The organism is Pseudomonas sp. ICMP 8385 (assembly GCF_002699915.1).
GTDB classification, from domain to species: domain Bacteria; phylum Pseudomonadota; class Gammaproteobacteria; order Pseudomonadales; family Pseudomonadaceae; genus Aquipseudomonas; species Aquipseudomonas gessardii.
On sequence record NZ_LKBY01000108.1, the window covers coordinates 1 to 54847 of the forward strand.

Genomic DNA, 54847 nt, shown 5'->3' on the forward strand with positions numbered 1-54847 from the left:
CTCGGCGTCGGCGAAGGTCATCTGCTTCATCGGGAAACTCGGTGGGTGGGGTCGCGGTATTTTGCCAAATCAGAAAGTCTTTTTCAGAGTTTCCCTAGAACGACCAAGGCATAGCCTGCGAGGTGAGGGCGCTGGGCCGTTTTTATGTTGAGCTTTTGAGAGGGTGTTTCTACAAAATAGAGTGATGCGTAACCCAAAAGGATGGAGGCCGCGATGCCTGCTGCTATTGCTGCTGCGCTGTCAGAGACTCCGTAGTAGCCGAGCAACACGACCAGCGGCCAGTGCCAGAGGTAGATTGAGTAAGAGGCTTTGCCGATGGAGGCAGACAGTTTGTTGTTAGTCACTACCGAGGTTTGATCGGCGGCGAGAATCAGCAATGCGGTACCCGCTATAGGAATCAGTGCCAGCCATCCCGGCCACACGTCACTGGCATCAAGCATGAGGATACTGAGCGCAATCAAGACCAGTCCGAAGGTGCTTGCGACCTTCTTATTGGTATCTTTCAGCTGCATTGGAAACAGAAACACAATGCCGCCTGCAAGCATTTCCCAGGCTCTGGTAGGCAGCAGATAAAATGCGGCACTGGGTGATCTGTTGCTCATATACATGCAAAGTGCAAACGATACTAAGGCACCGATTACCAATAGCATCTTGGTCATGCTCGCCCCGAACAGCTTGCGGGTTGCAAGGATGATCAGCGGATAGACGATATAAAACTGCCACTCAACGGACAGCGACCAAGTGTGCAGAAGCCATTTCCCGTGTGAAGCTGTGTCGAAGTATCCAGCCTCTCGCCAATACGCGAAATTTGAAAGAAAGCCGATACTGGTGGCTGCGTGCTTGCCAAGTTCTTTGTATTCACTAGGGATAAGTACAAACCACCCCGCGACCAGAAGTGACAGGCAAAGAAACGCAAGGGCGGGGATAATCCGTTTTGCTCGTGCCAGGTAGAAACCAGTGAGGCTAAATTTTCCGCTGTCTGTCTGACGGAAAATAATGCCCGTCATCAAAAAGCCGGAGATCACGAAAAAAATATCGACCCCGGCAAATCCACCAGAAAAACCCTTCACACCAAAGTGATAGAGGACTACAGCGATTACCGCAATGGCGCGCAGGCCGTTTATGTCAGACCTGAAGCCTGTATTTTTGGTTTGCATGACGTCCCTTTCTCCGGCACAACCGGGGGCAAATTGATATCGGGCCGGATTCTACAAGCGAACGCTCGTCTGTGTCAGGGTTGATACTGTTCAGATTAGGTGTTTGTCTTGTAAAGACCAAGACTTGGCTCGCGTCCACCACCACTGATGAATGATTGCGGCTTGTCTGTGGTGGTCCACTCTTCATGGGCGGAGGGCGTCGAACACCATGCCTGGCACCGTCCAGAGTTCTTGGTCGGCGGCAGGCGGCACCTGCGGATAGTGACCTGAGCAGAAAGATCCAGTGCTGATGTCACCCACTCAAGTAAGACTTTCTAAGAAGCTCGCAGAGCGCTTCTTGGACTAGTCAGTTCGTTTGTTTACGAGTTTTCGGCCCCGCCCTACACGCAGCAGTTTGGATACCATATTGCGTAGCCGATTATCGAAGAATCCAATTAGTCGGCGACCTTTCTCTTCGGGGCGACCACTGAAGGAAGTGACATGGAAGTAGTCGGTTTCATCTGGGGACTGCGCAGAAAAGTAGTAGTTTGATACGCAACACCTTACGGAGTCTGCCACTACGCTGCTGACCGAATGCCAAGAGTCTTTATTGGTTTCCATTACAACAAAGCGATTGAATTTAGAAACGATGGTTTTTTGTTTTTTGACTTCGTGATCCCAAAGCTCAAAATTTCCGCCGTTCTCGAGTTTCCAGTCGGGCGCTACGTAATAGAGTAGGTTAAGGCGACGATAAAGGTCGCGGCTCGCGCCGTGGCTGTTATCAATGTGAGGGTTCAAAAAGTCCCCTTGGAACATCATTGATAGACCACCTGCATAGAGGCTAGGGTCGGGAACGATCTGCTGAAAACCTACCAATTCAGCAACCTTTGCTACTACAGTAGGATCTTGCATTGCGTAGGTAACGGCAGTCAGGATAGATGGATGTTGCGACAAGTCAGTCAGTGTTTTCTTCTGCTCTCGGAAGGACGCGCGGTCAAAAAAACCTTCTGCATTGCGTGGAAAGGCATCGTAGATGGCTTGTGCCGTTTCCGTAGGCAGAAGCTCGTCGATTACAAAATACCGAGTATGGGTATCGACAGGATTTGCCCATTCCTCTTTGATTTTTGGTGCTAGTTCGTCGAGGCGTGTCACGATAATTTGAGCGATTTCAGAGGGAGACATGCCGTATCTATCCAATAGTTATAAAGTCCTTGCGGAGTGTATAACAGGTGCGCTAGGTATGGCTATTTGCCCTGTCGCAGCGTGCTTCGATCTCAACGGTAATTGTACTTACGGTGGTATTTGCCCGCGATGAGGCTTTCCCAGCCCTCCATAACTCCCGCGTAACCCACTCTTTACGCCATCTTTACGCCCCCATCCCCCCCTCGCCCTCGTTCCTTTACGCCCCTCCTGCGGACAATGCCCCCATACGCGGCAGTCGCCGTTTGACGGAGAAACTTCCATGAGTGTTCTGGACGGGGTGTCACTGCTACTGGCCGTGGCGCTGTTCATTTATCTGCTGGTTGCGCTGTTGCGCGCGGACCGGGGCTAGGAGCGGCTATGCACAGTTATGACTATTGGCTGATCATCGCCTTCTTCGCCGTGGTGCTGGTTCCGGCGCCATTTCTGGGGCGGTTCTACTACAAGGTGATGGAAGGGCAGCGCACCTGGCTGACGCCGGTGCTCGGGCCGGTGGAGCGCGTGTGTTATCGCGTGGCCGGGGTCGATGCGCAACAAGAGCACAGTTGGCAAAAGTACACGTTGGCCCTGCTGGCCTTCAACCTCGCCGGTTTTTTACTACTCTTTGCGATCCTGCTCTTCCAGGACTACTTGCCGCTCAACCCGCAGCAATTGCCGGGTCAGGAGTGGACGCAGGCGTTCAACACCGCGGTCAGTTTCATGACCAACACCAACTGGCAGTCCTACAGCGGTGAAGCAACCCTCAGCTACCTGAGCCAGATGGTGGGCCTGACCGTGCAGAACTTTGTCAGTGCCGCCACCGGCCTGGCGGTACTTGTCGCCCTTTGCCGTGGGATTGGTCGCAAGTCTGCCAGCACCCTGGGCAATTTCTGGGTGGATATGACCCGCGCCACCCTCTATGGCTTGCTGCCATTGTGCCTGGTGCTGGCGTTGTTGCTGGTTTGGCAGGGCGTGCCGCAAACCTTTGCTCACTACGTCAGTGCGCTGACGATGCAGGGCGTCGATCAGGTGATCCCACTCGGCCCGGCCGCCAGCCAGATTGCGATCAAGCAACTGGGCACCAATGGCGGGGGCTTCTTCGGCGTGAACTCGGCGCACCCATTTGAAGACCCGAGCGCCTGGGCCAACCTGTTTGAAGTGGCGGCGATCATCATGATTCCGGTGGCATTGGTGTTCACCTTTGGCCACTACGTCAAGGACCTGCGCCAGAGCCGGGCGATTCTCGGCTGCATGCTCGCGCTGTTCCTGATTGGCGGCTCGGTGTCGCTGTGGTCCGAATACCAGCCCAACCCGACCCTGGACAACCCGGCCGTCGAGCAGACTGCACCGCTGGAAGGCAAGGAAACACGCTTTGGCACCACCGGTACGGTGTTGTGGTCGGTGACCACCACGGCGGCGTCCAACGGTTCGGTCAATGGCATGCAGGACAGCCTCAACCCCCTGAGCGGGATGGTGGCGCTGGTCAATATGATGGTCGGCGAAGTGATCTTCGGCGGCGTCGGTGCCGGTATGTACGGGATGTTGCTTAACGTGCTGATCGCGGTTTTCCTCGCCGGCCTGATGATCGGCCGTACCCCGGAATACCTCGGCAAGAAACTCCAGGCCCGGGAAGTGCAACTGCTGGTGGTGACCCTGCTGGTGATGCCCGTAGGCGTGCTGGTGCTGGGCGCGATTGCCGCCAGCGTGCCGGCCACTGCCGCCACCATCAGCAACCCCGGCCCCCACGGCTTCAGCCAGTTGCTCTACGCCTACACCTCGGCCAGTGCCAACAACGGTTCGGCCTTTGGTGGCCTGGGCGCCAATACCCCGTTTCACAACCTGATGCTGGGCCTGGGCATGTTGATCGGGCGTTTCGGCTACATCCTCCCGGTCCTGGCCCTGGCCGGCAGCCTGGCGATGAAGAAAAGCGCACCGCTTGGCCAGAACAGTTTCCCGACCCACGGCCCGTTGTTCGTGACGTTGCTGACCGTGACCATTTTGCTGGTGGGCGGCCTGACGTTCCTGCCGACGCTGGCACTGGGCCCTATCGCTGAACACCTGAGCATGGGCTTCTAAGGGGTATGAACATGAATATGCCTGTAAACAATACCGCTGCGGTCAAGACCCAGGAGTCGGCCAAGACTGCGATCTCGGCCCTGTGGCGTCCGGCGCTGATCCAGGCCTTCGTCAAGCTGGACCCGCGCCAGTTGAAGCGTTCGCCGGTGATGCTGGTGGTCGAGCTGACCGCGATCCTCACCACCGTGCTGTGCCTGGTGCCGGACAGCAGCGTGCCGACCTTTGTCGCGGTGCAGATTGCCGTGTGGCTGTGGTTCACCGTGCTGTTCGCCAATTTTGCCGAAGCCTTGGCCGAGGGCCGTGGCAAGGCCCGCGCCGATAGCCTCAAGGCCGGCAGCGAGGGCCTGAGCGCGCGGCGCCAGGAGGCCGATGGCAGCTTCAAGGTGGTGCCCGCCACCAGCCTGCGCAAAGGCGATGTGGTGCGGGTTGCGGCCGGGGAAATGATCCCTGGAGACGGCGAAGTCATCGAGGGTATTGCGGCGGTCAATGAAGCGGCGATTACCGGTGAATCCGCACCAGTGATCCGCGAATCCGGCGGCGACCGCTCGGCCGTCACCGGCAATACCCGGCTGGTCTCGGACTGGCTGGTGATCCGCATCACCGCCAACCCCGGTGAGTCGACCCTGGACCGCATGATCGCCCTGGTGGAAGGCGCCAAGCGCCAGAAAACCCCCAACGAAGTGGCGTTGGATATCCTGCTGATCGGCCTGACCCTGATCTTCCTGCTGGTGGTCGTGACCTTGCAGCCCTTCGCCTATTTCGCCAATGGCAGCCTGCCCCTGGTGTTCCTAGTGGCGCTGCTGGTCACGCTGATCCCCACCACCATCGGTGGCCTGTTATCGGCCATCGGCATCGCCGGCATGGACCGCCTGGTACGCCTCAATGTGATCGCCAAGTCCGGGCGCGCCGTGGAAGCGGCGGGGGACGTGCATGTGCTGTTGCTGGACAAGACCGGCACCATCACCTTCGGTAACCGGCGCTGTGCAGGCATTTATGCCGCGCCTGGGGTCAACGGCAAGGAATTGGCCGAAGGCGCGCTGCTGGCCTCCCTGGCCGACGAGACGGCAGAAGGCAAATCCATCGTCGAATACCTGCGTGCCCTGCATCCGTACACCGAGCCGTCTGTGCAAGCACTGACCGGCGTGCCGTTCAGTGCCGAAACGCGCCTGTCCGGTGTGGACTATCAAGGTCGCGTCTACCGTAAAGGCGCGGTCGATTCGCTGCTGGCGTTTATCGGTCTGCAACGCCAGGACCTGTTGCCGGCGCTGTCCCGGGAAATCGACAAGATCGCCCAGAGCGGCGGCACCCCGTTGCTGGTGTGTGTCGACGGTAAATTGCTCGGCGCGATCCACCTCAAGGATGTGGTCAAGCCCGGCATTCGCGAGCGTTTTGCCGAGTTGCGCAAGCTGGGGATCCGCACGGTGATGGTGACCGGCGACAACCCCTTGACCGCCGCCGCCATCGCCGCCGAAGCCGGCGTGGATGATGTGCTGGCGGAAGCCACCCCGGAGAAGAAACTGGCGCGCATCCGCCACGAGCAGAATGACGGGCGCCTGGTGGCCATGTGTGGCGACGGCGCCAACGACGCCCCGGCCCTGGCCCAGGCGGATGTGGGCATGGCCATGAATGACGGCACCCAGGCGGCGCGCGAGGCGGCAAACATGGTCGACCTCGACAGCGACCCGACCAAGCTGCTGGATGTGGTGCAAGTGGGCAAGGAGTTGCTGGTGACCCGGGGGGCGCTGACCACCTTTTCCATTGCCAACGACGTGGCCAAGTACTTTGCCATCCTGCCGGCGCTGTTCGCCTCGATCTACCCGCAACTGGGTGTGCTTAACGTGATGCACCTGAACAGCCCGCAGAGCGCGATTCTGTCGGCGATTGTGTTCAACGCGTTGATCATCGTGGTGCTCATCCCCCTGGCCCTGCGCGGTGTGCGGGTGCAGGCGGCGAGTGCGGCGGCGTTGCTGCGGCGCAACCTGTTGATCTATGGCGTGGGCGGGCTTTTGGTGCCGTTCGCCGGGATCAAGGCGATCGACATGCTGCTGACCGCGCTGCACCTGGTCTGACCCAATCCTGTAGGAGCAGGCTCCTACAGGTCACGAATCAATTGAGGAAGATGAAATGTCCAGCATGATCCGTCCGGCCTTGAGCCTGTTGGTATTGATGACCCTGATCACGGGCGTGGCCTATCCGTTGGTAGTGACCGGTGTCGCCCAGGTGGCCTTTCCCGACCAGGCCAATGGCAGCCTGGTGCGTGACGACCAAGGCAAGGTGCGCGGTTCCAGCCTGATTGCCCAGGAATTTACCGGTGAACGCTGGTTCCACTCGCGACCATCCGCCGGTGCGTTTGCCACCGTGTCCAGCAGTGCCAGCAACCTCGGCCCGAGCAACCCGGCGCTGGCCACGCGAGTGTTTGACGACGCCGCTAAAATCCAGGGCCCCGGCCAGGGCCCGGTGCCCCTGGCGCTGCTGACGACCTCTGGCAGCGGTCTTGATCCACACTTGCCACCGCAGGCAATTGCCTATCAACTGGCGCGGGTGGCAGCAGCACGTCAGCTGCCGGTGTCGACCCTGGAGCGCTTGCTGGACGAGCATATCGAGCAGCCGTTGGTGGGGCCGCCGGTGGTGAATGTATTGGCGCTGAACATGGCGCTGGAAAAGTTGTAGAGCGATGGCGCCAACCTGTTCCCAACATCCCTAACTGAAAGAAGACTGCCCCATGAGTGACTCCGGCCGCGCCGATGCCCTGCTAGCCGACCTACCCAAGCACGGCCGTGGCCGGCTTAAAGTATTCCTCGGTGCCGCCCCTGGCGTGGGCAAGACCTACGCCATGCTCCAGGCCGCCCATACCCAGCTGCGCCAGGGCGTCAAAGTGATAGCCGGGGTGGTCGAGACCCATGGCCGCGCCGAGACCGAGGCCTTGCTCAGTGGCTTGCCCCAGCAGCCGCTGCTGCGCTCGGACTACCGTGGGGTGATGCTCGAAGAGATGGACCTCGACGGCTTGCTCGCCATCAAGCCCAAGCTGGTGCTGGTGGACGAACTGGCCCACAGCAACGCCCCGGGCAGTCGCCATGAAAAGCGCTGGCAGGACATCCAGGAACTGCTTTCCGCCGGCATCAACGTGTTCACCACGGTCAACGTCCAGCACCTGGAAAGCCTCAACGACCAGGTGCGCGGCATCACTGGGGTACAGGTGCGCGAAACCCTGCCGGACTGGGTGTTGCAGGAAGCCGATGAATTACTGTTGATCGACCTGCCGTCCCGCGAGCTGCTGGAGCGCTTGCGCGACGGCAAGGTCTACGTGCCGGAACAGGCGCGCGCGGCCATCGATGCATTCTTTACCCAGACCAACCTCATGGCCCTGCGCGAGCTGGCAATGCAGACCGCCGCCGCGCACGTCGATGACGATCTGGCCCAGGGCTACCGGCAACTGGGCCAGGCCGCGCCGACGGTGCGCGGGCGTCTGTTGGTGGGGGTCGATGGCGATGCCGAAGCCGAACGCCTGGTGCGCCACGCCAGTCGTGTGGCCCAGCGCCGGCATTTGCCCTGGAGCCTGGTGCATGTGGACAACGGCCGGGTGCGCGACGAGCAGTCGCGGCTGCGCCTGCAAAACGCCCAGCAACTGGCCGAGCGCCTGGGCGGTGAAGTGGTGTTGCTGCGGGCCGGCGAGGTGGCCAAGACCCTGATCCAGCACGCGGCCGAACGCCGTGCCAGCCTGGTGCTGGTGGGGCAGTCGCGCCCGCGCTGGTGGCGCAGGCTATTGGGCGGCGGCTTGGCGGCGCGCTTGTTGCGCAATGCCCGGGGCCTGGAAATCAACGTCCTCGACAGCGATGGAGCACCGGCCGCCCCACGGTTGCCCGATGTGCGTGGCCTGGTGTGGTTCGACTACGCCCTGGCGCTGCTGGCGACCGTGCTGGCCAGTGCCTTGGCGTGGGGGGTGTCGAGCCTGCTGCCGCTGCCCAACATCTCCCTGGTGTTCCTCGCAGCGGTGCTGCTGGTGGCGGTGCGCAGCAGCCTGGGTCCGGCATTGGCCTGCGCGGCGTTGTCATTCCTGACCTATGACTTTTTGTTTATTCCGCCGAATTTCTCGTTTGCCATCCAACGTGAAGAGGACGTGCTGACGCTGCTGTTCTTCCTGCTGATGGCGGCACTGACCGGCAACCTGGCCGCTCGCCAGCGCCGGCAATTGCAGGCCCTGCGCGATACCCAGGAAGAAACCAGTGAACTGCTCGACCTGTCGCGCAAACTCACCGCTGCCACCGACCGCCAGGCGGTGATCAGCGCGGCGGCCCACCATCTGGAGGGCTGGAGCGACTTGCAGCTGTGCCTGGTCAACCGCGACGGGCCCAGTGACTGGAAGGTCGAGACTGGCGGGCCGATCACCTTTACCGAGGCCGAACGCGCCGCCGCCGACTGGGCCTGGCAGCACGACCAGCCGGCGGGCATGGGCACTGGCACCTTGCCGTTTGGGCGGTGGTGGTGGTGGCCGTTGTCTGCCGAAAATGGTCCGCTGGGCCTGCTCGGCGTGAGCCCCAAGGCCGGTCTGGAACTCAGTGGCCAACGCCGACGCCTGCTCACGGCCTTGAGCCAGCCGTTGGCCCAGGCACTGGCCCGTGCCCAGCTGGCGCAGCACCTGGAGGCGGCCCGTTTGCACGGCGAGACCGAACAACTGCGCAGTGCCTTGCTGGCCTCGGTGTCCCATGACTTGCGCACGCCGTTGACCTCCATGCGCGGCAGCATCGACAGCCTGCTGGCCCTGGGCGAAGCCATTCCCCTGGAAGATCGCCGCGAGCTGCTGGAAGGCACCCGTGACGAAGCCGAGCGCCTGGACCGTTATATCCAGAACCTGCTGGACATGACTCGCCTGGGCCATGGCGCATTAAAGCTGGCACGGGACTGGGTGTCGCCCGGCGATATCGTCGGCAGTTCCCTCGGCCGTCTGCGTGCGGTGCTGGCGCCGTTGCAGGTGAGCACCGAAGTGCCGCCCGAGTTGCCGCTGCTGTATGTGCATGCGGCTTTGATCGAGCAGGCGTTGGTCAATGTGCTGGAAAACGCTGCGCGTTTCTCGCCGCCCCATGGCCGCTTGCAACTGCGCGCCGGTGTGATGGGCAAGGATTTGTTTTTCTCGGTCAGCGACGAAGGCCCGGGGATTCCCGAGGAGGAGCGGGCGAAGATTTTCGATATGTTCTACACCGCCGCACGCGGCGACCGTGGCGGGCAGGGCACCGGGCTGGGCCTGGCCATCTGCCAGGGCATGGTTGGTGCCCATGGCGGGCATATCGGCGTGGCCGAGGGCATTGACGGGCGGGGCACGTGCATCACGTTGTTCCTGCCGTTGCAGACGCAGCCGAGCCTGGACAGTGAAGCGTGAGACCCGCTGCGCTACTCTTATCTTTTTCAGCGATTGTGATGGAACACCATGAGCCAGACTGCGACGATTTTGGTCATCGATGACGAGCCGCAGATCCGCAAGTTCTTGCGTATCAGCCTGGCCTCCCAGGGCTACAAGGTCATCGAGGCCGGGACCGGCGCCGAAGGCCTGGCCCAGGCGGCCGTGAGCAAGCCGGACCTGCTGGTGCTGGACCTGGGCCTGCCGGACATGGACGGCCAACAGGTACTGCGCGAGTTGCGCGAATGGTCGAGCGCCCCGGTGCTGGTGCTGTCGGTACGTGCCAGCGAAGGGCAGAAGGTCCAGGCGCTGGACGGTGGGGCCAATGACTACGTGACCAAGCCGTTTGGCATCCAGGAGTTTCTCGCCCGGGTCCGCGCCCTACTGCGCCAGGCGCCCACCGGCGAGGTCCAGCAAGCCGCGCTGAACTTTGGCCCGCTGATGATCGACCTGGCTTATCGGCGGGTGCTGCTGGACGGTATCGACGTGGCCCTGACCCGCAAGGAGTACGCGGTGCTGGCGCAACTGGCGCGCCACCCTGGCCGGGTGATCACCCAGCAGCAGCTGCTCAAGGATATCTGGGGCCCGACCCATACCGAAGACAGTCACTACCTGCGGATTGTGGTGGGGCACTTGCGCCAGAAACTGGCGGATGACCCGACCCAGCCGCGTTTTATCGTGACCGAGGCGGGGGTGGGGTATCGGTTGTTGGGGGCTGAGGGTTGAGAGGTTGTGGTGGCTGTACCTGCCCTATCGCGGGCAAGCCCGCTCCCACCTTTTGAATGTATTCACAAATCTAAATGTGGGAGCGGGCTTGCCCGCGATAGGGCCATAAGCCTCGCCGCAGATCTCAACTCTGCTCACTCTCATACCGATCCAACGTATCACTGGCAATCTCCCGCCCCAGCGCGATCAACTCAGGCGCCTTGTAGAACTCAAAGAACCGGCACACCCGCTTGGGCACGTTGATCAGCACATCCGGTGGGTAGCCGGCGATCTTGTATTGGGCCAACGACGTTTGCATCACCTCGAAACTCTGGTTGATCAGGTCCAGCAGCGAGGCCGGGCCCACGTTATCGATGATGAACGAACCGGTCGCGGACCTGGGCGCGCCAGCCGTTTCCGGGGCTGCGGCCGGTTGCTGGGATTCTGGTTCGGCGCCTTCGAGCCAGGGGTTGATATCGGCGGCCTGGGCCTGCAGCGCTTCCTGTTCCAGCAACAATAATTGTTCGGCCTGCTTGCGCCGAAACGGCAGGTGCGAGCCCAGTGAACGCACCAGGTTGTCGAAGCGGCTCTTGAACGCGGGGGGGCGCTGGATCACCGGCAGCTTGTAATGTTTCTGGTTGGTGGCGTTGAGGTTGACCGCAATGATCAGGTCGCAATGGCTTGACACCACCGGCACGATCGGCAGCGGGTTGAGCAGGCCGCCGTCCACCAGCATGCGATTGCCTTGCATCACCGGGGTGAACAGGCTGGGGATCGCCGCCGAGGCGCGCATGGCCTGGTGCAGGCAGCCTTCCTGGAACCAGATTTCCTGCTGGTTGGTCAGGTCGGTGGCAACGGCGGTGTAGGGGATGCGCAGGTCTTCGATATTGATTTCGCCGACGATCTTGCGGATCTGCCCGAAGACTTTTTCGCCGCGTATCGCGCCCAGGCGAAAGCTCACATCCACCAGGCGCAGCACATCCAGATAGTCCAGGCTTTCGATCCAGTTCCGGTAGTCCTTAAGCTTGCCCGCCGCATAGATCCCGCCCACCACCGCGCCCATGGAGCAGCCGGCGATGCAGGCGATGTCATAGCCGCGTTTTTCGATTTCTTCAATCACCCCGATATGGGCATAACCCCTTGCTCCGCCGGAGCCCAGGACCAATGCAACACGTTTTTTCATGATCGAATCCTTCGCAAAACAGCTGTCCACAATGCACCCAACCGGGGGGCTGCTTCAATCCTAACGGACCCGAGTGATTATTTTCGTAAGCCGAGCTATTTGCTCGGGTATGCTTTGGCTATCGGCGCTGGGCATTTCAGGCTGTGTGATAAGGCACTTTTCGATGTAGGTAACGTCTACATCCCACGACTGTTTTCTTTTCTTGAGGTGTCATTGATGAAAGCCTGGATGTGTTTGCCTGTGATCGTGCTGGCCCTGGCCGGTTGTGCTGGTAAAACGGCTTATCGCGATAGCTGCGGCAGTCAGTTGGATTCTGCCTGGCGTGAGTTGGACTTGGCCAAGGCCGAAGGTTTTGCCGGCACGGTCAGTTACTCCAAGGCCCTGTCGCTGCTGACCGGCGCCAAGACCCAGCAGCAATTTGAAGCGTTCGAGGGCTGTGCCAGTAAAGCCGAAAAAGCCCGTTTCTATATTCGTGAGTCGCGCGCCGGGCGTTGATCCGAGTCAGCGCAACACGCTGTTGGAGTGGTTAAGGTGGTTCCAGACGCCTGTTTTGCGCAGGCGTATGGACGTTGTTTAACAGGGGAAGCAGCATGTCGGCGTTGGTGGATCAGTTAGTCGCCCAGGTCATCGGCCTGGAAGTCGCAGTGTTGAGTTGCCAGGCGCGTCTGGTGGCGGTGACCGATGACGAGGCGCTGCACGACCTGCGCACCACCGTACGGCGCCTGCGCAGCCTGCTGCGGCCCTTGCGCGGGCTGCCCGGCGTCGAGCAACTGGAAGCGGCTGCCAGTGCGGTCGGCCAATTGACCACACCGCTGCGCGACCGCGAGGTGCTGGCGGCGTATCTGCAGCAGCACGGCTATCACGCCGCGGCGGCGCGGCGTCTGCGCCTGCAGCCGCAGACCTATCAACAGGTGGCGCAAAGCCCTGAGTTGGCGCAACTGCTGCGCGTCATGGCCGCCTTTCCACGATTTATCCGCGCGTCCCAGCAGCAAAAGCTGCTCAAGGGCCTGCGCACCCGCATCGCAAAGCGCCTGGCCAAGCAATGGCAGGCACTTGAGGTGGCGTTGCACGATCCCGACCATGACCGCCATCGCCTGCGCTTGTTGATCAAGCGCGTGCGCTACGCGGCCGAGGCCTATCCGCAGCTGGGCCAGGTGCCAGCCAAGGCCTTGTCCCGGCTCAAGGCTGCCCAGGGCGCGCTGGGGGATTGGCATGACTGTTGGCAATGGTTGGCGCAAGCCCAGCATCAGGCGGACTTGCAGCCCTGTGTCGCGGTCTGGCATCGCACCATGGCCCAGGCCGAAGGCAAGGCGGACCGGGTACTCGACAAGCTGGCGGCGGAGTGTTTCTGAGGCTGCGGCTTATCTGTCTGGGTATTTGGCCGGAATAAGCGCTGTGTCGTGCTGGCCCGCTGGTTAAGATCGCACGATCGGTTTTCTTGATGTGAGGTCGCCATGCGCTTTTGTGATTTGCTCGACGCTGCCCGAAACAACCCATTGGACGTGTCTATCCCGGCTGAATGGGCCCAGGGCCGCGCCACGTTTGGCGGCCTGGTCGCCGCCCTGCAATACGAAGCGTTGCGCGCCCAGGTGCCGGCTGAGCGCCCATTGCGTTCGTTGGCTGTCACGTTTGTCGGGCCAGTGGCGCCGGACGTATCGGCCAGCTATCACGTTGAAGTGCTGCGCGAAGGCAAGGCGGTCAGCCAGTTGCTGGGGCGGGTGGTGCAAGGTGGCGAAGTGATGACCTTGGCACAGGCCAGCTTCGGTGCTTCGCGGCCCTCGGAGATCGACGTGCCGGCACTGCCCGCGCCCACCTTCAAGCATTGGGACGAGTGCCAGGAGCTGCCCTATATCAAAGGTGTGACCCCTGAGTTCATGCGCCACCTGGCGATGCGCTGGAGCGTTGGTGGCTTGCCGTTCACCGGCAACAAATCCCGGGAGATGGGCGGCTGGGTGCGCTTGCGGGGGGATGTAAAGGAAGAACCCTTGACCGAAGCCCATATCCTCGCGCTGGTGGATGCCTGGCCACCGGCCTTGCTCCCGCACCTGAAGAGGCCGGCACCGGGCAGCACCCTGACCTGGACCATCGAATTCATCCAGCCCCTGGCACAATTGACGACCCTGGATTGGTGCCAGTACCACGTCGAGATCGAGCATGCCCGCGACGGCTATGGCCATGCCGCTGCGATGTTGTGGGGGCCAGACGGCCAGTTGATCGCCATCAGCCGCCAGACCGTGGTGGTCTTCGCCTGAACCCGCCTCAGTGGCGGTGGCGCTGACGCCAGGCCTGCCACCAGCCACCACTGAGGACAAAGCGCGGGAAGGTCACGAACTGCTCGACCACCAGGCGCTGCACCGCATCCTGGCGATCGCTGAACGGCTCGCTGGCCTGGGCTTCCAGGCTATGGCCATGGCGTTGCAGCGCCAGGCTGGCCACCACGCCGACGACACCGATGGCGAAACTGGCCAGGCTCAGGCTGAACACGCCGGACACGATCAGCAGAAACCCGACGATGAACAGCGGCACGGCAATCAGGTGCAATACCAGGTTGGTCGGGTGCTGATGGTTCTGCGGGTAGGCGCGCCATTGCCAGGCCGGGAGATTGGGGTGACGTTTGCCCATGATGTTAAATCCTCTGTCCATTGATACTCGATGAACAGAGTCTAGGTCGGGCGGGCAGGGGCGGCGAATTGGGGTTGGCTATGGGGGTTATAGCATTTTGATGGGATCCACCAGCGGCAGGTGCTGGCGGCTCCACAGGCGAACTTTACAACTTCAGTTGGCCGATGGCCTTGCTCAACTCGCCGGCCAGGGTCGCCAGTTCATTGCTGGTGGTGGCCGAATCCACGGTCTGTTGCACGGTGTTTTCCGTGACGTCGCGAATGCTCACCACCGCGCGGTTCATTTCTTCGGCCACATGGCTCTGCTGCTCGGCGGCAACCGCAATCTGCGTGTTGCTCTCGCGCATCTGCGCCACGGCGCTGGTGATTTGCGCGAGGGAAGCGCCGGCTTCCTGGGCCTGTTGCACGCAGTCATCGGCCTTGAACGAGCTTTCCTGCATAAAGTCCACCGCATCCCGGGTGCCGGCCTGCAGGTCCGAGACCATGCGCGTGATCTCATCGGTGGAGCTTTGCACGCGCTTGGCCAGGTTGCGTACTTCATCGGCCACCACCGCAAAGCCACGGCCCATCTCCCCGGCGCGGGCGGCTTCGATGGCGGCGTTGAGGGCCAGCAGGTTGGTTTGTTCGGCAATGCTATGGATTACGCCGACCACGCCATTGATCTTCTGACTGTCCTCGGCCAGCTTCTGGATCATCTCGGCGGTTTGCTGCACGCCGGTGGACAACCCGGCAATCGAGCGCTGGACCCGGGTCACCACCTCCTGGCCGCCACCGGCCAGGGTGTCGGCGGTCTGGGACAAGTCGCGGGTGGCGCCGGCATGCTGGGCAATGTGATACACGGTGGCGGTCATTTCATTGATCGCGGTGGCGGCCTGGTCGGTCTCGCTTTGCTGGCCGAGCATGCCGTGCTGGACCTCATTCATGCTGCTGGCCAGGCGTGCGGCGCCGTCGTCCAACAATTTGGCAGTGCGCGCCACGGTACTGACCACCCGTTGGTAGCCGGCCTGCATGGCGTTGAAGGCACTGGCCATCTGCCCGACCTCGTCCTTGCACGCCAGGGGCACGCGGGCCGAGAGGTCGCCGGTTTTCTCCACGTGCAGCATCACGTCTTTCAGGGTGTTGAGCTGGGCCAGCAAAAAGCGGATCAGCAACTGCGAGGCGCAGAGCATCGCCAGCATCAGGATCAGCACGGCCACGGCATAGTTGGTGAAACGTTCGGTAAACACCTGGCTCAGGCTCGGCGCATAGGCCAGCACGGCGACTTGCTGGCCGTCGGCGCGGGAGATGACTTCGGCGCCCAGCAGCGGGTTTTCGCCGAACAACGGCATGTGGTTGAACTCGACCCAGCCATTGGCTTGGCTGAGGGCGGACAGGTCCTGGTCTGCCAGCTCGGGAGCCTGGCCCTGGGCAAACGCCAGCCAGTGCTCGCCCTGGGGCAGCGCCTGCCCAGCCGGCCATGCACTGAGCAAGCGGCCCTGGGCTTGTGCCGAGGCTTGGGCGGCATGGCTGCGGGCCTGTTGCTCAAGCTGCACGGCATACAGCACCAGCAGCAGCGTGGTGATGAACGCGACCGCATTCACGGCCCAGAATTTGTACTTCAGCGAGATATTGCTAAGCCAGGCACCCATGGAAGGTTTTCTCTGATAGCGGAAACAGTATTGGCAAGGTGCCATTATTGTGCCGCTATTGGGAAAATGGGTGTTGATATGGGTCAATGCACCGCGTCAATCCGGCACAGGCAAGCCGAAAAACGCGCGGGCGCAGGCGGTGCTGTGCTGGGCCAGGTCTTCCAGGCTTTCTTCGCGGTGCAGGGCAACTTCGCGCAAGACTTCCGGCAGATAGGCCGGCTCATTGCGCCCGTTCTTGGGTTTGGGGCGCAGGGTGCGCGGCAGCAGGTAGGGCGCGTCGCTTTCCAGCATCAGACGGCCCCGGGGGATGTCCCTGACCAGTGGGTGCAGGTGCGTGCCACGGCGTTCGTCACAGATCCAGCCGGTGATGCCGATATGCAGGTCCAGATCGAGGTAGCTGAACAGCGCTTGCTGTTCACCGGTGAAGCAATGCACCACGGCCGCGGGCAAGTGATCCCGGTAGTCGCGCAGGATCTCCAGCAGGCGCTGGTTGGCGTCTCGTTCGTGGAGAAACACCGGTAATTGCAACTCAACGGCCAAGGCCAGGTGGGCTTCGAGGACTTTTTCCTGCTGGGGGCGGGGTGAGAAATCACGGTTGAAGTCCAACCCGCATTCACCCACGGCACGCACCCGGTCCTGGCTGAGCAGATCCTTCAACTGCCGGGCGCTGTCGACGCTCCAGTCGCTGGCACTATGGGGGTGAATGCCGGCGGTGGAGAACAGCCGTTGCGCGCCTTGATCCCAGCGCTGGCACAGGTGCAGGGCCTGTTCGCTGCCGTGCACGCTGGTGCCGGTGACGACCAGTTGGCCCACGCCGGCGGCATAGGCGCGGTCGAGCACGGCCTGGTGTTTGTCGTCGAAACTGGGGTTGCTCAGGTTGACGCCGATATCAATGAGTTGCATGGTGCTATCTCCGCCTGCGGCCGGAAAGTCTATCAGAGCTGTAGATTTATAAGAAAAACCAAGAACTACAAAGAGTTATCGCTGTCTTTGAACGTCGCAAGTAACACCGTGGTTGGCTGACAGCCTGCCACTGTGCCACCCTTGCGCCCAAAGCCTGCGCCTCTGGCGCTCTGTTTCTGTCCCCCAATGCGGCGTTTTCTTACGAAGCATGGGGCCTTGTTCTTCCCGGAGAGCGGATGATCCGACCCTCGGCATTGCTTATGGTGTGCCTGACGCTGCTGCTGCCCACGGCGGCGGTTGCGCGCCTGGACGGGCCGGTGGAAGTGACCAAGCCGGGCAAGGTGCGCGACCTGGCGCAAATCCGTAGCAGCCGCACGCTACGGGTGCTGGTCAACCAGAGCCGCAACAGTTCCGGTGAAGTCCAGGGCCAGTCCATTGGCGTTGAGTACCATCGCCTGCGCGCCTTTGAGCACTACCTCAATGGCCGTGCCCGCGATGGCCAGGAAATCAACCTCAAGATCATTCCCAAGGCCAAGGATCAACTGCTGGGGGCGCTGGCCCGTGGCGAAGGCGACCTGGTGGCGCCCGGTGAATTGCTGGATGTGACGGCGGCCCACAAGATCAGCAGCAGTGACCCGATTGCCAGCGATGTGCCGTTGTGGCTGGTGGGCCTCAAGGGCGAGCGGCGGTTTACCCGCCTGGAGCAACTGTCCGGGCGCACCCTGGCCCTGACCACGGGCAGTGCGGCGGGGGAGGCGGTCAACCAGGTCAACCAGAAGCTGGCGCTGCGCAAACTGCCGCCGGTCAAGGTGGAATGGGTGGACCCCAGCCTGGCGGTGGAAGATGTGCTGGAGATGGTCCAGGCCGGGATCTTTCATCTGACCATTGTCGAGCGGCCGATTGCCGAGCGCTGGTCGAAGATCCTGCCCAAGTTGCGTTTTGACAAGCAAGTGGCGATCAGCGAGCCGGGCCAAGAGTACTGGTTCGTACGCCAGGATGCCTCGATGCTGCGGGCGAGCATCGATCGCTTCCTGAAAACCTACAAGAGCCCGTCAGATCAGGATGTGGCCTTCCAGCGCATCTACCGACGTCTCTCCCAGGTGCGTTACCCGTTGGCGCGGGCTGATCGCCAGCGTCTGGAAAAACTGCGTCCCGTGCTGCAAAAACATGCCCGGGAACAAGGCATGGACTGGCTGAACCTGGCGGCCCTGGCCTTCAAGGAGTCGTCCCTCAATCCCGCGGCGAAAAGTGGCAGCGGGCCGACGGGCCTGATGCAGATCACCCCGTCGGCGGCCCAGCGGGTCGGGGTCAACAATATCCAGACCCTGGACAGCAATGTGCAGGCGGGCGCGCGCTATCTGGCGCTGATCCGCCGCAAGTTTTTCTCCAGCCCCAAACTCAACGAGCGCGAGCGTATGGCGTTCGTCCTCGCGGCCTACAACATGGGGCCGGAACGGGTGCAGGGCATGCGTGCCGAGGCACGGCGCCGGGGCTTGAACCCCAACCAGTGGTTTTTCCAGGTCGAGCGCATCGCCATGGAGCAGGTCGGAATGGGCGGCGTCAGCTATGTTAATAGCGTGAACAAGTACTACTTGGCCTTTGATCGGGAACGGGACTCCCTGGAGCCGGTGGGGTCAAAGATCGTCTCACGCAAATAATCTAACTTATCGATATTAATTAGCGCGTTTTTCGGCTTTTATCATTGCTTAAACTGATTAATATAGCGGCCAACCAACCCCTACATCGAAAAGGATTATCAACATGAGCCCAATGATCAAAAACCTTCTGTCCACCCGTGCCGGCTACGGCCTGACGGTCCTGCGGATTTTTGTCGGTATCATTTTTGCCGCCCACGGTTCGCAAAAACTCTTTGGCTGGTTTGGCGGCGGTGGCCTGGCAGGCACGGCGCAGTGGATGGAGAGCATCGGCCTGGCCCCGGGTACCCTGATGGCATTGTTGTCGGGCGGTACTGAGTTCTTCGCCGGCCTGGCGCTGATCATTGGCCTGCTGGTACGCCCGGCGGCGCTGGGCCTGACCATTGTCTCGCTGGTGGCGATTTTCTCGGTGCATATCAGCAACGGTTTGTTCATGACCAACAACGGCTATGAGTTCGCCTTGGCACTGCTGGGCGGCACAGTGGCTGTGCTGTTTGAAGGTGCTGGCAAACTTTCTGCCGACCGCGCCATTGCTAACTGATCACGTTGCACGCATGTCAAAGGCCCGCCCCGTGCGGGCCTTTTTCGTTGTACGGGATTCTTGACACTGCCCCACTGGCTTCTCTAGGATGCTGCATGCGCCGATTTAAACAGCTAATTGCGGGGCGCCACCGGGACTCGCTGCAGTCCCGACAGAAACCTGCTCCAGGTTTCGAAATACCGCTAAAGCGCTGGTTCGGTGTTGCCTCTCACCTGCCCGCAGACTTTTGAGGCAGAGACACGACACGATGAATGCACTACGACCCCTTGTACGCCTGGCCCCGATCACTGCGGGCCTGACTCAGCGCAATCCGAAAATCCTCCTTGGCGGCAAGCACCAGCCGACGCTGTTGCGTTATCTGGATGGCTGGCCCCGGCGTACTGGCCGTCCTTCGGCGTTCCTGATCCAGTTTGTCGAAGACGGTGAGTCCCTGGCCCGCTTTGCCAGCAACAGCTTTGATCTGGCGGTGATCCAGGCGCCGAACGCCGAGGATGCCAGCGAGTTTATCCGCCACCTGACCCGCGTGGCGCGCCAGGGCTTGATTACCCGGCGTTAACCCACAACCCTTAGTAGAACGTAGCGGCAGGTGGATGTTGGCGACGTCGACGCGAGATGAAGATCCCCAGGCCCAGCAGGCTCACTATCAGTGGAACGATGACGACCGTGAGCAACACCACGGTGAGTTCCAGTTGGCGGACGTTCTTGTAGGCTTCTTTTCTCAGGACGTGAAGCTCCATGCGTAAGCGCAGGCGCTCTTTATTGAGCGCCTGTAACAGCGTATTCGAGGCGTTGGCCTGGCTCCCCAGCATGGAGGGCGGCGTGTTCAGCGATCGCCATTCCTTTTCTGTCTGGTCCAGGCGTTGCTCCAGGAGGGCCGCCTTTTTTCGGTAGGATTGCGCGGCCTCGGTGCGTAGCCTGTCGAGCAACCCAGGGGGTTGCTGGTCGCTCGCACGAGGGCTGATAGCGCTCAGGGTCTCGGGCGCTGTCAGGTTATCCAGGGTATTCAAGACAAACCTGGCATTGTCCGAGCGTGGCGTTTTTTGTCCGTTGGCACCGTGTGCCGCCAGCCAGACACGGTCACTGAGCAGATCCGTGTCGGCCACCACGACCACATGGATATTGGCGGCCTTCTGCAGCGTAGCTTTCTGGCCATTGAAGCCGTCAGGGAAGGCGGAATAGGCAGGTCCTTCGATGCGGGCTGCGATTACATTCGGCCGACCGCGGGTGGTTGCCTCGCCGATCATGGCTTCAAAGGTCTCCTGTTGAGCGAAGCGTGCCCCATCGAACGTGCTGGCTTGCCCGGAACTCTGGAGCAGCGGGGTGAATGTGGTGCGGCTTTTTTTCAGGGGCAGGAGCGTACCGGTATTCAACAGCGTCAGGGTGCCTACGCCCCAGGTGCTGATATCGTGCCGGGCCATCGCTTCCCTGGGTAGGGTGAGCGCCCCGGGATGGCGCACGGCGGGCTGGCCGCTCGTCATAACCACCGGGGTGGCATAGAGGCTGTCCGCCACTACCTTATTGGCTGGCATTTGCACGCCCCAGGCGGCCAGCAGGTTCTGCTGGCCCGAGGTGTCGGCGGTTGAGTCCAGGCCGTTCAAGGGATCGAGAAACATCATCAACTTGCCCCCCGCCAGGACAAACTGGTCAATGGCAAACAGTGTCTGCTCCGGCAGTCGAGCAGGCTGGACGACCATCAAGGTCTTGACATGCCCAGGGATACGCGAGAGGTCGCGGCCCAGGCTCATCAGGTTGAAATCACTGCGGATTTTCTTGAGTAACTGCCATGACGGTGCGGTTTCCCGGTTCTGTTCATCCCGGCTGCCGTCCATGGCTAACCCAGAGATCAGCCCGATGATCGGTTGTTCCTGGCGCGCGACATGGTGGATCAGGCGGCTGATCTCATATTCCAGGAAGTCCGCCTGGGCGGGGTCGAAGCGTTCAATTTTCTGAGGCTCATGGTCTGCACGGGTGCCGATGAGCCCAAACAGCCCCTGTTGGCTATCCAGGCCCAATAACTCAGCCTTGTACTCGTCTTCTGAAAACGGGTCAGGGTCAATCAGGTGCAGCGTAATGTTGCCCTTTGATGCGCTTTCGTAGGCCTTGAGCAGCAAGGCAATGTAGTCGCCATGGCTTTTCAGGGCTGCACTTTTACGGGGATGGCTGGTGTTGAAAAAATATAAATCCATGGGGGTTTCAAGTGTCGCGAGCAGGGCGTCGGTCGAAGGCGAGAGGGTGTGGATTTTTTTCTCTGAAAGGTCCAGTCGATAGTTGGGTAATTTCAGGGCCCATACCAGATTGAAGGCGAGAAAAAGCAGGGCGATGACGGTCAACGTCACACCGAAATTAATAAGGTTCCTCATGGGAATTTCCTTTGTCAGCCTTTTCTGAAATTTAAAGTAAGGGTGGTTGCGGTAAGGAAAGCAATGATCATGCTGATGAAGTACAGCGTGTCGTGCAATGTCAGGAGACCGCTATCTATTGTGCTGAAACGTATCCGTGGGTTGAGTGAAACCAGGCTGTCAATAATCCAGATGGGGGCCTGGTGGCTCAGCACATCCAGCACAGACGATATAATACTGGTGATCAATAATAATGTGAGTGTGATGCCGAAAATAATCAGGCGATTATAGGCCAGCACACAGATAAGGCAGGCAAACGAAAGATAAGCGCCCGCCAGTAACCAACTTCCCAGGAATTGGGCCAGGATGGTTGAATTGTCCGCTATGGCCAGGTAGTTAACGGCGATGACCAGGGGGAAGTTCAAGGACAGCGTTAACGCGCAAAGGGCCCAGGCGGCCAGGAACTTGCCCAGTGTCAGTTCGAGGGCCGACACTGGCAGCGTGTTTGTAAAGAGGAAGGTATTGTCTTTGTACTCATCTGTCCAAAGCAGTGTGGAAATAAATGGAATGAAAAAAAGATAAAGCCAGGGGTGGAACTGAAAAAAAGCATTTAAGTTTGTAGGGTTTTTTTCTAGGAAACTTCCTATATTAAAACCGAGCGCAGTGTTAGTCATCAAGAAGACAGAAACGCCAAAATAAGTGGCCGGGCTCGACAAGTAGTTGCTGAGTTGCCGCTTGAATATTACGGGTAGACGTTTCAATTGGGCGCCTCCTGGCTCAAATGGTGGATGACATCGCTCAGGCGCCCGGGCTCAAGGCTCAAGGCATTGATTTTCCAGCGCCGGTTGGCGATCAGGGCATTGACGTGTGGATAGATGATTTGCCCCGGCATCGCGAGTACCGTCACGCTGCCATCGGCATGCCGGTCTTCTTCGATGCCGGCCACCCCCGGAAGCACGGCCAGGGCCAGCAGGTCCAGGGGCGTATCGGCGGCCAGGGTGATTGCCTGGTAATGGCGCGAGCTGTGTTGCAGTTCGGATACGGAGGTATCCGCCAGCAGGCGGCCCTCGGCCAGGACCAGGGCCCGTTGGCAGATAGAGGAGAATTCTTCGGGGTTGCGGGAGGCAACAATGACGGTCATATCTTCGGTCAACGACTGGATAAGCGTCCCGACCTTTTGTTTTTGCAGGGTGTCCAGGCCCTCTGTAGGTTCGTCGAGTAACAGCAGCTTGGGGTCATGCAGGATGGCTTGGGCCAGCGCTACTTTGCGTTGGTGCCCTGGAGGAAGGGCGCTGATAGGGGAGTCAAGCACTCGCCAAAGCTCCAGGCGGGCGATCGCTCGATCAACCATCTTGCGCTTTTCCTGGCCACGGAGCCCGCGAACTTCGGCCATGAAACCCAGAAAACTCTTTACTGTCATGTTGCCATGGCCGAGTGCAAATTCTGGCTGGTAGCCTATTATTGTTTGTGCCTTTATGGGGTGGGTCGAGATATCCATGTCATATATTTTTATCGTGCCGGAAGTTGCCCGGGTTGCGCCGCAGAGCAATTTGAGCAACGTACTTTTACCCGCGCCATCATGTCCAAACAACCCCAGGCATTCCCGGGGGCGGGCGCTGAATGTCAAGTTATCGATGGCCGTCGCCCGTCTTGTTTTTTTTGTTAAATTTGTTATTTCGATCATAGGCTTTTCTACTTGGTTGTTTGCCGGGGCATGCTGAGTAGGCGGGGGCTCAATAAGCCTGTGTCTTCAGGTTGAGAATTGCCGAAGGTTGCGGTGAAAAGTATTGATCAAGTGTTTCAGGTGCGGCTTTGTTAAAAAATGGTACGTTCAATAGGGACGCTTGGAAACGCTGAGGCGCGTGAATAAGGTAAGTCCTACATGTGGCTCAATCACTCGCTGAAACAATTGCGCTGTTCTTGAGGTTTTGTTGGTTTTGAATGGAATGATGGCGTGTATATGAAGTACTACCGTAATGGAGTCCGACACTCATGATGCTTCTACGTACTCTTGTTCTTGAACACTCTGGTCATGATTCCCCGGTTAACGGTGCACTGCTTTGTTGTTTTGCGGTACCGCAAATCGCTTCGAACTTTCTTGTCTACAGCCTGGACGAAGAGGTAGAGCCCGGAAGCTCTCGGGTCTACATCGCCGCGTTGCGCAAAAAGTCCGAACGGTATTTTCTTGGAAGCATCGAGTCCAAGGAGAACCTGCAACTGGCAATGAGTGTCCTCAAGCAGATCATCACCCTGGCCACCACATCCGGTGCCAAGGATGGCCACGCCTCAGAGCCGCAAGTGCCTTATCATTTCATTGACCTGAAGGGCAGCAAGCTCCCGGCGGCCCGGCCGGAAGATCACCACTCACTGATGATCAAGAAGACCTTGGTGATGAAGGTGATCACCCTCGGGACTTCAGTCATTGGCCTGCCTGCGATTGAGAGCACCGAGTTGATTGTGCCGTCTATTCGCTTCTCGTCAAAAATGGTGTCGCCACCCGGTGCGGCAAGTCCCGCTGAGGATTTGACGCCAGCGTCCCACGAGGAGCCGTCAGCCGTGGTGTCGGCGGTAACGCCGGCTGAGCCAGTGCCTCCCCCGCCGAAGGAGGCCCAGGCTGCTGCTGCGCCAGTGTCGGTGCAGCCGCCTGTTGCGCCGCCCGAAGTTGCCTCGCCAGTCGTGGCGGCGAATCAGTCGTCCCTGGTTGAAGTGGATACCACACTGACCAATCTGGCCCGCGTGGCGCAAGAGTTGACGCAACAGAAGCGCGCATTGCAGCAACAGCAGGAGGAGCTTGAGCAGCAAAAAGACCAATTGCTACGGGAAAAAACCGCGCTGGAGCAGTCCAGTCAACAGCTGAACGCGCTGGAGGTCGCCTTGCAGCAGCGAACCGAAGCGTTGAATGGTCGTGAGGAACACCTGGACCGGGATGCACAGTTGCAGCAGGCAGAGCAACGTCGCCTGGAGGGTTGGGCCCGGCAGTTGGAAGACGAGTCGTTCAGGCTCCAGGCGCAGGACAGGGCATCCCAACAACAGGCGGAGCAATTGGCGACCGGCCTGGGGCAGTTGTCGGGCTTCAGGGGCGATCTGAAGGCGTTGCTGTATCGCCTGGACGGCACCTTGTTTCCTGTGGAGAAGGTCGAGGAGGCGACCAGCAAAGTGCTTGGGGTCGATTGACTCCGGGGGAATCAGGCCTGGCTACTTTCTGGCGTTCATTTATCATCAAGGCCGACCGGTTGCCGTCAGGCCGCCAGTGCATTGCAGGCTGATGCGCGGGTGCTTTGAACCAATGGATACTTGCTGGGGATGTGACGCTTTTGAGTACCAAGCTGATTACCAAAGAAGGTCATGAGGCGCTGAAAAAAGAGCTTGATTACCTGTGGCGAGAAAAGCGTCCTGATACCACGCGCAAGGTGACGTGGGCAGCTTCGCTGGGAGACCGCAGCGAGAACGCCGACTACCAGTACAACAAGAAGCTGCTGCGTGAAATCGATCGCCGGGTGCGCTACCTGCGTAAACGCCTGGAAGATATGCGGGTGGTGGAATACATGCCTGAGCAGGAGGGCAAGGTGTTCTTCGGGGCCTGGGTGGATATCGAGAACGAGCAGGGCGAGACCAAGCGTTTTCGGATCGTGGGCTATGACGAGATTTATGAGCGCATGGACTACATCTCCATCGACTCCCCCATGGCCAGGGCCCTGCTGCGCAAAGAGGTGGACGATGAGGCCATTGTGCAGACGCCGGGTGGCGAGGTGTGTTGGTGGATCACCGGCATCGAGTACGTCAAGTAAGCCTGTGTGGCCCGCTCCCGTAAGGGGGCGGGCTTTTTTTCAGCCTTCGCGCAGTACCGTCAGTGGGCTGGCATTCAAGGCCCGGCGTGTACCGAATACTCCGGCCCCGCCGATCAGCACCGCGCCGATCACCGGAAGCACCAGCAGCCAGGGGTGAGGGTGCCAGACCAGGTCGAAGGCATAGCGATACAGCACCAGGGTCACCAACTCGGTGCCCAGCGCCGCCAGTAGCCCGCTGACCGCACCCAGCAGCCCGAACTCGATACGCCGGGCCTTGACCAGCAACGTGCGCTCCGCGCCCAGGGCGCGCAACAGGGCGCCCTGGCGGATGCGTTCGTCCAGGGTGGCCTGCAGCCCGGAAAACAGCACCGCCATGCCTGCCGCCAGGACAAACAGCAGCACGTATTCCACGGCCAGCGTGACCTGGGCCAGGATACTGCGCAGTTGGGCCAGCAGCGCCTCGACCTGCAGGATGGTCACGGCCGGGAAGGCTCGGGACAGATCGACAATCTGCTGGTCATGGCCGGCAGCCAGATAGAAGCTGGTCAGGTAGGTGGCCGGCAGGTCCTTCAGGGTGCCCGGTTGGAAGATCATGAAAAAGTTGGGTTGGAAGTTGTCCCAGTTGATCTCCCGCAGGCTGGTGACCCGGGCCTCGCGGTTTTCCCCGCCAACGGTGAAGGTCAGGTGGTCGTTGAGCTTGAGCTTGAGGCTTTCGGCCACCTTGGCTTCTACCGAGACACCTGGCACGCCGTCGCTTGGCTGATCCGCCCACCAACTGCCCGATGTCAGGGTGTTGCCTGGGGGCAGGTTGGCCGCCCAGGTCAGGCTCAGGTCCCGTTGGATTGCGCGATCGCCACTGGAGTCCTTGCTGACAATGTCCTGTACCGGTTCGCCGTTGATGCTGATCAGGCGTCCCGGCACCACCGGATACAAGGGCGCGGCCTGGGCCTGCAGTTCAAGCAGGCGAGCACCGAAGGCGTCCTTGTCGGCCGGCAGGATATTGAGGGCGAAATAGTTGGGGGCATCCTTGGGTAACTGGTTCTGCCAGGTGTCCAGCAGTTCGCCACGCAACAGGGCGATCAAGCCCATCGACAGCAGGATCAGGCCAAACGCCAGGGACTGGCCCGCCGCCGCCAACGGGTGGCGCAACAACTGGCCCAGCCCCAGGCGCCAGGGCAGGGCCGCGCGCGCCAGCAGGCGGCGCAGGCTTTTCAGCAGCAACAGGAGCAGGCCACCGAGGATCAGCGCGGCGATCACCCCGCCGCCCAACAGGGCGAAGGTCAGCACCAGGTCCAGGCTCAGGCGCCACATGATCAGGCCCAGGGCAAACAGTGCCGCGCCATATACCATCCAGGTGCTGGAGGGGATCGGTAGCAAGTCGCGACGCAGAACCCGCAGCGGCGGCACGCGGCCCAGGGCCGCCAGAGGGGGCAGGGCAAAACCGGCGAGGGCCACCAGCCCGGTCCCGATGCCCGCGACAGCCGGCAGCAAGCCGCCCGGCGGCACATCGGCCGGCAGCAGATCGTGCAACAGGTAGAACAGCCCCAGTTGCGCCAGCCAGCCCAGTGCCGCGCCGGCGAGGCTGGCCAGCAGCCCCAGCACACTCAACTGCAGGCTGAACAGCAGCATGGTTTCCCGGCGCGACAGGCCGAGGCAACGCAGCAGCGCGCTGGCGTCGAAGCGGCGGCTGGCAAAGCGGTTCGCCGAGAGGGCCACGGCCACCCCAGACAACAACACCGCGACTAGGCTGGCCATGTTCAGGTAGCGTTCGGCCTTGCCCAGGGCACCGCCGATCTGCTGGTTACCGTCCCGTGCGTCCTGCAGGCGCTGGTTGGCGGCCAGCCCTGGCTTGATCTGGTCGCTGTAGGTTTGCAGGGCGGTACTGCCTGGCGGTGCGCGCCACAATTCACGGTAGCTGACCCGGCTGCCCGGCTGGACCACGCCGGTGGCCTCAAGGTCGGCCAGGTTGATCATCACCCGTGGGGTGAGGCTATAGAGGTTGCCGGCACGGTCCGGCTCATAGGTGAGCACGCGGGCCAGGCGCAGGGTCTTCATGCCGACGTCGATGCTGTCGCCGACGTTCAGGTCCAGTGCCGTCAACAGGCGGGCCTCGACCCAGGCCTCGCCGGGTTTCGGCCCGCCACCGGGAGTTTGTGCGGCGAACGGTTCGGCCGCGCTTTTCAGCTGGCCGCGCAGCGGGTACTGCTCGTTGACGGCCTTGATACTCGATAACTGGATGCCGTTGTCGGTGGCGATGACGCTGGAAAACTCCACCACCCTGGCGTGGGCCAGGCCCAGTTGCGTGCCGCTGGTGATTTGCTCGGGGCGGGCCGGGGAACTGCCCTCCAGCACCAGGTCGGCGCCGAGGAACTCGGTGGCGCGCAACAGCATCGCGCCGTTGAGCCGCGCGCCGAAATAACCGATGGCGGTACTGGCGGCCACCGCCACCAGCAGGGCGAAGAACAACACACGCAATTCACCGGCACGGGCATCGCGCAGCAATTGGCGCAGGGCAAGGCTGAACAGGCGCAACAGCGGCAAACGTGCCATCAAGGCTCCAGGGGCTCGACCATCAGGCCGGCTTCAAGGCGGATCAGGCGTCGGCAGCGATGGGCCAAGCGCTCGTCGTGGGTCACCAGCACCAGGGTGGTGCCGTTTTCCTTGTTGAGTTCAAACAGCAGGTCGCTGATGCGCTCGCCGGTATGGCTGTCGAGGTTGCCGGTGGGTTCGTCGGCAAACAGCACGTCTGGCTCGGCGGCGAACGCCCGGGCAATGGCCACCCGTTGTTGCTCGCCGCCGGAAAGCTGGCGTGGCGAGTGGGTCAGGCGCTGGCCCAGGCCGACCCGCTCGAGCAAGTGCCGTGCACGTTCGCGGGCGTCCTTGCGCCCGTCCAGCTCCAGGGGCAGCATGACGTTTTCCAGGGCATTGAGGCTGTCGAGCAATTGGAATGACTGGAACACAAAACCGACGTGTTCGGCGCGGATGCGTGCCCGTTGATCTTCGTCCAGCACACTCAGGGCCTGGCCGGCGAGGGTGACTTCACCGCTGCTGGGCAGGTCGAGCCCGGCCAGCAGGCCAAGGAGCGTGGATTTTCCGGAACCGGAACTGCCGACGATAGCCAGGCTATCGCCCTTGTTCAGTTCCAGGCTCAGTTCGTGCAGGATGGTCAGTTCACCTTCCGCGCTGGGAACCACTTTGCTAAGGTTCTGCGCGGTGAGAATGCATGCGCCCATGGAGAATCCGATGCGAATATGGTTTTTGAGTGCTGGCCTGGCCCTGATGTGCATGGCCCAGAACGCAGCGGCGGGTACTGTCCTGATCGTTGGCGATAGTATCAGTGCCGGTTTCGGCCTGGATACCCGCAAAGGGTGGGTGGCCCTGCTGGAGCAACGGCTCAAGAAGGAGGGTTTCGACGATAAAGTGGTCAACGCCTCCATCAGTGGCGACACCAGTGCTGGCGGCCTCGCGCGGCTGCCGGCGGCGCTTGCAGAGCATAAGCCCGACGTGGTGGTGATCGAGTTGGGGGGCAACGATGGCTTGCGTGGCCAGCCCCCGGCGCAATTGCAACAAAATCTTGCGTCGATGATTGACCAGTCCAAGGCCGGCGGTGCCAAAGTGCTGCTGCTGGGGATGCAGTTGCCGCCCAATTATGGCCCGCGATATACCACGGCGTTTGCCGAAGTCTATGGTGTGTTGGCCAAGGAAAAAAACGTTGCTTTGGTGCCGTTTTTCCTTGAGGGCGTGGGGGGGCACCCGCAGATGATGCAGGCTGATCAACTGCACCCGGCCGTCGGCGCCCAGGCCAAGTTGCTGGAAAATGTCTGGCCGACGCTAAAACCGCTGTTATGACGCTTTTCTAGCAGCGGTCTTTCGGCTAAGGTGGCGCCCCCGATTTGGAGCCCCCGATGTCGTCGCGTCCTGCCTGGTCCCTGTTTGCCTACCAACTGATCGAGCCTGACGAGCAGTTGGATCTGTTCGCCTGCCAGGAAGTGAAGGTGCACCTGGTCACGCGCCAGTTGGAACTGGGCGGCACCATCGACCGCACGCTCTGCGGCACCTTGCTGCCGGCCCAGCCACGTTGGTCATCGGTGGACCGCTCGATCTTCCAGGACCAGCGCCTGTGCCCCTTGTGCCGGGCGATTCTTGAATCGCAAAAGCGTGGCACGCCGCCTATCTGGCCTGAACTGCGCTTCGAGCTTTAAGGGCAGCTACACGCTACAATCGCCATTTTACCCCCGTCGATCTGCGAAGGATTTCCCGGATGTTGTCGCGCCTGCCTGTCGTCACCTGTTGCCTGTCTCTCGCCGCCTTGTGTGCGGCCGGTCCTGTTGCGGCCCTGCAACTGCCCCTGCCGCCGCCGGGTGAAGACATTGTCGGCCAGGTCCAGGTGATCAAGGCCAAGTACGAAGACACCTTTGCCGACCTGGGGGTGACTTATGATCTGGGCTATTCGGAGATGGTCGCGGCCAATCCCGGGGTGGATGCCTGGCTGCCGGGAACCGGGGTCGAGATTGTGCTGCCGACCCGTTTCATCCTGCCGCCGGGCCCCCGCGAAGGCATCGTGATCAACCTGGCCGAGTACCGTCTGTACTACTACCCCAAGGGCCAGAATGTGGTGTACACCTTCCCGCTGGGGATCGGTCGTGAAGGCTGGGGCTCGCCGATTGCCCGTACCAGCATCATTGCCAAGACCCCCAACCCGACCTGGACCCCGCCCGCGTCGATCAAGGCTGAGCACGCGGCGGACGGCGACCCGCTGCCCAATGTGGTGCCGGCCGGTCCCGACAACCCCCTGGGCCCGTTCAAGTTCACCCTGGGCACGCCGGGCTACCTGATTCATGGCTCCAACAAGAAGTTCGGCATCGGTACCCGTACCAGCCACGGTTGCTTCCGCATGTTCAACAACAACGTGCTGGAGATGGCCAGTATGGTCCCGGTGGGCACGCCGGTGCGGATCATCAATGATGCCTACAAGTTCGGCATCAGCGGCGGCAAGGTCTATCTGGAGGCGCATGCGCCCTTGAACGACGATGGCACGCCGTCGGTGGTCGACAAGCACACCGCCGTCATCAACGCGATGCTCAAGCGCGAAGACCTGGCCAACAACCTGCGGGTCAACTGGGACGAAGTGCGCGATGTTGTCGCGGCCGAAGATGGCTTGCCGGCGCAGATTGGCGAGCCGGGCGCGGCGCCGATGGTCACCAGTATGCCGGTCGATCTGCAGCAGTAACGCCTGCTGCCCATCAAAGCCCGCCATGGCATGCGCCTGGCGGGCTTTTTATTGCCCGGGATACGGGCAATAAAAAGCCGATCCAAAAATGGATCGGCTTGATAACAACCCCGAGGGATTATTACTTGCGGCTAGCTTTTTCAAGCATGCGCAGAGCGCGCTCGTTAGCTTCGTCAGCAGTCTGTTGTGCTTTTTGAGCAGCAGCCAGAGCTTCATCAGCTTTACGGTAGGCTTCGTCTGCACGAGCCTGGGAGCGAGCTGCTGCGTCTTCAGTTGCAGTCAGACGAGCTTCGGTTTCTTTGGAGACGCTGCTGCAACCGGTAGCCAGAACTGCGGCCAGAGCCAGAGCAGAGAATTTCAGAACGTTGTTCATCGTGTTCCCCTTCAAGGACTTTCTATTTAATGGCTACTATCTCAGAGTGAGCTAATAGCCGGCGTACATACTACCCATTACTTGTAGTAAGTAAACTGACGTAGCGCAAGAAGCAAAAAAAATTCTTGTGCCGAATCTATTTTGGCTAATCTTTGGCGAGTTTGTATAAAAAATATCCAGTTCTTGATGTGTGGCCAAAGATTGGATCCAGGCTGAAAGCGCCGGCTGGCAAGTGTTAAACGTTGTAAGCGCCTGTCAATTTATATATCGGCATGAACACTATTGTTCAGATTTCCCTGAGGCATGTGGGCATCTTTCGCGCATGTAGAGGTGACTTTAAAAGCGCTTGTTCGTCTCAAGCTTCAACTGCCGGCAATGTTCAGGCCGATCGACCACGGGATGCTCGATCAGCCCTTTCTATGTCCGCCAGCCCGATGGAGGACGAGCGTCCCTTGAGCAATGACCGGATTGGTGCCTACTATTCCTGCGTGCGGGGCGTGAGTGCTGTAGGGCTTTTCTCGTTGTCGAGACCGGCACGGGGTGGCGTAGATGTTCCTTCGCCGGAAAAACATCGGTAAGGTAGGGGTCAGAAACCAAGACCCGCAAGGAGTAGTGATGAGCGAGGCGTTGTCCATCCACCATGACCAGGCTGGTCATCAGTTCGAGACCAATGTGGACGGTCATCGTGCCTATCTGACCTACATGGACCTGGGGAAGCAGACCCTGGATATCTACCGCACGTTTGTGCCCAATGCCTTGCGTGGGCGCGGCATTGCCGCTGCGTTGACCGAAGAGGCGCTGCAATACGCCGAGAGCATGGGCTACACGGTGATCCCGTCTTGCTCCTACGTGGAGCGCTACATGGAGCGTCACCAGCGCCATGCCGCGAAGCTGTAAAGCCAGCAGGCGGGCATAAAAAAACGCCGGGCTCAGCCCGGCGTTTTTGTGTGCGTCAGGTACGTTTGCGCTTGGGCAATACGTCCTTGAGCTTGGCGTGCATGCTGCGCAGGGTGGTCTCGGTGGCGGACCAGTCGATGCAGGCATCGGTGATCGACACGCCGTATTGCAGGTCGGCCAGGTCCTTTGGAATGGCCTGGCAACCCCAGTTCAGGTGACTCTCGACCATCAGGCCGATAATCGACTGGTTGCCTTCCAGGATCTGGTTGGCCACGTTCTCCATCACCAGTGGTTGCAGGGCCGGGTCCTTGTTGGAATTGGCGTGGCTGCAATCGACCATGATGTTGGGCTTGATCTTCGCCTTGCTCAGCGCCTGTTCGCACAGGGCCACGCTGACCGAATCATAGTTGGGCTTGCCATTGCCGCCACGCAGTACCACATGGCCATAGGCGTTGCCCTTGGTGGTGACAATGGACACGCCACCTTCCTGGTTGATCCCCAGGAAACGGTGCGGGCTGGAAACCGACTGCAAGGCATTGATCGCCACGGTCAGGCCGCCGTCGGTGCCGTTCTTGAAGCCCACGGCCGAGGACAGGCCGGAGGCCATTTCGCGGTGGGTCTGCGATTCGGTGGTACGCGCCCCGATCGCCGACCAGCTGATCAGGTCTTGCAAGTACTGCGGGGAAATCGGGTCCAGGGCTTCGGTGGCCGTGGGCAGGCCCATTTCAGCCAGGTCCAGCAGCAGCTTGCGGCCGATGTGCAAGCCGTCCTGGATCTTGAACGAGTCGTCCAGGTACGGATCGTTGATCAAGCCTTTCCAGCCGACGGTGGTCCGTGGCTTCTCGAAATACACGCGCATCACCAGGTACAGGGTGTCGGACACTTCCGCGGCCAGCACTTTAAGGCGCTCGGCGTACTCGTGGGCGGCCTTGAGGTCGTGGATCGAGCAAGGGCCGATCACCACGAACAGGCGGTGGTCAGTGCCGTCGAGGATGTCACGAATGACTTCGCGGCCCTTGGTGACGGTCTGCAAGGCAGCGTCGCTCAAAGGGATTTCGCGCTTGAGCTGATCGGGCGTGATCAGGGTCTCGTTGGATTCGACGTTTAGGTCGTTGATCGGTAAATCAGCCATCGTGTTACTCGTCAGGGTCACGGGTGCCGGCCGCCAGCGAACCCCGTGCGGCGGAGCACAGCATGATTTAAATGCAGCGGGGAGCCGAACCTTAGCGCGTACACGCCGGCTCGACAATGGGCAATTGCGCGCGGTGGCGTGCGGCCTGATAGTGTGTTGCCTGGTTAAAGGGGGTGGTGTGGAGCGAGTGAAAGCGTTTGAATTGACGGATTTGGATATCGACCAACAGTTGCTGGGGTTACCGGGTGCTTCATTGCTGGTATTTACCAGTGTGGGCTGTTCCAGTTGCCGCTGGGCGCGCCAGCAGTTGCCCGGCTGGGAGCTGCCGGTTGCGCGGATCTGCTGGGTTGACGCCGGGCACAATGGCGGCGCGGTGCAGCGCTATGGGATCTTCCATTTGCCGGCGTTGTTTGTGGTGTGCGAGGGGCAGTTCCACGGCGCCTTGCAGGTGGGCCTGAATGCCGGTGACCTGCGTGAAGGTATAGACGAAGCGCTCAAACGAGAACCAGAGGAGTTGCCATGATGAGTGCAGTTGAACCCGGGCCACGCATCGGGATTATCGGCACCGGTGCCATTGGTGGTTTTTACGGGTTGATGCTGGCGCGCGCCGGTTTTGACGTGCATTTCCTGTTGCGCAGTGAGTTCGCGGCGGTCAGCGAGCGCGGCTTGCAACTCAATAGCGCGGTGCATGGCGCCCTGCGCCTGCACCCGGTGCAGGCCTATGCCAATGCGGCCGACATGCCGCCTTGCGACTGGCTGTTGGTGGGCACCAAGACCAACGGTAACGTTGAGCTGGCGCCGACCATTGCCCAGGCAGCGGCGCCCGATGCCAAGGTGGTGCTGTTGCAAAATGGCCTGGGTGTCGAGGAGGCCCTGCGCGAGCACCTGCCGCCATCGGTGCACCTGCTCGGCGGGCTTTGCTATATCTGCGTACACCGTTGCGGGCCGGGGATCGTCGAGCACCAGGCCATGGGCCGGGTCAGCCTGGGCTATCACAGTGGCAGTGCCACCCATGATGCGGCACGCCGCCAGGCGATTATCGAAGAGGGCGCCGGGCTGTTCCGCCACGCCGGGATCGACGCCCAGGCCATGCCCGACCTGGACCAGGCGCGCTGGCATAAACTGGTGTGGAATGTGCCGTACAACGGTCTGTCGGTGCTGCTCGGAGCCAATACCTCGGCGTTGATGGCCGACGAGTCCAGCCGGGAATTGATCCAGGGCCTGATGGCCGAAGTGGTGCAGGGCGCCCACGCGTGCGGCCATCAGATCGCGCCCGGTTATGCCGAGCAGATGTTCAGCATGACCGAACGTTTGACGGACTATTGGCCCAGCATGTATCACGATCATCTGCACCGGCGCCCCCTGGAACTGGCCGCGATCTACGCCCGCCCGCTGGCCGCAGCCAGGGCCGCCGGCTGCGAATTGCCGCGGATGCAGGCGCTGTATCAGGCCTTGGGTTTTATCGACCGGCGCAACAACTGAGGAACAGGCATGGCCAAAAGCATGAGCGACAAATTGGTGTTGGCGATTTCCTCGCGGGCCCTGTTCGACCTGGGCGAAAGCCATAAGGTTTACCTGGCCCAGGGCGTCGAGGCCTACCGCAAGTACCAGATCGATCACGAGGAAGAAATCCTTGAGCCGGGGGATGCCTTCCCCCTGGTCAAGAAACTCCTGACCCTCAATGCCAGCCTCGGCCGGGCGCGGGTCGAGGTGGTGCTGGTGTCACGCAACAGTGCCGATACCGGCTTGCGTGTGTTCAATTCGATCCAGCACTACGGCCTGGATATTTCCCGCGCTGCCTTTGTCGGTGGACGTAACCCCCACCCTTATCTGGCGGCGTTTGGCTGCCACCTGTTTCTCTCGACCCACGCCGAAGATGTGCGTAGCGCGCTGGATGCCGGTTTTGCGGCGGCGACCATTTTGTCCGGCGGCGCCCGTCGGGCTTCCAGCGCTGAGTTGCGGATTGCCTTCGACGGTGACGCGGTGCTGTTTTCCGACGAGTCCGAGCGCGTCTACCAAAGCGGCGGCCTGGAAGCGTTCCAGGCCAGCGAGCGGCAAGCGGCTCGCGAACCGCTACGGGGTGGGCCGTTCAAGGGATTCCTGGCGGCCCTCAACCTGTTGCAGCGTGAGTTCCCCGATGAGTCATGCCCGATCCGCACGGCGCTGGTGACGGCGCGTTCGGCCCCGTCCCATGAGCGGGTGATCCGCACCTTGCGCGAGTGGGACATCCGCCTGGACGAGTCGCTGTTTCTCGGCGGCCTGGAAAAGTCGGCGTTCCTTGAAGCGTTCGCTGCCGATGTGTTTTTTGACGACCAGGCCGGCCATTGCGAGAAAGCCAGGGAGGTGGTGGCCACCGGGCATGTGCCCCATGGTGTGAGCAATGAGCCGAAAGTCCAGGTCGAACGCTAAGTTCATCGCAGTCGCGGAGGCGCTGCTAAGCTGAAACAGTCCCCGCCATCCTGGCAGTCCAGGAGGTTCTATGATTCGGTCGATGTTGTATGCCTCAGACCTGGGTGTGTATGCGCCTTACGTGATGCAACATGCACTGGCGATGGCGCGCACGTTCAAGGCGGATCTGCATGTGATCCATGTCGTGGAGCCGATCGGGCTGCTCGCCGACTCGGTGCTGCAAACCTACCTGGACGAGCCGGCCTTGAGCGAATGGCAGGCCCAGGGGCTGACCACGGTCATGGCGAGTATCGAACAGCGGGTGTTGGACAGCCTTCGCGAAGAACTGGCGGATGGCGAGCAGGATTTACAGACGATTCGTTCGGTGCGGGTGATCCAGGGGGATCCCGCCCAGGTGATTCTCGACCAGGCGCAGAAACTCTCGGTGGATTTGTTGATCGTAGGGAGTCATAGCCAGGGCGCGGGGATCCTGACCCCATTGGGGCGTACGGCGGCGCGGGTGTTGCAGTTGTCGCGGGTGCCGGTCTATCTGGTGCCTTTGCTGCAGCGTCGGCGCAGTGAAGATGTGTGATGGGGCGTAAACGATAAAAAGTTCTAGATTTATCAATCAAACCTTTAATATAGTTATATACCGTCGCTGATATCCGTGGCGTCTATCTGCTTTGAGGGATACATATGAAGCTTCAACAACTGCGCTACATCTGGGAAGTGGCGCACCACGACCTCAACGTTTCCGCCACGGCGCAAAGCCTCTACACCTCGCAACCGGGTATCAGTAAGCAGATCCGCCTGCTCGAAGACGAATTGGGCGTCGAAGTGTTCGCCCGCAGCGGCAAGCACCTGACCCGCGTCACGCCGGCCGGTGAGCGCATCATCACCACCGCCGGCGAGATCCTGCGCAAGGTTGAAAGCATCAAGCAGATCGCCCAGGAATTTTCCAACGAGAAAAAGGGCACCCTGTCGATTGCCACCACCCACACCCAGGCCCGTTATGCCCTGCCGCCGGTCATCAGCTCCTTTATCAAGCAGTACCCGGACGTGGCCTTGCACATGCACCAGGGTTCGCCGATGCAGATCGCCGAAATGGCGGCTGATGGCACCGTCGACTTCGCCATCGCCACCGAAGCCCTGGAGCTGTTCGGCGACCTGGTGATGATGCCGTGCTATCGCTGGAACCGCTGCGTCGTGGTCCCCCAGGGCCACCCACTGGCCAAGCTGCCGAAGCTGACCCTGGAAGCCTTGGCGGAATACCCGATTGTCACCTACGTGTTCGGTTTTACTGGCCGTTCCAAGCTCGATGAGGCCTTCAGCCATCGCGGCCTCACGCCCAAAGTAGTGTTCACGGCGGCTGACGCCGACGTGATCAAGACTTACGTGCGCCTGGGCCTGGGCGTTGGCATCGTGGCCAAGATGGCCGTCGATACCAAGCTCGACAGCGACCTGGTGGTACTCGATGCCAGCGAACTGTTTGAGTCCAGCGTGACCAAGATCGGCTTCCGTCGTGGCACCTTCCTGCGTGGTTTCATGTGCGACTTCATCGAGAAGTTCGCCCCGCACCTGACCCGTGAAGTCATGGCCAAGGCGATCCAGTGCCATAACAAGCAGGAACTGGAAGCCCTGTTCGACGGTGTTGAACTGCCGGTTCACTGATCGGCTCAGCGGGCCTCGGTCACCACGAATTGCTGCCGGGTGCCCGCCACCAGAATCTCCACCTCATCGCCCTCGAACTTGCCCAGCAGGCTTTTGCCCAGCGGCGAGCGAGGGGTGATGACGGTCACCAACTGCCCCACCACATAGACTTTCAAGCCTGCCGCATCCGGCGCCAGGAACAGCCATTGCTGGCGAGCGTCGTTATCCTCCAGGCCAAGCAGGGCGCCCACCTCGATCCCCCGTTGTTCATCGTAGGGCCGCAGGTTGAGGTTCTGGCACAGCACCAGTGACTGCTTGATTTGCTCGACGCGCTTGGCTTGCCCGGCGGCGAGGTAAGACGCTTCCAGGCCCAGGGTGTCGTATTTGTTCTCGGCGATGTTTTCTTCGTGGGTCGCGGTTTCGTAGGCGGTTTGCGCGGCGCGTTGCGCCACATCCAGGTCGGCGGCGAGTTTTTCCAGGATCAACTGGAGGACGGCGTGTTTATTCATGGGGGCTTGCGGCTCAATCACAAAATTGCAGGACATTGGCCCGGCTCTTGTCGCTGGGGGCGTTCTGGTCTTGCTGGAGCCAGAACTGGCATTTGGGGTTGGACAGGTTGCGCGGGTTGTCCCGGGCCTGATCCAGCGCCTGCTGTTGTGCCTGCTTGTGCAGGTTCTGTTGGTATTGCTCAAACATGCGGTTCGGCGGCTCCGGTGTCACGGCAGGCGGCCTGCCCAACTGCTGGACGGCCTGGGTGACGGCGGCCACGGGTTGTCCAGGCAGGTAGCGCGAGGCCAGCCAGGCCGTCAGCGCGATGGCGACAAAGCCCAGCCACAGGCCCAGGGCCACGGCAATACTGAGTTTGAACAGCGACAACGGGCGAGCGGACATGGCGGCCTCCTGGCGGGCGGTTGCGGCGAGTGGGGGATTGTCGCATAGCCAGCGTGCAGAATAATCGCGATCAGCCCTTCTGCCTGGCGGCATTTATGCGGACAATCGAGCCTTTGACTGATGGAGCCCGGAATGAAAGCCCGCTGGGATATTTTTTGCAGCGTTGTCGATAACTATGGCGACATCGGCGTGACCTGGCGCCTGGCCCGGCAATTGGTGGCAGAACAGCGCTGTGCCGTGCGGTTGTGGGTCGATGACCTGCGGGCGTTCGAGCGCATGTGCCCCGAGGTGGACGTGCAATTGGCGCAGCAGTGGCAGGAGGGCGTGGATGTGCGCCAGTGGCCGGCGGATTGGCCAGCCACGGCAGCGGCGGACGTGGTGATCGCAGCCTTTGCCTGCCAACTGCCAGCGGCCTATATGGAGGCCATGGCGGCCCGCGAGCGTACGCCGTTATGGATGAACCTGGATTATCTGAGTGCCGAGGAATGGGTGGTCGGATGTCACGGCCTGCCGTCGGTCAAGTTCAAGGGCGTGCAAAAGTACTTCTTCTTTCCGGGATTTCGCCCCGGCACCGGGGGCTTGCTGCGTGAGGCGGGGTTGATTGAGCGGCGTCAGGCTTTTCAGCGTGATCCCCAGGCCCAGCAACAATTCCTACAAGCGCTGGGTGTTGTTCCTGCGGCGGGCGCGCGGTTGATCTCGCTGTTCGCCTATGAAAATGCCGGCCTGGCCAGTTGGCTGGACGTATTGGCGGCCGATGGCCAGGCCACCCATCTGCTGGTGCCGGAAGGGCGCATCCTTGGCGATGTACAGTGCTGGCTGGGGGGCGAGGCGCTAGGCGTGGGGCAGGTGCACCTGCGCGGCGCGCTGACGGTGCAGGTGCTGCCGTTCGTGCGCCAGGAGCAGTACGACCGCCTGCTGTGGTGCTGTGACTTCAATGCCGTGCGCGGCGAAGATTCCTTTGTGCGCGCACAATGGGCCGGGCGCCCGTTGTTATGGCATATCTACCGCCAGGATGAAGACATCCACCTGGACAAGCTCGATGCGTTCCTTGATCTGTACACCCAGGACCTGTCGGCCCCCGCGAAAGCTGCGCTGATCGCCCTATGGCAAGCCTGGAACACGGACAGCGACATGGCCTCAGGCTGGAAAACCGTGCTTGAGCATTGGCCGGAACTGACCGCACATGCCGAGCAATGGTGTCTGGAACAGGCCTTGCAGGCCGATCTTGCGACGGCGCTGGTACAGTTTTATGAAAATTGGATATGATACGCGACCTTGATTTTTGTAAATCCCATCCAAATTTCGGATATTCGTAATGAAAACTGGTAAAGAACTGAAACCCGGTACAGTGATCCGTCTCGAAAACGACCCTTGGCTGGTTCAGAAAGCTGAGTTCACCAAGTCTGGTCGTAACAGCGCAATCATGAAGACCAAGCTGAAGAACCTGCTGACCGGTTACAAGACCGAGATCGTCTACAGCGCCGATGACAAACTGGATGACGTGATCCTCGACCGCAAGGAAGCGACCCTGTCGTTCATCAGCGGCGACACCTACACGTTCATGGACACTACCGACTACACCATGTACGAGCTGAACGCTGAAGATATCGAAGCTGTTCTGCCGTTCATCGAAGAAGGTATGGAAGACGTCTGCGAAGCCATTTTCTTTGAAGAGCGCCTGGTGTCCGTAGAGCTGCCGACCACCATCGTGCGTAAAGTTGCCTACACCGAAGGTTCCGCTCGCGGTGACACTTCGGGCAAAGTGATGAAGCCTGCCAAGCTGGCTAACGGTACCGAACTGCAAGTGGCTGATTTCATCGAGATCGACGACCTGATCGAGATCGACACCCGTGAAGGTGGTTCGTACAAAGGTCGCGCCAAGGTTACTAAGTAAGTCTTGCGTTACTGATAAAAAACCCGACCAAGAGTCGGGTTTTTTTATGCCTGTTTACCGGTCACACCGTGACATGCAAGCGCACATCGACATTGCCACGGGTAGCGTTGGAGTACGGGCAGACCTGATGTGCAGCGTCTACCAGGCTTTGCGCCTCATCCTCGGCCAGGCCGGGCAGGGACACGTGCAGGTCGATGTCCAGGCCAAAACCACCGGGAATCTGGCCGATGCCGACGTGGGCGGTGATCGAGGCATCATCGGGGATTTTGCGTTTGCTCTGGCTGGCGACGAATTTCAGGGCGCCGATAAAGCAGGCTGAGTAGCCAGCGGCGAACAGTTGTTCCGGGTTGGTGGCCTGGCCGCCGGCGCCGCCCAGTTCTTTTGGGGTGGCGAGTTTGACGTCGAGGATATTGTCGCTGGAAACGGCACGGCCATCACGGCCGCCGGTGGCGGTGGCTACTGCGGTATAGAGGGTTTGCATGGGGGGTTCCTCGCTGTATTTTTGCGCTAAAAATTTGCGCGCTAAGTAAGTTGCGAAATGAATGTATCGCGCAAATGTTTAGTGCGCAATATAAATTTTTGAAGTGATCGCGATGACCTGTCGGGGCCGGCAAGCCGGTTCCGACAGGTGGCTAGACGCTACCCTGCAAATTCCTGCGCAGTTCCAGCAAGTCTGCTTGCAGCTTGCGCAGTTGCTCCCTCTGCAACCCGCTGGCGCTGAGGATGCAGGGGGGGACATCCATGGCCTTGTCCCGCAGTGCCCGGCCTGCGTCGGTCAACGCCACCACCACCACACGCTCATCGACCCGGCTGCGTGTGCGGCTCAACAGGCCTTCGGCTTCCAGGCGCTTGAGCAGTGGGGTCAGCGAGCCCGGGTCGGTGAGCAGGCGGTTACTGATTTCCCCTACGGTCAAACCATCGTCTTCCCACAGCACCATCATGGCCAGGTACTGCGGGTAAGTCAGGCCAAGGGCTTGCAGCAAGGGTTTGTAGACCTTGGTCATCAACAACGAGGTGGAGTGCAGGGCAAAGCACAGTTGGTTGTCGAGGAGCAGGGAGTCGCAGGTGTCAGTCATGGCGGTGCCTTAAAGCGTATTTGAGCTGGAATCTAGCGGGCAAACCTTTGATGCGCCAGATAATTTGCTGGCGGCTGTCAGCCCCAGCCACTTTGCAACGCCAGATCCCACGGTGGGACGGGGCTGAAACGGCTCTTGAGGTATTCCAGCAACAGGCGGCTGCGGGCATTGGCCTGTTGTTCCAGGCGCAGGGCGTAGATGCCGGCGGTTTCAGCAGTGGGCAGGCCGTTTTCGCAGAACAGCGGCACCAGTTCGCCGCGGACCAGGTATTCACTGGCCAGCCAGGTAGGCAGGTCCGCGATGCCCAGCCCGGCCAGGGCGCCGGACAGCAGGGCTTCGGCATTATTGGCGCTCATGCGGATGCGCTGTGGGCGGTAGGTGTTCTTGCGACCATCCAGTTCAAAGCGCCAGGCGAACATCGGTGCCAGGCCTTCCCAGTCCAGGCCGTCGTGTTCGTTGAGCTGGCTGGGATGGGTCGGCGTGCCACGGTTTTTCAGATAGGTTGGGCTGGCACAGGCGATTCGCACAATACTGGCCAATGGCGTGGCGACCAGCCGAGTATCGACTATATGTCCGGCCCGCAGCACCAGGTCCACCTTGCCCAGATGTTCGCCCTGCATATCGACAAAGCTGTCGATCAGATGCAGGTGCACGTCCAGGCCCGGGTAGACCGTCAGGAAATCCGCGATGGCCGGCGCCAGGTGTCGCCGGCCAAACGCGGCGGGGGCATCCACCCGAATCAGGCCCTCGGGCGCATGGCTCAGGGACACGGCCTCGGCCCGTGCCAATTGCAACTCCCGGATAATCCGCCGCGCACGCTCGGCAAACGCCAGCCCGGCCGGGGTGGGCAGCACCGCGTGGGTGCTGCGCAGGAACAACTGGCTGCCCAGGGCGCTTTCCAGGCTGTCAATGCGCCGCGCCACGGCAGAGGGCGTCAGCGGATGGCGCCGCGCCGCTGCCGAAAAGCTGCCGGCTTCCAGCACATCGAGGAACAGGCCCAGTTGATCGGTCAGGGTTGTGGGGTTCATGGGGATTATTCGCTTGTGCGGATTTGGCATAGCCATTGTGCGTTGCTATGCGTTTCCCTGCCAGGGCGCAGTGCGTAGCATGCAGGGCTTGAGACGGCGCAGGGGTGTGGTTGTGGTGGATATAGCGATGTATGTAATGCTGGGCGTAGCCCTGGGCACTGTCGGCGGGCTGTTTGGCATTGGGGGCGGGTTGATCGCGATTCCGGTGCTGGGCGTGCTGTTTGGCCTGGATCAGCAAATTGCCCAAGGCACTGCGCTGGTGATGGTGGTCCCCAACGTGATGCTGGCGTTATGGCGTTACCACCAGCGCAATAGCATAGAACTGCGACATGCCTTGCCACTGGGCGTCATGGGTTTTTGTTTTGCCTGGCTGGGGTCGATCTGGGCGGTAGGCATCGATGCCGGCATGATGCGCATTGGCTTTATTGTGTTTTTGGTGGCCCTGTCGGGGTACAACCTGTTACGCATGTTCACCCGCCATACACCGCCTTCAGCACAGATGCGCTATTCCTGGCCGTGGCTGGGGGTATTGGGCGCGGCGTCGGGATCCATGGGGGGCCTGTTCGGTGTTGGCGGCGCGGTGGTAGCCACGCCCGTGTTGACCAGTGTGTTCGGCACCACCCAGGTGGTTGCCCAGGGCCTGTCCCTGGCACTGGCCTTGCCCAGTACCGGCGTGACCCTGGTGACCTATGCCTGGCACCACGAGGTGGATTGGCTGATCGGCGTGCCCCTGGCGGTCGGCGGGCTGCTGAGCATCAGTTGGGGGGTAAAAATCGCCCACGCCTTGCCGGAGCGCCTGTTGCGCGGTTTGTTCTGCGGTTTCCTGGTGATGTGCGCGGTGATGCTGACCTTTAAAGTCTGAAACCGTCGAGGATATATTCGGCCAGGCATTCGGTGATGGGCGAGGTCATGTTCGGGTTGCGCAGCAGGCGCAAGTTGACCGTGTGCAGTGGGCCGAAACCTTCGTCACTGCCCAGGATCCGCAAGTCTTCGGTGACCAGGCTTTCCATCATCACCGTCACTGCCAGCCCGGCACCGACCACGGCCTGGATCGCCGCGCCGTTGGAGCTGTGATAGGCCAGGCGATACTCACGCCCCACGGCCTCCAGCGAGGCGCGGGCCCATTGTGTGCAAAAGCTGTCCAGGCCGGAGATTGCCAGGGGCAGGGTCTCGTGCTCATCCACGCAAAAGCAGGGCGATGCCACCCAGACCATGCGTTCGTTGCGCAGCAGTTCGCCGATTTCATTGCCCGGTTCGCGGCTGATCACCGTGAGTGCCAGGTCGCGTCGCTGCATCAGCACCGGCGTGCCTTCGCAGTGCATCTCGATCTGGATCAGCGGGTAGGCCTTGGAAAACCGCTTGAGAATGCCGGGCAGGTAGCGCATTACGTAGTCGTCCGGGGTGCCGATGCGCACCAGGCCGACCATGTGCGGCTCGCGCAAGGTATTGAACACCTCGCTGTGCAGCTTCAGGATGCGCCGCGCATACCCCAGCAACACCTGGCCCTCCGGCGTAAGCCTGACCTGCCGGCCATCACGCTCGAACAACTTGCGCTGCAACACGTCCTCCTCCAGACGCTTCATTTGCATACTGACCGCCGATTGGGTGCGGTTGACCTTCTCGCCGGCGCGGGTGAAACCACCCTGGTCGGCGATGGCGACGAAGGTGCGCAGCACGTCGGTGTCGATGCTCGGGTAGTGAGTCAATTGATCAATCTCTGAGATGTGTTGCATAAGAAACATTCGTTGGATTGATCATAGCCCTGGGCCCAGACTTTAGTCATCCCCACTGGAGGGCGAGATGATGAAGGGTCAAAGAGGTTATGTGTTGTTGGTGAAGCGCCCGTTGGCCGGGGTGTTTCAAAGGGTTTGCCGTTGGTACGCCGTGCAGCGCGAGCGTCAGGTCCTGGCAGAAATGAGTGATGACTCACTCAAGGATATTGGCTTGACCCGGGCGGATGTCGAGCATGAACGTCACCGGTCTGTGTGGAATGACCCGTTGGGTAAATGACGATCCTCGCGCTACAGTTCGCGGGCGCAATCAGGAGATGCCCATGCCCGCAGAACTGAGCTTTTCCCTTAGGCAAGCCCGCCGCCTGACGCTGGCAGCCCAAGGCTTTTCCGGGCGCCAGCCGCCCGCACAGATCAAGGCAGCCCAGGTCAATCGTCTGATCGAGCGTCTGGGTGTGTTGCAGATCGATTCGGTCAATGCCGTGGTGCGCTCCCACTACCTGCCGCTGTTTTCCCGCCTGGGTCATTACTCGCCGTTGCTGCTGGAACAGGCGGCCTGGAGCCTGGGGCGTAAACGTACGTTGTTCGAGTATTGGGGGCATGAGGCCTCGCTGCTACCGATGACGCTGTATCCGCTGCTGCGCTGGCGCATGCAGCGCGCATCCGAGGGGCAGGGGATCTATCAGCAGATGGCGCGTTTTGGGCGCGAGCAACAGGCGACCATCCGCCGCGTGCTGGCCATCGTCGAACAGCAGGGTGCGTTGGGGGCGGGCAGCCTGTCGACCCGTGAAGAGCGCGCCGGGCCGTGGTGGGACTGGAGTGATGAAAAGCAGGCCCTGGAATGGCTGTTTGCCGCAGGGCTGGTGACGGTGGCCGGGCGCCGTGGTTTCGAGCGGCTGTACGACCTGCCGGAGCGGGTCATCCCGGCAGCGATTCTGCAACAGGCGCCCTTGAGCGAGCACAGTGCCCAGCGCGGCCTGCTGCTGCAGGCCGCGACGGCGTTGGGCATCGCGACGGAAAAGGACCTGCGCGATTATTTTCGCCTGACCCCGGCAGAGAGTCGTGGGCGCCTCGCCGAGTTGGTCGAGGATGGGCAATTGCAGGCCTGCCAGGTCGAGGGTTGGAAACAGCCGGCGTATTGCCTGCCCGAGCCAACGGTCCCGCGCAAGGTGGCGGCCAGTGCGTTGCTGTCGCCCTTCGATTCATTGATCTGGGAGCGTGGGCGTACCGAGCGCCTGTTCGACTTCCGCTATCGGCTGGAGATCTACACCCCGCAGGACAAGCGGGTGTATGGCTATTACGTGCTGCCGTTCCTGCACAACGAACGGATCGCCGCGCGGGTGGATTTGCGGGCCGAGCGGGCCAAGGCGCGGTTGGCAGTGCATGCCGTGCATGAGGAAGAGCCGGGGTTGGACGAGGCAGGGATGTTGGCGCTGGCGTTGAACCTGCGGCAGATGGCGAATTGGCTGGGGTTGGAGCAGGTGCAAATCAATTGTCAGCGGCACAGTGCAGCCCGGTTGCGGGGGGCGATGCTGGCAATGGAGGTGGGCAGCTAGGGCGCAATCGCGGGCAAGCCCGGCTCCCACATTGACCGTGGTGGGAGTCGGGCTTGCCCGCGATTGCGGTGGATCAGGCCACCACCGCTCTAGCGTTTGACCTGCTTCAACGTCTCGGCAATCAGGAACGCCAATTCCAGCGACTGATCGGCATTCATCCGCGGGTCGCAATGGGTGTGGTAGCGGTCTGACAAGCCATCCTCGGTAATCGGTCGTGCGCCACCAATGCACTCGGTGACATTCTGCCCGGTCATTTCGATATGAATCCCACCGGCATAAGTGCCTTCGGCTTCATGGGCCTGGAAGAATTCCTTCACTTCGCTGAGGATCTGCGCGAAGTCCCGGGTCTTGTAGCCGCTGCTGGCCTTGATGGTGTTGCCATGCATCGGGTCGCAGCTCCACAACACCTGCTTGCCTTCGCGCTGCACGGCGCGAATCAGGTTGGGCAGGTGGTCGCCGACCTTGTTGGCGCCCATGCGTGCGATCAGGTTCAGGCGCCCAGGATCGTTGTCCGGGTTGAGAATGTCGATCAGGCGAAGCAGATCTTCGGGGTTCATGCTCGGGCCGACCTTGACCCCGATCGGGTTGTTCACCCCGCGCAGGAACTCGACGTGCGCGCCATCGAGTTGGCGCGTGCGGTCGCCGATCCACAGCATATGGGCCGAACAGTCGTAGTAATCGTTGGTCAGGCTGTCACGGCGCACAAAGGCTTGCTCGTAGTTGAGCAGCAGCGCTTCGTGGGCGGTGAAGAAGCTGGTCTCGCGCAGTTGTGGCGAGCTGTCCATGCCGCAGGCGCGCATAAAGGCCAGGGTCTCGTCGATGCGGTCTGCCAGTTGGCTGTACTTGTCGGCCAGGGCGGAGTTGGCGATAAAGTCCAGGTTCCACTTGTGCACCTGGTGCAGATCGGCAAAACCGCCCTGGGCGAAGGCGCGCAGCAGGTTCAGGGTGGCGGTGGACTGGTGATAGGACTGCAGCAGGCGGTCGGGGTCCGGGACGCGGCTTTTCTCGTCGAAGCCAATACCGTTGACGATATCGCCACGGTAGGCGGGCAGGGTGATGCCGTCGATGGTTTCATCGTTGGCCGAGCGCGGCTTGGCGAACTGGCCGGCCATGCGCCCGACCTTGACCACCGGGCAGCCGGCGGCGAAGGTCATGACAATGGCCATCTGCAGCAGCACTTTGAAGGTGTCGCGGATTTTTGCAGCGGAGAACTCGGCAAAGCTCTCGGCGCAGTCGCCACCCTGCAGCAGGAACGCGCGACCCTGGGTCACCTCGGCAAACTGGCGGCGCAATTCCCGGGCTTCGCCGGCGAACACCAGCGGCGGGTAACTGGCCAGGCTCTGCTCGACCTGCAGCAAGTGCGCGGCGTCGGGGTAGCGGGGTTGTTGCTGGATCGGCAGGGCGCGCCAGCTGTCGGGGCTCCAGGGTTGGCTCATCGTGAACTCGAATGAATGTCGGGAACGTGCATGTTATCAGTAATTAGTGCGTGACCTGCTGGCGCCGCTTGGCCGACAATCGCGCCTTTGCCGCTTGGGACCAGGCGGCTTGAACCCGTGCCCGGGCCCATTAGGAGATGCAATGACTGAGGAGCGCGTCGAGCGCCTGTTGGCTGAGGTCCATGATGACTTCGGCATGATCCGTGTGCTGGAAGTGGCCGATTACCGCTTTCTCGAGTTTGGCGATGCCATCGAGCAGAGCTGCGTGTTCACTGCCGATCCGAGCTGGCTGGAGTATGACTACACCCGTGCCATGTTGATTGGCGCCTTGTGTCACGAGCAGCCCGAGAGTGCGCTGTTCCTTGGCCTGGGCGCCGGGACGCTGACCCAGGCCTGCCTCAGGTTCCTGCCGCTGGAGGATGTCGAGGCGATTGAATTGCGCCCGGACGTGCCGCGCCTGGCCATCGAATACCTGGGGCTGGATGATGATCCACGGCTGTACATCCGCGTGGGCGATGCCCTGGAGTTGCTGGCGACAGCGGAGCCGGCGGACCTGATTTTCGTCGACTTGTATACCGATGTCGGGCCAGGGGTTGGCCACCTGGCCTGGAGCTTCCTGGAAAACTGCCAGAAGAAGCTCAACCCCGGTGGTTGGTTGGTGATCAATCAGTGGGCCACCGATGATGGCAAGCCCCTGGGCGCTGCGCTGTTGCGCGGGTTGTACCACCGGCATTACTGGGAGCTGCCGGTGAAGGAGGGCAATGTGATCCTGATCGTGCCGGCGGACCTGGACCAGACGCTGGACCTGGCGGCGGTTTCTGCACGGGCCGAGGCGCTGGCGCCACGCCTGGGGTATTCGTTGCAGGCGCTGATCAAGGCGGTTCGGCCGGCGACGTAGGTGCCTATACTGGCCGCATCGCCGCGATGAGGCCATCACTGCCTGCTCACACCCCCTTGAATACCCCTGGCCGTTTCTCCAGCATCGCCCGCACTCCTTCCTTGGCATCCTCGCTGTTAAGCAGTTTTTCGACCAGCGCCGGCAACCCGGCGGCTGCGGCGGTTTCGCCCTCATTTCGCGCCTGGCGTGCCGACATCAACGTAGCCTGCACCCCCAGCGGCGCCTGGCTGGCAATCCGGTTGGCCAGGGTCAGCGCCCGGGGCAGCAGGTCTTCGCTGGCCATGACCTCCTGCACCAACCCCAGGCGCAGGGCTTCATGGGCATCGAACTCATCGCCCGTCAGCAGCCAGCGCATGGCGTTGCCCCAGCCGGCAATCTGGTGCAGGCGCAAGGTGGCGCCACCAAAAGGAAAGATCCCACGCTGGACTTCCATCTGCGCAAAGCGCGTATTGCTGGCGCACAGGTTGATGTCCGCCGCGAGCATCAACTCGATACCGATGGTCAGGCAATAACCTTGTGCGGCCACGATCACCGGCTTGCTGACCCTGGGCCCGGCGAACACTCCCCATGGATCGCAGCCTCCCAGTGGGGCTTGCCAGCCTTGCGCCATGGTGTGGGCGACGTTGATCAGGTCCAGTCCGGCGGTAAAGTGCTCGCCATGTCCGAACACCACGGCCACCCGCGCGTTTTCATTGCGATCGAATTCGCCATAGGCCAGGCTCAGTTCGTTGAGCAGGTCGAGGTCAAAGGCGTTGCGCTTGGCGACCCGATCGAGCCCCAGCAACAGGACATGCCCTTGTAGTTCACGGCTGACGCGGCTGCTGCTGGTGTGTTTCATGGGGGGATCCTCGGACGCGACAGGCAGTTTCGGACCGAAGGGTCCGCTGCAAAAGGTGAAGCGTTTAAGCGCAATAACCAACAGGGCCGGGCCTTTGAAAAATAGACGTTCCTGCGAAGATGCGCAAAGCCAGTGACGCAGAGCAGTGGAGTGGACTTTTCCGATAAAAAAAGCTCCCTTTTTCAAGGATTTCCGGTATAGTGCGCGCCGGCCTTTAACCGGGCCGCGTTTAGGTAGCGCAATTCCCCGAAGTCAGCTTCGGCTGCACGTCCGCACAGCGGACTCTCCCTTGACGAATCTTTTTCATTCATTCGTTTTCGCAAATCCCCGCCGACAAAGCAGCCAGGGCGACTCTTGAGTCTCAACACGGCATGCGCAGCTTTGGAGCATGGGTCTTTGCGGATGCACTTAGAGGCAGACCCATGACCCAGGAAACCGGCGGCTTCGCCGCTTTTAATCTTAACCCGAACATTCTTGCTGCCGTCATCGCGACCGGCTACGAAGAACCTTCGGCTATTCAGCAGCAATCGATCCCGATCATCATGGCCGGCCAGGACATGATCGGCCAGGCGCAAACCGGTACCGGTAAAACCGCCGCGTTCGCCCTGCCTATCCTGCACTGCATCGATCCTGCCAAGCGCGAGCCGCAAGCCCTGATCCTGGCGCCAACCCGTGAGTTGGCGCTGCAAGTAGCAACCGCTTTTGAAACCTACGCCAAGCAAATGCCGGGCGTTACCGTTGTGGCCGTTTACGGCGGCGCGCCTATGGGCCCACAACTGAAAGCAATCCGTAATGGCGCACAGATCGTTGTCGCCACCCCGGGCCGTCTGTGCGACCACCTGCGCCGTGACGAAAAAGTACTGTCGACCGTGAACCACCTGGTTCTGGACGAAGCTGACGAAATGTTGAAGCTGGGCTTTATGGATGACCTGGAAGTCATCTTCAAGGCACTGCCACCGACCCGTCAGACCGTGCTGTTCTCGGCCACCCTGCCACAGTCGATCCGTGCCATTGCCGAACGCCATCTGCGCGATCCGCAACACGTGAAGATCCAGACCAAGACCCAGACCGTTACCGCGATCGAACAGGCTCACCTGTTGGTTCACGCTGACCAGAAGACCTCGGCTGTATTGAGCCTGCTGGAAGTCGAAGACTTCGACGCCCTGATCATGTTCGTGCGCACCAAGCAAGCGACCCTGGACCTGGCCAGTGCCCTGGAAGCCAAAGGCTACAAAGCCGCTGCGCTGAACGGTGACATTGCCCAGAACCAACGTGAGCGCGTGATCGACTCCCTCAAGGATGGCCGCCTGGACATCGTTGTGGCGACCGACGTTGCTGCCCGTGGCCTGGACGTTCCGCGTATCACCCACGTGTTCAACGTTGACATGCCGTACGACCCGGAGTCCTACGTTCACCGTATCGGCCGTACTGGCCGTGCCGGTCGCGAAGGTCGTGCACTGCTGCTGGTGACTCCACGTGAGCGCCGCATGCTGCAAGTGATCGAGCGTGTAACCGGTCAGAAAGTAGCCGAAGTTCGCCTGCCGGATGCCCAGGCTGTTCTCGATGCCCGCATCAAGAAACTGACCAACAGCCTGTCGCCGCTGGTGGCTGATGCTGAATCGACCCACGGCGACCTGCTGGACCGCCTGACCGCCGATATCGGTTGCACCCCGCGTGCCCTGGCTGCAGCCCTGCTGCGCAAGGCTACCAACGGTCAGGCCCTGACCCTGGCCGCGATCGAAAAAGAACGCCCACTGGTGCCGAACAACGCTCCGCGCGGTGATCGTCCAGAGCGTACCGGTGACCGTCCAGACCGTGGTGATCGTGAGCGTCGTGCTCCGGTTCCATTGGCTGAAGGTCGTGCTCGCTGCCGTACCGCGCTGGGCGCGCGTGATGGCATCGCCGCTAAGAACCTGCTGGGCGCTATCCTCAACGAGGGTGGCCTGGCACGTGAAGCGATCGGTCGCATCCAGGTGCGTGACAGCTTCTCCCTGGTGGAGCTGCCGGAAGATGGCCTGGAGAAGTTGCTGGCCAAGCTGAAGGACACTCGCGTTGCGGGCAAGCAGCTCAAGCTGCGTCGCTATCGCGAAGATTGATCGACCCTTGGGTTGATTGATCGAACATAAAAAATCCCCGACTGGTTCGGGGATTTTTTTTGCCTGGGTTTTCACCCGTCTCTGGATCTAGCGGGGCCTGCTAATCAAATCGATAGATATCCATCCCCAGGGCACCCAGGGTGAACCCTTGGTGAGCCACGCTGAACTGCCCACCCGCACCACGGGCGAAGTACAGCGGCAACAAGTGTTCATCACTGGGATGGCTGCGCACCGCATGGGGTGCCTGGCGGCGGTAGTCGTGCAAGGCGGCTTCATCCTGGGTGCCGAGTTTGTCGACGATCCAATCACGGAACTCACGCGCCCAGGGCTCGATGCTTTCCGGGCCGGCCCGCCAGTCCAACTCACCGAGGTTATGGGTGATGCTGCCCGAGCCGATCAACAACACACCTTGTTCGCGCAGGCTGCGTAGCGCCTGGCCGACTCGGGTTTGCAGGGCGGGGCCCAGATGGCTGGGCAGGGAGACCTGCACCACCGGTATATCCGCCGCCGGGTACATCAGCGACAGCGGCACCCAGGTGCCATGGTCGAACGGGCGCTGGTGGTCGAGGCGGGCTTGCAGGCCATCGGCTATGAGCTGTTCGACGATCTGCTGGGCCAGTGCCGGATCACCGGGGGCCGGATACTGCACGGCAAACAGCTCGCGGGGGAAACCGCCGAAGTCGTGCCAGGTCTCGGGCGCAGGGCTGGCGCTGACCAGCAGCTCGCGGCTTTCCCAGTGCGCGGACATCACCACGATTGCCTTGGGGCGTGGCAAGTCGGCGGCCAGGCGCTGGAGGGCTGGCCCGCTGGCGCCGGGTTGCAAGGCAAGCATGGGCGAGCCGTGGGAAATAAACAGGCTGGGGAGCATGGGCGGGGTCCTCAAGGTTAAGATGGGACCATCTTCAATCAGATCATTAATCTAAATCTAATATAAGTTTTAGCGTTATTTGATCGAATTTTTAGGATTAGTCATGGACTCCACCTTTTGGCATGACCGCTGGGCACACAATCAGATCGGCTTCCACCTGCCGGAGGTCAACCCCTATTTGCAGCGACACTGGCCGGGCCTCGGGTTGGCCAGTGAGGCCAGGGTGCTGGTGCCGCTGTGTGGCAAAAGCCTGGACCTGCTGTGGTTGGCGCAGCAGGGGCACCAGGTCCTGGGGGTAGAGCTGTCGGAAAAGGCCGTGGAAGAGTTTTTCCAGGAGCAAAGCCTGGCGGCGCACGTCAGCCAGCGGGGCAGCTTCAAGGTCTATCAGGCCGGCACTCTCGAGTTGTGGTGCGGCGATTTCTTCGAGTTGAGTGGTGAGGATGTGGCAGGGTGCACCGCGCTGTACGATCGGGCGGCGCTGATTGCCTTGCCACTGCCGATGCGCGAGCGCTATGTCGCGCATCTGCAGGCGATTGCGCCGCAGGTGGAAAGTGGTCTGTTGATCAGCCTGGATTATGAGCAGTCCCAAAAGGCAGGCCCGCCGTTTGCAATTGGCGACGCTGAAGTCCGCAGGCTGCTGGGCGGACGCTGGCGCCTGGAGATCCGGGAACAGCGGGATATCCTGGCCGAGAGCCCCAGGTTCGCCCAGGCGGGTATCACACGGCTGGAAGAGCAGGTTTACCAGTTGGCGCGGCTGTAAAACACGCGCCCACAAAAAAGGGGCGATTCAATCGCCCCTTTTTTGCGTTGCCTGTCAGCCGCGACGGCGCAGTGCGTCGATCCGCTCTTCCAGTGGCGGGTGGCTCATGAACATCCGTGCCAGGCCTTGCTTGACGCCACCGTTGATGCCGAAGGCATTCAGGGTGTCAGGCATATGCACCGGCAGGCCCTGTTCGGAGCGCAGGCGTTGCAGGGCGCCGATCATCGCGGCAGTACCGGCCAGTTGGGCACCGGCTTCGTCGGCGCGGAACTCGCGTTTGCGCGAGAACCACATCACGATGGAGCTGGCGAGGAAGCCCAGTACCAGTTCGGCAAAGATCGTCGCCACGTAGTAGGCGATACCCTGGCCACCTTCGTTCTTGAAGATCACCTTGTCGACAAAGTTGCCGATGATCCGTGCAAAGAACATCACGAAGGTGTTCACCACGCCCTGGACCAGTGCCAGGGTCACCATGTCACCGTTGGCGACGTGGCCGATCTCGTGGGCCAGCACGGCCTTCACTTCGTCGGGCGAGAAACGCTCCAGCAAACCCTGGCTGACGGCAACAAGAGCATCGTTCTTGTTCCAGCCAGTGGCAAAGGCGTTAGCCTCGTAGGCCGGGAAGATCCCGACTTCGGGCATCTTGATCCCGGCTTCGCGAGACAGTTGCTCGACGGTCTGCAACAGCCATTGCTCATGCCGGGTGCGCGGCTGGGTGATGATCTGGGTGCTGGTGCTCATCTTCGCCATCCACTTGGAGATGAACAGCGAGAAGATCGAGCCGGCAAAACCAAAGACGGCACAGAAAACCAGCAGCTGATTGAGGTTCAGATCAACCCCGTTGGCCGCCATGAACCCGTTGAAGCCGAAAAGGCTCAGGGTGATGCTGGCAATCAGCACGACCGCCAGGTTAGTGGCCAAGAACAGCAGGATGCGCATCATGGTTGTAGAATTCTCCTCATGCTTAATATGTCGCGTACTGCGGGGTATATAAGGTGCGGCAGTGGGCTATTCAACCGGGCGACTATTTCAAACTGTGTCCTACAGCGCGAATGTAGAGCCTTGCAGGGATTTTCCGAGCCTTTATGCCGCTAGAAATTGCCGTCCGCAAGCCTTTGGACCCCGTGATTGCTGGAAAGTACAGGGTCGAGGCGAAGAGGGTGGGTGCAGCAGGCGTTTCTCGGCAGAGATGTGTTGCCAGATAATCGCTGTACGACCTGTTGCAGGTTGTACAGCGAAAGCCAGGCTACTGGCGATAGGACTTCAGGAAGTTGCCAATACGCCCGATGGCCATGTCCAGGTCATCCACCCGCGGCAGGGTCACCACGCGGAAGTGATCAGGCCACGGCCAGTTGAACGCAGTGCCCTGGACCACCAGCAGCTTTTCCGACAGCAGCAGGTCGAGGACGAACTTCTCGTCGTTGTGGATCGGGCAGACTTTCGGGTCGATCCGTGGGAAGGCATACAAGGCGCCCATGGGTTTGACACAACTGACGCCGGGAATGTCGTTGAGCAGCTCCCAAGTGCGGTTGCGCTGTTCCAGCAGGCGGCCGGCGGGCAACAACAGGTCGTTGATGCTCTGGTAGCCACCCAGCGCAGTCTGGATCGCATGCTGGCTGGGGACGTTGGCGCACAGGCGCATATTGGCCAGCATGTCGATGCCTTCGATGTAGCTCTGGGCATTGTGCTTGGGCCCGGAGATGGCCACCCAGCCGGAACGGAAACCCGCCACCCGGTAGGACTTGGACAGGCCGTTGAAGGTCAGGCACAGCAGGTCCGGGGCCAGGGAGGCGGTGCAGATGTGCACGGCGTCGTCATAGAGGATCTTGTCGTAGATCTCGTCGGAGAACACCACCAGGTTGTGCTGGCGCGCCAGTTCCAGCATGCCCTGCAACACTTCCCTGGAATACACCGCGCCCGTCGGGTTGTTCGGGTTGATGATCACCAGCGCCTTGGTGTTGGGCGTGATCTTGGCCTTGATATCGGCCAGGTCCGGCCACCAGTTGGCTTGTTCGTCGCACAGGTAGTGCACCGGGTGGCCGCCCGCCAGGGTCACGGCGGCGGTCCACAGCGGGTAGTCAGGCGCCGGCACCAGCACTTCGTCGCCATTGTTGAGCAGGGCCTGCATGGCCATCACGATCAGCTCGGAGACGCCGTTGCCCAGGTAGATATCCTCGATACCGATCCCTTCCACCTGCTTTTGCTGGTAGTACTGCATCACCGCCTTGCGCGCGCTGAACAAACCCTTGGAGTCACTGTAGCCCTGGGCGGTGGGCAGGTTGCGGATCACGTCCTGGAGGATTTCGTCCGGCGCCTCGAAACCAAAGGGCGCCGGGTTGCCGATATTCAGCTTGAGGATGCGATGGCCTTCCTCTTCCAGGCGTTTGGCGTGCTTGAGCACCGGGCCGCGAATGTCGTAGCAGACGTTGGCGAGCTTGTTCGATTTGCTGACCTGCATGGCGATGTGATCCCGAAAATGAACGATCCAGACGGTGTGAAGACTACCGTGCTGGGAATCCTGCGTGTGGCCTGACCCATAAATACGTTTGAATGCCGATAACGTGGGTGCCAGACTGGTGCTTTGAAGAGGCGCAATCATACGTGCCGCCTGATCCATGGAAAAGACACAGATCAGGCTTTTTCAGTTGTCGAGGTGTATTGATGGAAAAGTTGGAGAAGACCCTGGATCAATGGCGGGAAATGCTCGACCCGGCGCAGTATCAAGTGTGCCGCCTCAAGGGCACCGAGCGGCCGTTTTCCGGCAAGTACAACGCCACTACGACCGACGGTGTGTATCACTGCATTTGCTGCAATGAGCCATTGTTCGACTCGAAGACCAAATTCGATGCCGGTTGTGGCTGGCCCAGTTTTTATGAGCCGATTGCGGACAGCGCGATGATCGAGATTCGTGATGTCAGCCACGGGATGGTTCGCACCGAAGTCACCTGTGCCAAGTGCGA

Annotated in this window: 56 protein-coding genes (1 of these 56 cut by a window edge); 32 read left to right on the plus strand and 24 right to left on the minus strand. The window is 61.0% G+C overall.

The window, feature by feature from the left end; genetic code table 11:
* Positions 1 to 83 precede the first annotated feature (83 nt).
* On the minus strand, positions 84 to 1157 hold the full coding sequence (locus AO268_RS18920) for an acyltransferase family protein (RefSeq protein ID WP_099169488.1): 1074 nt from the start codon (positions 1155 to 1157) through the stop codon (positions 84 to 86).
* Positions 1158 to 1499: 342 nt separating this feature from the next.
* Positions 1500 to 2318: a 2OG-Fe(II) oxygenase gene (locus AO268_RS18925; protein WP_099169489.1), complete on the minus strand. Its 819-nt coding sequence runs from the start codon at positions 2316 to 2318 to the stop codon at positions 1500 to 1502.
* Positions 2319 to 2598: 280 nt separating this feature from the next.
* On the opposite strand from AO268_RS18925, the gene kdpF reads away from it, so the two are divergent.
* From kdpF to AO268_RS18955, 6 genes are read left to right on the plus strand one after another with little or no spacing between them, the layout of a single operon-like run.
* Positions 2599 to 2688, plus strand: a complete 90-nt coding sequence (gene kdpF, locus AO268_RS18930; protein WP_032863112.1) for a K(+)-transporting ATPase subunit F — start codon at positions 2599 to 2601, stop codon at positions 2686 to 2688.
* Positions 2689 to 2696: 8 nt separating this feature from the next.
* A complete protein-coding gene (kdpA, locus tag AO268_RS18935) occupies positions 2697 to 4391 on the plus strand; it encodes a potassium-transporting ATPase subunit KdpA (protein ID WP_099169490.1) in 1695 nt (564 codons plus the stop codon).
* A gap of 5 nt (positions 4392 to 4396) precedes the next feature.
* Complete coding sequence (gene kdpB, locus AO268_RS18940) at positions 4397 to 6460, plus strand: potassium-transporting ATPase subunit KdpB (protein WP_099169491.1); 2064 nt, start codon at positions 4397 to 4399, stop codon at positions 6458 to 6460.
* Between the two features lie 55 nt (positions 6461 to 6515).
* Positions 6516 to 7061, plus strand: a complete 546-nt coding sequence (gene kdpC, locus AO268_RS18945; RefSeq protein WP_099169492.1) for a potassium-transporting ATPase subunit KdpC — start codon at positions 6516 to 6518, stop codon at positions 7059 to 7061.
* A 52-nt stretch (positions 7062 to 7113) separates the two neighbouring features.
* The gene (locus AO268_RS18950) at positions 7114 to 9765 is read left to right on the plus strand and encodes a sensor histidine kinase (protein WP_099169493.1); all 2652 of its coding nucleotides are present in this window, start codon (positions 7114 to 7116) and stop codon (positions 9763 to 9765) included.
* Between the two features lie 48 nt (positions 9766 to 9813).
* A complete protein-coding gene (locus AO268_RS18955) occupies positions 9814 to 10509 on the plus strand; it encodes a response regulator (protein ID WP_099169494.1) in 696 nt (231 codons plus the stop codon).
* A 124-nt stretch (positions 10510 to 10633) separates the two neighbouring features.
* Here AO268_RS18955 and AO268_RS18960 read toward each other — a convergent pair whose 3' ends face one another.
* Positions 10634 to 11671, minus strand: a complete 1038-nt coding sequence (locus tag AO268_RS18960; protein ID WP_099169495.1) for a patatin-like phospholipase family protein — start codon at positions 11669 to 11671, stop codon at positions 10634 to 10636.
* A 216-nt stretch (positions 11672 to 11887) separates the two neighbouring features.
* On the opposite strand from AO268_RS18960, the gene AO268_RS18965 reads away from it, so the two are divergent.
* The 3 genes from AO268_RS18965 to AO268_RS18975 all read left to right on the plus strand — a co-directional run bounded on the left by AO268_RS18965 (position 11888) and on the right by AO268_RS18975 (position 13923).
* Positions 11888 to 12166: a hypothetical protein gene (locus AO268_RS18965; protein ID WP_065942600.1), complete on the plus strand. Its 279-nt coding sequence runs from the start codon at positions 11888 to 11890 to the stop codon at positions 12164 to 12166.
* Between the two features lie 95 nt (positions 12167 to 12261).
* Complete coding sequence (locus tag AO268_RS18970; RefSeq protein ID WP_099169496.1) at positions 12262 to 13023, plus strand: CHAD domain-containing protein; 762 nt, start codon at positions 12262 to 12264, stop codon at positions 13021 to 13023.
* Positions 13024 to 13125: 102 nt separating this feature from the next.
* Entirely contained in the window at positions 13126 to 13923 is a 798-nt protein-coding gene (locus tag AO268_RS18975) for an acyl-CoA thioesterase (protein ID WP_099169497.1), read from the plus strand.
* Positions 13924 to 13930: 7 nt separating this feature from the next.
* Here AO268_RS18975 and AO268_RS18980 read toward each other — a convergent pair whose 3' ends face one another.
* The 3 genes from AO268_RS18980 to AO268_RS18990 all read right to left on the minus strand — a co-directional run bounded on the left by AO268_RS18980 (position 13931) and on the right by AO268_RS18990 (position 16823).
* Positions 13931 to 14293, minus strand: coding sequence for an Mpo1-like protein (locus AO268_RS18980; RefSeq protein WP_099169498.1), 363 nt, complete (start codon positions 14291 to 14293; stop codon positions 13931 to 13933).
* A 145-nt stretch (positions 14294 to 14438) separates the two neighbouring features.
* Positions 14439 to 15920, minus strand: a complete 1482-nt coding sequence (locus AO268_RS18985; protein WP_099169499.1) for a methyl-accepting chemotaxis protein — start codon at positions 15918 to 15920, stop codon at positions 14439 to 14441.
* Positions 15921 to 16016: 96 nt separating this feature from the next.
* Positions 16017 to 16823, minus strand: a complete 807-nt coding sequence (locus AO268_RS18990; RefSeq protein ID WP_099169500.1) for a TatD family hydrolase — start codon at positions 16821 to 16823, stop codon at positions 16017 to 16019.
* 236 nt (positions 16824 to 17059) lie between these two features.
* Here AO268_RS18990 and AO268_RS18995 point away from each other — a divergent pair, with 236 nt between their 5' ends.
* The 3 genes from AO268_RS18995 to AO268_RS19005 all read left to right on the plus strand — a co-directional run bounded on the left by AO268_RS18995 (position 17060) and on the right by AO268_RS19005 (position 19575).
* Complete coding sequence (locus AO268_RS18995) at positions 17060 to 18481, plus strand: transglycosylase SLT domain-containing protein (protein ID WP_099169501.1); 1422 nt, start codon at positions 17060 to 17062, stop codon at positions 18479 to 18481.
* A 103-nt stretch (positions 18482 to 18584) separates the two neighbouring features.
* Positions 18585 to 19019 (plus strand): DoxX family protein, encoded by a 435-nt coding sequence (locus AO268_RS19000; protein ID WP_099169502.1) that lies wholly within the window; start codon positions 18585 to 18587, stop codon positions 19017 to 19019.
* Positions 19020 to 19266: 247 nt separating this feature from the next.
* Positions 19267 to 19575 carry a hypothetical protein gene (locus AO268_RS19005; RefSeq protein WP_099169503.1) on the plus strand — a complete coding sequence of 103 codons (309 nt, stop codon included), beginning with the start codon at positions 19267 to 19269 and terminating at the stop codon, positions 19573 to 19575.
* Between the two features lie 10 nt (positions 19576 to 19585).
* Here the strand turns inward: AO268_RS19005 and AO268_RS19010 are convergent, their stop codons facing one another.
* From AO268_RS19010 to AO268_RS19020, 3 genes are read right to left on the minus strand one after another with little or no spacing between them, the layout of a single operon-like run.
* Positions 19586 to 21379 (minus strand): Gldg family protein, encoded by a 1794-nt coding sequence (locus AO268_RS19010; RefSeq protein ID WP_099169504.1) that lies wholly within the window; start codon positions 21377 to 21379, stop codon positions 19586 to 19588.
* A 14-nt stretch (positions 21380 to 21393) separates the two neighbouring features.
* On the minus strand, positions 21394 to 22119 hold the full coding sequence (locus tag AO268_RS19015) for an ABC transporter permease (RefSeq protein ID WP_099169505.1): 726 nt from the start codon (positions 22117 to 22119) through the stop codon (positions 21394 to 21396).
* Positions 22116 to 23042, minus strand: a complete 927-nt coding sequence (locus AO268_RS19020) for an ABC transporter ATP-binding protein (protein ID WP_099169506.1) — start codon at positions 23040 to 23042, stop codon at positions 22116 to 22118. The genes AO268_RS19015 and AO268_RS19020 overlap by 4 nt, the downstream gene beginning before the upstream one ends.
* Before the next feature lie 308 nt (positions 23043 to 23350).
* Between AO268_RS19020 and AO268_RS19025 the strand changes: the two genes are divergently transcribed.
* Entirely contained in the window at positions 23351 to 24532 is a 1182-nt protein-coding gene (locus tag AO268_RS19025) for a hypothetical protein (RefSeq protein WP_099169507.1), read from the plus strand.
* 140 nt (positions 24533 to 24672) lie between these two features.
* Positions 24673 to 25146, plus strand: coding sequence for a transcription elongation factor GreB (gene greB, locus AO268_RS19030; protein WP_099169508.1), 474 nt, complete (start codon positions 24673 to 24675; stop codon positions 25144 to 25146).
* Between the two features lie 39 nt (positions 25147 to 25185).
* Here greB and AO268_RS19035 read toward each other — a convergent pair whose 3' ends face one another.
* Both AO268_RS19035 and AO268_RS19040 read right to left on the minus strand, forming a co-directional pair.
* Positions 25186 to 27696, minus strand: coding sequence for an ABC transporter permease (locus tag AO268_RS19035; RefSeq protein WP_099169509.1), 2511 nt, complete (start codon positions 27694 to 27696; stop codon positions 25186 to 25188).
* On the minus strand, positions 27696 to 28379 hold the full coding sequence (locus tag AO268_RS19040; RefSeq protein ID WP_029297972.1) for an ABC transporter ATP-binding protein: 684 nt from the start codon (positions 28377 to 28379) through the stop codon (positions 27696 to 27698). Before AO268_RS19040 ends, AO268_RS19035 begins: the two co-directional genes overlap by 1 nt.
* A 10-nt stretch (positions 28380 to 28389) precedes the next feature.
* Here AO268_RS19040 and AO268_RS19045 point away from each other — a divergent pair, with 10 nt between their 5' ends.
* From AO268_RS19045 to AO268_RS19055, 3 genes are read left to right on the plus strand one after another with little or no spacing between them, the layout of a single operon-like run.
* On the plus strand, positions 28390 to 28995 hold the full coding sequence (locus tag AO268_RS19045; protein ID WP_099169510.1) for an arylesterase: 606 nt from the start codon (positions 28390 to 28392) through the stop codon (positions 28993 to 28995).
* A 56-nt stretch (positions 28996 to 29051) separates the two neighbouring features.
* Entirely contained in the window at positions 29052 to 29348 is a 297-nt protein-coding gene (locus AO268_RS19050; RefSeq protein ID WP_029297976.1) for a hypothetical protein, read from the plus strand.
* Positions 29349 to 29407: 59 nt separating this feature from the next.
* Positions 29408 to 30376, plus strand: a complete 969-nt coding sequence (locus AO268_RS19055; RefSeq protein WP_099169511.1) for a L,D-transpeptidase family protein — start codon at positions 29408 to 29410, stop codon at positions 30374 to 30376.
* Between the two features lie 121 nt (positions 30377 to 30497).
* Here AO268_RS19055 and oprI read toward each other — a convergent pair whose 3' ends face one another.
* Positions 30498 to 30749, minus strand: coding sequence for an outer membrane lipoprotei OprI (gene oprI, locus AO268_RS19060; protein WP_003172710.1), 252 nt, complete (start codon positions 30747 to 30749; stop codon positions 30498 to 30500).
* Positions 30750 to 31364: 615 nt separating this feature from the next.
* Between oprI and AO268_RS19065 the strand changes: the two genes are divergently transcribed.
* Positions 31365 to 31646 (plus strand): GNAT family N-acetyltransferase, encoded by a 282-nt coding sequence (locus AO268_RS19065; RefSeq protein ID WP_029297992.1) that lies wholly within the window; start codon positions 31365 to 31367, stop codon positions 31644 to 31646.
* Between the two features lie 55 nt (positions 31647 to 31701).
* On the opposite strand, the gene AO268_RS19070 is transcribed toward AO268_RS19065, so the two are convergent.
* On the minus strand, positions 31702 to 32778 hold the full coding sequence (locus AO268_RS19070; protein WP_099169512.1) for a 3-deoxy-7-phosphoheptulonate synthase: 1077 nt from the start codon (positions 32776 to 32778) through the stop codon (positions 31702 to 31704).
* 187 nt (positions 32779 to 32965) lie between these two features.
* Here AO268_RS19070 and AO268_RS19075 point away from each other — a divergent pair, with 187 nt between their 5' ends.
* The 5 genes from AO268_RS19075 (at position 32966) to cysB (ending at position 36837) form a co-directional block, all read left to right on the plus strand.
* Positions 32966 to 33301, plus strand: coding sequence for a thioredoxin (locus tag AO268_RS19075; protein WP_099169513.1), 336 nt, complete (start codon positions 32966 to 32968; stop codon positions 33299 to 33301).
* Positions 33301 to 34260, plus strand: coding sequence for a putative 2-dehydropantoate 2-reductase (locus tag AO268_RS19080; protein ID WP_099169514.1), 960 nt, complete (start codon positions 33301 to 33303; stop codon positions 34258 to 34260). Before AO268_RS19075 ends, AO268_RS19080 begins: the two co-directional genes overlap by 1 nt.
* A 9-nt stretch (positions 34261 to 34269) precedes the next feature.
* Entirely contained in the window at positions 34270 to 35187 is a 918-nt protein-coding gene (locus AO268_RS19085; RefSeq protein ID WP_099169515.1) for a 5'-nucleotidase, read from the plus strand.
* A gap of 70 nt (positions 35188 to 35257) precedes the next feature.
* Positions 35258 to 35758 (plus strand): universal stress protein, encoded by a 501-nt coding sequence (locus tag AO268_RS19090; RefSeq protein WP_099169516.1) that lies wholly within the window; start codon positions 35258 to 35260, stop codon positions 35756 to 35758.
* A gap of 104 nt (positions 35759 to 35862) precedes the next feature.
* Positions 35863 to 36837, plus strand: a complete 975-nt coding sequence (gene cysB / locus AO268_RS19095) for an HTH-type transcriptional regulator CysB (protein ID WP_099169517.1) — start codon at positions 35863 to 35865, stop codon at positions 36835 to 36837.
* A gap of 5 nt (positions 36838 to 36842) precedes the next feature.
* On the opposite strand, the gene AO268_RS19100 is transcribed toward cysB, so the two are convergent.
* Both AO268_RS19100 and AO268_RS19105 read right to left on the minus strand, forming a co-directional pair.
* Entirely contained in the window at positions 36843 to 37325 is a 483-nt protein-coding gene (locus tag AO268_RS19100) for a GreA/GreB family elongation factor (RefSeq protein WP_099169538.1), read from the minus strand.
* A gap of 13 nt (positions 37326 to 37338) precedes the next feature.
* On the minus strand, positions 37339 to 37707 hold the full coding sequence (locus AO268_RS19105) for a hypothetical protein (protein ID WP_099169518.1): 369 nt from the start codon (positions 37705 to 37707) through the stop codon (positions 37339 to 37341).
* Positions 37708 to 37839: 132 nt separating this feature from the next.
* Here AO268_RS19105 and earP point away from each other — a divergent pair, with 132 nt between their 5' ends.
* A complete protein-coding gene (gene earP / locus AO268_RS19110) occupies positions 37840 to 38973 on the plus strand; it encodes an elongation factor P maturation arginine rhamnosyltransferase EarP (protein WP_099169519.1) in 1134 nt (377 codons plus the stop codon).
* Between the two features lie 49 nt (positions 38974 to 39022).
* Positions 39023 to 39601, plus strand: coding sequence for an elongation factor P (locus AO268_RS19115; RefSeq protein WP_099169520.1), 579 nt, complete (start codon positions 39023 to 39025; stop codon positions 39599 to 39601).
* Between the two features lie 61 nt (positions 39602 to 39662).
* Here the strand turns inward: AO268_RS19115 and AO268_RS19120 are convergent, their stop codons facing one another.
* From AO268_RS19120 to AO268_RS19130, 3 genes are all read right to left on the minus strand, one after another.
* Positions 39663 to 40082, minus strand: a complete 420-nt coding sequence (locus AO268_RS19120) for an organic hydroperoxide resistance protein (protein ID WP_099169521.1) — start codon at positions 40080 to 40082, stop codon at positions 39663 to 39665.
* Between the two features lie 151 nt (positions 40083 to 40233).
* On the minus strand, positions 40234 to 40677 hold the full coding sequence (locus AO268_RS19125) for a MarR family winged helix-turn-helix transcriptional regulator (protein ID WP_099169522.1): 444 nt from the start codon (positions 40675 to 40677) through the stop codon (positions 40234 to 40236).
* A 77-nt stretch (positions 40678 to 40754) separates the two neighbouring features.
* Positions 40755 to 41705, minus strand: coding sequence for a LysR family transcriptional regulator (locus AO268_RS19130; protein WP_099169523.1), 951 nt, complete (start codon positions 41703 to 41705; stop codon positions 40755 to 40757).
* 112 nt (positions 41706 to 41817) lie between these two features.
* Here AO268_RS19130 and AO268_RS19135 point away from each other — a divergent pair, with 112 nt between their 5' ends.
* On the plus strand, positions 41818 to 42567 hold the full coding sequence (locus tag AO268_RS19135) for a sulfite exporter TauE/SafE family protein (protein WP_099169539.1): 750 nt from the start codon (positions 41818 to 41820) through the stop codon (positions 42565 to 42567).
* Here AO268_RS19135 and AO268_RS19140 read toward each other — a convergent pair.
* A complete protein-coding gene (locus tag AO268_RS19140) occupies positions 42557 to 43438 on the minus strand; it encodes a LysR family transcriptional regulator (RefSeq protein WP_099169524.1) in 882 nt (293 codons plus the stop codon). The genes AO268_RS19135 and AO268_RS19140 overlap by 11 nt on opposite strands.
* A 70-nt stretch (positions 43439 to 43508) precedes the next feature.
* On the opposite strand from AO268_RS19140, the gene AO268_RS19145 reads away from it, so the two are divergent.
* Both AO268_RS19145 and AO268_RS19150 read left to right on the plus strand, forming a co-directional pair.
* Complete coding sequence (locus AO268_RS19145; RefSeq protein WP_057444696.1) at positions 43509 to 43715, plus strand: DUF1127 domain-containing protein; 207 nt, start codon at positions 43509 to 43511, stop codon at positions 43713 to 43715.
* Positions 43716 to 43758: 43 nt separating this feature from the next.
* Entirely contained in the window at positions 43759 to 44991 is a 1233-nt protein-coding gene (locus AO268_RS19150; protein WP_099169525.1) for a winged helix-turn-helix domain-containing protein, read from the plus strand.
* A gap of 89 nt (positions 44992 to 45080) precedes the next feature.
* Here the strand turns inward: AO268_RS19150 and AO268_RS19155 are convergent, their stop codons facing one another.
* Positions 45081 to 46427 (minus strand): class II 3-deoxy-7-phosphoheptulonate synthase, encoded by a 1347-nt coding sequence (locus AO268_RS19155; protein WP_099169526.1) that lies wholly within the window; start codon positions 46425 to 46427, stop codon positions 45081 to 45083.
* A 142-nt stretch (positions 46428 to 46569) separates the two neighbouring features.
* On the opposite strand from AO268_RS19155, the gene AO268_RS19160 reads away from it, so the two are divergent.
* Complete coding sequence (locus tag AO268_RS19160) at positions 46570 to 47325, plus strand: spermidine synthase (protein ID WP_099169527.1); 756 nt, start codon at positions 46570 to 46572, stop codon at positions 47323 to 47325.
* A gap of 46 nt (positions 47326 to 47371) precedes the next feature.
* Here AO268_RS19160 and AO268_RS19165 read toward each other — a convergent pair whose 3' ends face one another.
* The gene (locus tag AO268_RS19165; RefSeq protein ID WP_099169528.1) at positions 47372 to 48163 is read right to left on the minus strand and encodes a crotonase/enoyl-CoA hydratase family protein; all 792 of its coding nucleotides are present in this window, start codon (positions 48161 to 48163) and stop codon (positions 47372 to 47374) included.
* 422 nt (positions 48164 to 48585) lie between these two features.
* Between AO268_RS19165 and AO268_RS19175 the strand changes: the two genes are divergently transcribed.
* Positions 48586 to 50259 carry a DEAD/DEAH box helicase gene (locus tag AO268_RS19175; RefSeq protein WP_017136163.1) on the plus strand — a complete coding sequence of 558 codons (1674 nt, stop codon included), beginning with the start codon at positions 48586 to 48588 and terminating at the stop codon, positions 50257 to 50259.
* A gap of 100 nt (positions 50260 to 50359) precedes the next feature.
* Here the strand turns inward: AO268_RS19175 and AO268_RS19180 are convergent, their stop codons facing one another.
* Positions 50360 to 51127: a DODA-type extradiol aromatic ring-opening family dioxygenase gene (locus AO268_RS19180; RefSeq protein WP_099169529.1), complete on the minus strand. Its 768-nt coding sequence runs from the start codon at positions 51125 to 51127 to the stop codon at positions 50360 to 50362.
* 103 nt (positions 51128 to 51230) lie between these two features.
* Between AO268_RS19180 and AO268_RS19185 the strand changes: the two genes are divergently transcribed.
* A complete protein-coding gene (locus AO268_RS19185; RefSeq protein WP_099169530.1) occupies positions 51231 to 51887 on the plus strand; it encodes a thiopurine S-methyltransferase in 657 nt (218 codons plus the stop codon).
* Between the two features lie 54 nt (positions 51888 to 51941).
* Here AO268_RS19185 and htpX read toward each other — a convergent pair whose 3' ends face one another.
* Together htpX and AO268_RS19195 are read right to left on the minus strand one after the other, a co-directional pair.
* Positions 51942 to 52829 carry a protease HtpX gene (gene htpX / locus AO268_RS19190; protein WP_029298042.1) on the minus strand — a complete coding sequence of 296 codons (888 nt, stop codon included), beginning with the start codon at positions 52827 to 52829 and terminating at the stop codon, positions 51942 to 51944.
* 304 nt (positions 52830 to 53133) lie between these two features.
* Positions 53134 to 54345, minus strand: coding sequence for a pyridoxal phosphate-dependent aminotransferase (locus AO268_RS19195; protein WP_099169531.1), 1212 nt, complete (start codon positions 54343 to 54345; stop codon positions 53134 to 53136).
* A 203-nt stretch (positions 54346 to 54548) separates the two neighbouring features.
* Between AO268_RS19195 and msrB the strand changes: the two genes are divergently transcribed.
* Positions 54549 to 54847 carry the 5' portion of a peptide-methionine (R)-S-oxide reductase MsrB gene (gene msrB / locus AO268_RS19200; protein ID WP_099169532.1) on the plus strand. The gene runs 94 nt beyond the window's last position, so only the first 299 of its 393 coding nucleotides appear in the window; the start codon lies at positions 54549 to 54551; its stop codon lies off the right edge, out of view.

What these genes read in the sequence shown, in the direction of transcription:
- AO268_RS18920 (WP_099169488.1), bottom strand. Translation starts at nt 1,157, where the DNA reads ATGCAAACCAAAAATACAGGCTTCAGGTCTGACATAAACGGCCTGCGC.
- AO268_RS18925 (WP_099169489.1), bottom strand. Translation starts at nt 2,318, where the DNA reads ATGTCTCCCTCTGAAATCGCTCAAATTATCGTGACACGCCTCGACGAA.
- kdpF (WP_032863112.1), top strand. Translation starts at nt 2,599, where the DNA reads ATGAGTGTTCTGGACGGGGTGTCACTGCTACTGGCCGTGGCGCTGTTC.
- kdpA (WP_099169490.1), top strand. Translation starts at nt 2,697, where the DNA reads ATGCACAGTTATGACTATTGGCTGATCATCGCCTTCTTCGCCGTGGTG.
- kdpB (WP_099169491.1), top strand. Translation starts at nt 4,397, where the DNA reads ATGAACATGAATATGCCTGTAAACAATACCGCTGCGGTCAAGACCCAG.
- kdpC (WP_099169492.1), top strand. Translation starts at nt 6,516, where the DNA reads ATGTCCAGCATGATCCGTCCGGCCTTGAGCCTGTTGGTATTGATGACC.
- AO268_RS18950 (WP_099169493.1), top strand. Translation starts at nt 7,114, where the DNA reads ATGAGTGACTCCGGCCGCGCCGATGCCCTGCTAGCCGACCTACCCAAG.
- AO268_RS18955 (WP_099169494.1), top strand. Translation starts at nt 9,814, where the DNA reads ATGAGCCAGACTGCGACGATTTTGGTCATCGATGACGAGCCGCAGATC.
- AO268_RS18960 (WP_099169495.1), bottom strand. Translation starts at nt 11,671, where the DNA reads ATGAAAAAACGTGTTGCATTGGTCCTGGGCTCCGGCGGAGCAAGGGGT.
- AO268_RS18965 (WP_065942600.1), top strand. Translation starts at nt 11,888, where the DNA reads ATGAAAGCCTGGATGTGTTTGCCTGTGATCGTGCTGGCCCTGGCCGGT.
- AO268_RS18970 (WP_099169496.1), top strand. Translation starts at nt 12,262, where the DNA reads ATGTCGGCGTTGGTGGATCAGTTAGTCGCCCAGGTCATCGGCCTGGAA.
- AO268_RS18975 (WP_099169497.1), top strand. Translation starts at nt 13,126, where the DNA reads ATGCGCTTTTGTGATTTGCTCGACGCTGCCCGAAACAACCCATTGGAC.
- AO268_RS18980 (WP_099169498.1), bottom strand. Translation starts at nt 14,293, where the DNA reads ATGGGCAAACGTCACCCCAATCTCCCGGCCTGGCAATGGCGCGCCTAC.
- AO268_RS18985 (WP_099169499.1), bottom strand. Translation starts at nt 15,920, where the DNA reads ATGGGTGCCTGGCTTAGCAATATCTCGCTGAAGTACAAATTCTGGGCC.
- AO268_RS18990 (WP_099169500.1), bottom strand. Translation starts at nt 16,823, where the DNA reads ATGCAACTCATTGATATCGGCGTCAACCTGAGCAACCCCAGTTTCGAC.
- AO268_RS18995 (WP_099169501.1), top strand. Translation starts at nt 17,060, where the DNA reads ATGATCCGACCCTCGGCATTGCTTATGGTGTGCCTGACGCTGCTGCTG.
- AO268_RS19000 (WP_099169502.1), top strand. Translation starts at nt 18,585, where the DNA reads ATGAGCCCAATGATCAAAAACCTTCTGTCCACCCGTGCCGGCTACGGC.
- AO268_RS19005 (WP_099169503.1), top strand. Translation starts at nt 19,267, where the DNA reads ATGAATGCACTACGACCCCTTGTACGCCTGGCCCCGATCACTGCGGGC.
- AO268_RS19010 (WP_099169504.1), bottom strand. Translation starts at nt 21,379, where the DNA reads ATGAGGAACCTTATTAATTTCGGTGTGACGTTGACCGTCATCGCCCTG.
- AO268_RS19020 (WP_099169506.1), bottom strand. Translation starts at nt 23,042, where the DNA reads ATGATCGAAATAACAAATTTAACAAAAAAAACAAGACGGGCGACGGCC.
- AO268_RS19025 (WP_099169507.1), top strand. Translation starts at nt 23,351, where the DNA reads ATGATGCTTCTACGTACTCTTGTTCTTGAACACTCTGGTCATGATTCC.
- AO268_RS19035 (WP_099169509.1), bottom strand. Translation starts at nt 27,696, where the DNA reads ATGGCACGTTTGCCGCTGTTGCGCCTGTTCAGCCTTGCCCTGCGCCAA.
- AO268_RS19040 (WP_029297972.1), bottom strand. Translation starts at nt 28,379, where the DNA reads ATGGGCGCATGCATTCTCACCGCGCAGAACCTTAGCAAAGTGGTTCCC.
- AO268_RS19045 (WP_099169510.1), top strand. Translation starts at nt 28,390, where the DNA reads ATGCGAATATGGTTTTTGAGTGCTGGCCTGGCCCTGATGTGCATGGCC.
- AO268_RS19050 (WP_029297976.1), top strand. Translation starts at nt 29,052, where the DNA reads ATGTCGTCGCGTCCTGCCTGGTCCCTGTTTGCCTACCAACTGATCGAG.
- AO268_RS19055 (WP_099169511.1), top strand. Translation starts at nt 29,408, where the DNA reads ATGTTGTCGCGCCTGCCTGTCGTCACCTGTTGCCTGTCTCTCGCCGCC.
- oprI (WP_003172710.1), bottom strand. Translation starts at nt 30,749, where the DNA reads ATGAACAACGTTCTGAAATTCTCTGCTCTGGCTCTGGCCGCAGTTCTG.
- AO268_RS19065 (WP_029297992.1), top strand. Translation starts at nt 31,365, where the DNA reads ATGAGCGAGGCGTTGTCCATCCACCATGACCAGGCTGGTCATCAGTTC.
- AO268_RS19070 (WP_099169512.1), bottom strand. Translation starts at nt 32,778, where the DNA reads ATGGCTGATTTACCGATCAACGACCTAAACGTCGAATCCAACGAGACC.
- AO268_RS19080 (WP_099169514.1), top strand. Translation starts at nt 33,301, where the DNA reads ATGAGTGCAGTTGAACCCGGGCCACGCATCGGGATTATCGGCACCGGT.
- AO268_RS19085 (WP_099169515.1), top strand. Translation starts at nt 34,270, where the DNA reads ATGGCCAAAAGCATGAGCGACAAATTGGTGTTGGCGATTTCCTCGCGG.
- AO268_RS19090 (WP_099169516.1), top strand. Translation starts at nt 35,258, where the DNA reads ATGATTCGGTCGATGTTGTATGCCTCAGACCTGGGTGTGTATGCGCCT.
- cysB (WP_099169517.1), top strand. Translation starts at nt 35,863, where the DNA reads ATGAAGCTTCAACAACTGCGCTACATCTGGGAAGTGGCGCACCACGAC.
- AO268_RS19100 (WP_099169538.1), bottom strand. Translation starts at nt 37,325, where the DNA reads ATGAATAAACACGCCGTCCTCCAGTTGATCCTGGAAAAACTCGCCGCC.
- AO268_RS19105 (WP_099169518.1), bottom strand. Translation starts at nt 37,707, where the DNA reads ATGTCCGCTCGCCCGTTGTCGCTGTTCAAACTCAGTATTGCCGTGGCC.
- earP (WP_099169519.1), top strand. Translation starts at nt 37,840, where the DNA reads ATGAAAGCCCGCTGGGATATTTTTTGCAGCGTTGTCGATAACTATGGC.
- AO268_RS19115 (WP_099169520.1), top strand. Translation starts at nt 39,023, where the DNA reads ATGAAAACTGGTAAAGAACTGAAACCCGGTACAGTGATCCGTCTCGAA.
- AO268_RS19120 (WP_099169521.1), bottom strand. Translation starts at nt 40,082, where the DNA reads ATGCAAACCCTCTATACCGCAGTAGCCACCGCCACCGGCGGCCGTGAT.
- AO268_RS19125 (WP_099169522.1), bottom strand. Translation starts at nt 40,677, where the DNA reads ATGACTGACACCTGCGACTCCCTGCTCCTCGACAACCAACTGTGCTTT.
- AO268_RS19130 (WP_099169523.1), bottom strand. Translation starts at nt 41,705, where the DNA reads ATGAACCCCACAACCCTGACCGATCAACTGGGCCTGTTCCTCGATGTG.
- AO268_RS19140 (WP_099169524.1), bottom strand. Translation starts at nt 43,438, where the DNA reads ATGCAACACATCTCAGAGATTGATCAATTGACTCACTACCCGAGCATC.
- AO268_RS19145 (WP_057444696.1), top strand. Translation starts at nt 43,509, where the DNA reads ATGAAGGGTCAAAGAGGTTATGTGTTGTTGGTGAAGCGCCCGTTGGCC.
- AO268_RS19150 (WP_099169525.1), top strand. Translation starts at nt 43,759, where the DNA reads ATGCCCGCAGAACTGAGCTTTTCCCTTAGGCAAGCCCGCCGCCTGACG.
- AO268_RS19155 (WP_099169526.1), bottom strand. Translation starts at nt 46,427, where the DNA reads ATGAGCCAACCCTGGAGCCCCGACAGCTGGCGCGCCCTGCCGATCCAG.
- AO268_RS19160 (WP_099169527.1), top strand. Translation starts at nt 46,570, where the DNA reads ATGACTGAGGAGCGCGTCGAGCGCCTGTTGGCTGAGGTCCATGATGAC.
- AO268_RS19165 (WP_099169528.1), bottom strand. Translation starts at nt 48,163, where the DNA reads ATGAAACACACCAGCAGCAGCCGCGTCAGCCGTGAACTACAAGGGCAT.
- AO268_RS19175 (WP_017136163.1), top strand. Translation starts at nt 48,586, where the DNA reads ATGACCCAGGAAACCGGCGGCTTCGCCGCTTTTAATCTTAACCCGAAC.
- AO268_RS19180 (WP_099169529.1), bottom strand. Translation starts at nt 51,127, where the DNA reads ATGCTCCCCAGCCTGTTTATTTCCCACGGCTCGCCCATGCTTGCCTTG.
- AO268_RS19185 (WP_099169530.1), top strand. Translation starts at nt 51,231, where the DNA reads ATGGACTCCACCTTTTGGCATGACCGCTGGGCACACAATCAGATCGGC.
- htpX (WP_029298042.1), bottom strand. Translation starts at nt 52,829, where the DNA reads ATGATGCGCATCCTGCTGTTCTTGGCCACTAACCTGGCGGTCGTGCTG.
- AO268_RS19195 (WP_099169531.1), bottom strand. Translation starts at nt 54,345, where the DNA reads ATGCAGGTCAGCAAATCGAACAAGCTCGCCAACGTCTGCTACGACATT.